The 55,009-nt window shown below is 60.5% G+C and carries 49 protein-coding genes and 1 pseudogene; 21 read left to right on the forward strand and 29 right to left on the reverse strand.

Annotated elements, in window-relative coordinates; translation table 11 throughout:
* Both ACXJKO_RS08040 and ACXJKO_RS08045 read left to right on the forward strand, forming a co-directional pair.
* Nucleotides 1-1,385: DUF6880 family protein (locus tag ACXJKO_RS08040; RefSeq protein ID WP_457090566.1), on the forward strand; the 1,385-nt coding region annotated here is incomplete at its 5' end.
* A 247-nt stretch (nt 1,386-1,632) separates the two neighbouring features.
* Nucleotides 1,633-1,983, forward strand: coding sequence for a hypothetical protein (locus tag ACXJKO_RS08045; protein ID WP_457090567.1), 351 nt, complete (start codon nt 1,633-1,635; stop codon nt 1,981-1,983).
* 292 nt (nt 1,984-2,275) lie between these two features.
* Here ACXJKO_RS08045 and ACXJKO_RS08050 read toward each other — a convergent pair whose 3' ends face one another.
* The 3 genes from ACXJKO_RS08050 to ACXJKO_RS08060 form a co-directional block, all read right to left on the reverse strand.
* Nucleotides 2,276-2,551 (reverse strand): hypothetical protein, encoded by a 276-nt coding sequence (locus ACXJKO_RS08050; RefSeq protein WP_457090568.1) that lies wholly within the window; start codon nt 2,549-2,551, stop codon nt 2,276-2,278.
* 270 nt (nt 2,552-2,821) lie between these two features.
* On the reverse strand, nt 2,822-3,058 hold the full coding sequence (locus ACXJKO_RS08055; RefSeq protein WP_457090569.1) for a hypothetical protein: 237 nt from the start codon (nt 3,056-3,058) through the stop codon (nt 2,822-2,824).
* A 489-nt stretch (nt 3,059-3,547) separates the two neighbouring features.
* Nucleotides 3,548-3,757, reverse strand: coding sequence for a cold-shock protein (locus ACXJKO_RS08060; RefSeq protein WP_457090570.1), 210 nt, complete (start codon nt 3,755-3,757; stop codon nt 3,548-3,550).
* 439 nt (nt 3,758-4,196) lie between these two features.
* Here ACXJKO_RS08060 and ACXJKO_RS08065 point away from each other — a divergent pair, with 439 nt between their 5' ends.
* From ACXJKO_RS08065 to ACXJKO_RS08095, 7 genes are all read left to right on the forward strand, one after another.
* Nucleotides 4,197-4,595 carry an MbcA/ParS/Xre antitoxin family protein gene (locus ACXJKO_RS08065; RefSeq protein WP_457090571.1) on the forward strand — a complete coding sequence of 133 codons (399 nt, stop codon included), beginning with the start codon at nt 4,197-4,199 and terminating at the stop codon, nt 4,593-4,595.
* Nucleotides 4,579-5,304: an RES family NAD+ phosphorylase gene (locus tag ACXJKO_RS08070; RefSeq protein WP_457090572.1), complete on the forward strand. Its 726-nt coding sequence runs from the start codon at nt 4,579-4,581 to the stop codon at nt 5,302-5,304. Before ACXJKO_RS08065 ends, ACXJKO_RS08070 begins: the two co-directional genes overlap by 17 nt.
* Nucleotides 5,305-5,974: 670 nt before the next feature.
* Nucleotides 5,975-6,829, forward strand: coding sequence for a hypothetical protein (locus ACXJKO_RS08075; protein WP_457090573.1), 855 nt, complete (start codon nt 5,975-5,977; stop codon nt 6,827-6,829).
* Nucleotides 6,830-6,936: 107 nt separating this feature from the next.
* A complete protein-coding gene (locus ACXJKO_RS08080; RefSeq protein ID WP_457090574.1) occupies nt 6,937-7,410 on the forward strand; it encodes a hypothetical protein in 474 nt (157 codons plus the stop codon).
* Nucleotides 7,411-7,476: 66 nt separating this feature from the next.
* A complete protein-coding gene (locus ACXJKO_RS08085; protein ID WP_457090575.1) occupies nt 7,477-8,778 on the forward strand; it encodes an Eco57I restriction-modification methylase domain-containing protein in 1,302 nt (433 codons plus the stop codon).
* A gap of 400 nt (nt 8,779-9,178) precedes the next feature.
* Nucleotides 9,179-9,454, forward strand: a complete 276-nt coding sequence (locus ACXJKO_RS08090) for a hypothetical protein (protein WP_457090576.1) — start codon at nt 9,179-9,181, stop codon at nt 9,452-9,454.
* A gap of 4 nt (nt 9,455-9,458) precedes the next feature.
* Entirely contained in the window at nt 9,459-9,983 is a 525-nt protein-coding gene (locus ACXJKO_RS08095) for a helix-turn-helix transcriptional regulator (RefSeq protein WP_457090577.1), read from the forward strand.
* A gap of 1,165 nt (nt 9,984-11,148) precedes the next feature.
* Here ACXJKO_RS08095 and ACXJKO_RS08100 read toward each other — a convergent pair.
* The 5 genes and pseudogenes from ACXJKO_RS08100 to ACXJKO_RS08120 all read right to left on the reverse strand — a co-directional run bounded on the left by ACXJKO_RS08100 (nt 11,149) and on the right by ACXJKO_RS08120 (nt 13,251).
* Nucleotides 11,149-11,403, reverse strand: coding sequence for a hypothetical protein (locus ACXJKO_RS08100; RefSeq protein WP_457090578.1), 255 nt, complete (start codon nt 11,401-11,403; stop codon nt 11,149-11,151).
* A 361-nt stretch (nt 11,404-11,764) separates the two neighbouring features.
* Entirely contained in the window at nt 11,765-11,995 is a 231-nt protein-coding gene (locus ACXJKO_RS08105) for a GSU2403 family nucleotidyltransferase fold protein (RefSeq protein WP_457090614.1), read from the reverse strand.
* A 55-nt stretch (nt 11,996-12,050) separates the two neighbouring features.
* Nucleotides 12,051-12,194 (reverse strand): annotated as a pseudogene (locus ACXJKO_RS08110) (nucleotidyltransferase family protein); the annotation flags it as partial.
* A gap of 208 nt (nt 12,195-12,402) precedes the next feature.
* Nucleotides 12,403-12,717 (reverse strand): hypothetical protein, encoded by a 315-nt coding sequence (locus ACXJKO_RS08115; RefSeq protein WP_457090579.1) that lies wholly within the window; start codon nt 12,715-12,717, stop codon nt 12,403-12,405.
* A 129-nt stretch (nt 12,718-12,846) separates the two neighbouring features.
* On the reverse strand, nt 12,847-13,251 hold the full coding sequence (locus ACXJKO_RS08120; RefSeq protein ID WP_457090580.1) for a hypothetical protein: 405 nt from the start codon (nt 13,249-13,251) through the stop codon (nt 12,847-12,849).
* A 446-nt stretch (nt 13,252-13,697) separates the two neighbouring features.
* On the opposite strand from ACXJKO_RS08120, the gene ACXJKO_RS08125 reads away from it, so the two are divergent.
* Nucleotides 13,698-14,159: a hypothetical protein gene (locus tag ACXJKO_RS08125; RefSeq protein ID WP_457090581.1), complete on the forward strand. Its 462-nt coding sequence runs from the start codon at nt 13,698-13,700 to the stop codon at nt 14,157-14,159.
* Between the two features lie 533 nt (nt 14,160-14,692).
* Here ACXJKO_RS08125 and ACXJKO_RS08130 read toward each other — a convergent pair.
* Complete coding sequence (locus tag ACXJKO_RS08130; RefSeq protein ID WP_457090582.1) at nt 14,693-15,343, reverse strand: hypothetical protein; 651 nt, start codon at nt 15,341-15,343, stop codon at nt 14,693-14,695.
* A gap of 189 nt (nt 15,344-15,532) precedes the next feature.
* On the opposite strand from ACXJKO_RS08130, the gene ACXJKO_RS08135 reads away from it, so the two are divergent.
* The gene (locus tag ACXJKO_RS08135) at nt 15,533-16,231 is read left to right on the forward strand and encodes a DUF5983 family protein (protein ID WP_457090583.1); all 699 of its coding nucleotides are present in this window, start codon (nt 15,533-15,535) and stop codon (nt 16,229-16,231) included.
* Nucleotides 16,232-16,866: 635 nt separating this feature from the next.
* On the opposite strand, the gene ACXJKO_RS08140 is transcribed toward ACXJKO_RS08135, so the two are convergent.
* From ACXJKO_RS08140 to ACXJKO_RS08165, 6 genes are all read right to left on the reverse strand, one after another.
* Nucleotides 16,867-17,667: a metallophosphoesterase gene (locus ACXJKO_RS08140; protein ID WP_457090584.1), complete on the reverse strand. Its 801-nt coding sequence runs from the start codon at nt 17,665-17,667 to the stop codon at nt 16,867-16,869.
* Nucleotides 17,668-17,669: 2 nt separating this feature from the next.
* Nucleotides 17,670-18,050, reverse strand: coding sequence for a hypothetical protein (locus ACXJKO_RS08145; RefSeq protein ID WP_457090585.1), 381 nt, complete (start codon nt 18,048-18,050; stop codon nt 17,670-17,672).
* A 14-nt stretch (nt 18,051-18,064) separates the two neighbouring features.
* Nucleotides 18,065-19,603, reverse strand: coding sequence for an AAA family ATPase (locus ACXJKO_RS08150; RefSeq protein WP_457090586.1), 1,539 nt, complete (start codon nt 19,601-19,603; stop codon nt 18,065-18,067).
* An 80-nt stretch (nt 19,604-19,683) separates the two neighbouring features.
* Nucleotides 19,684-20,046, reverse strand: a complete 363-nt coding sequence (locus ACXJKO_RS08155) for a DUF6634 family protein (RefSeq protein WP_457090587.1) — start codon at nt 20,044-20,046, stop codon at nt 19,684-19,686.
* Complete coding sequence (locus tag ACXJKO_RS08160; protein WP_457090588.1) at nt 20,043-20,366, reverse strand: hypothetical protein; 324 nt, start codon at nt 20,364-20,366, stop codon at nt 20,043-20,045. The genes ACXJKO_RS08155 and ACXJKO_RS08160 overlap by 4 nt, the downstream gene beginning before the upstream one ends.
* Nucleotides 20,367-20,532: 166 nt before the next feature.
* The gene (locus ACXJKO_RS08165; protein ID WP_457090589.1) at nt 20,533-22,143 is read right to left on the reverse strand and encodes a hypothetical protein; all 1,611 of its coding nucleotides are present in this window, start codon (nt 22,141-22,143) and stop codon (nt 20,533-20,535) included.
* A gap of 968 nt (nt 22,144-23,111) precedes the next feature.
* Here ACXJKO_RS08165 and ACXJKO_RS08170 point away from each other — a divergent pair.
* The 5 genes from ACXJKO_RS08170 (at nt 23,112) to ACXJKO_RS08190 (ending at nt 26,690) form a co-directional block, all read left to right on the forward strand.
* Nucleotides 23,112-23,495: a hypothetical protein gene (locus ACXJKO_RS08170; RefSeq protein WP_457090590.1), complete on the forward strand. Its 384-nt coding sequence runs from the start codon at nt 23,112-23,114 to the stop codon at nt 23,493-23,495.
* Nucleotides 23,496-23,614: 119 nt separating this feature from the next.
* A complete protein-coding gene (locus ACXJKO_RS08175) occupies nt 23,615-23,947 on the forward strand; it encodes a hypothetical protein (RefSeq protein WP_457090591.1) in 333 nt (110 codons plus the stop codon).
* Nucleotides 23,948-24,485: 538 nt separating this feature from the next.
* Nucleotides 24,486-24,695 (forward strand): hypothetical protein, encoded by a 210-nt coding sequence (locus ACXJKO_RS08180; protein WP_457090592.1) that lies wholly within the window; start codon nt 24,486-24,488, stop codon nt 24,693-24,695.
* A 148-nt stretch (nt 24,696-24,843) separates the two neighbouring features.
* Nucleotides 24,844-25,329 carry a DUF4262 domain-containing protein gene (locus ACXJKO_RS08185; protein ID WP_457090593.1) on the forward strand — a complete coding sequence of 162 codons (486 nt, stop codon included), beginning with the start codon at nt 24,844-24,846 and terminating at the stop codon, nt 25,327-25,329.
* A 542-nt stretch (nt 25,330-25,871) separates the two neighbouring features.
* A complete protein-coding gene (locus tag ACXJKO_RS08190; RefSeq protein WP_457090594.1) occupies nt 25,872-26,690 on the forward strand; it encodes a hypothetical protein in 819 nt (272 codons plus the stop codon).
* Nucleotides 26,691-27,513: 823 nt separating this feature from the next.
* Here ACXJKO_RS08190 and ACXJKO_RS08195 read toward each other — a convergent pair.
* Nucleotides 27,514-28,443 carry a hypothetical protein gene (locus tag ACXJKO_RS08195; protein WP_457090595.1) on the reverse strand — a complete coding sequence of 310 codons (930 nt, stop codon included), beginning with the start codon at nt 28,441-28,443 and terminating at the stop codon, nt 27,514-27,516.
* Between the two features lie 92 nt (nt 28,444-28,535).
* Complete coding sequence (locus tag ACXJKO_RS08200) at nt 28,536-29,273, reverse strand: hypothetical protein (protein WP_457090596.1); 738 nt, start codon at nt 29,271-29,273, stop codon at nt 28,536-28,538.
* 349 nt (nt 29,274-29,622) lie between these two features.
* Between ACXJKO_RS08200 and ACXJKO_RS08205 the strand changes: the two genes are divergently transcribed.
* From ACXJKO_RS08205 to ACXJKO_RS08215, 3 genes are all read left to right on the forward strand, one after another.
* Nucleotides 29,623-30,078: a hypothetical protein gene (locus tag ACXJKO_RS08205; protein WP_457090597.1), complete on the forward strand. Its 456-nt coding sequence runs from the start codon at nt 29,623-29,625 to the stop codon at nt 30,076-30,078.
* A gap of 193 nt (nt 30,079-30,271) precedes the next feature.
* Nucleotides 30,272-32,272 (forward strand): DNA cytosine methyltransferase, encoded by a 2,001-nt coding sequence (locus ACXJKO_RS08210; RefSeq protein WP_457090598.1) that lies wholly within the window; start codon nt 30,272-30,274, stop codon nt 32,270-32,272.
* Nucleotides 32,273-32,372: 100 nt separating this feature from the next.
* Nucleotides 32,373-32,981, forward strand: coding sequence for a hypothetical protein (locus ACXJKO_RS08215; protein ID WP_457090599.1), 609 nt, complete (start codon nt 32,373-32,375; stop codon nt 32,979-32,981).
* A gap of 69 nt (nt 32,982-33,050) precedes the next feature.
* Here ACXJKO_RS08215 and ACXJKO_RS08220 read toward each other — a convergent pair whose 3' ends face one another.
* Together ACXJKO_RS08220 and ACXJKO_RS08225 are read right to left on the reverse strand one after the other, a co-directional pair.
* A complete protein-coding gene (locus tag ACXJKO_RS08220) occupies nt 33,051-33,323 on the reverse strand; it encodes a hypothetical protein (RefSeq protein WP_457090600.1) in 273 nt (90 codons plus the stop codon).
* 171 nt (nt 33,324-33,494) lie between these two features.
* Nucleotides 33,495-34,613, reverse strand: coding sequence for a hypothetical protein (locus ACXJKO_RS08225; RefSeq protein ID WP_457090601.1), 1,119 nt, complete (start codon nt 34,611-34,613; stop codon nt 33,495-33,497).
* A gap of 376 nt (nt 34,614-34,989) precedes the next feature.
* Here ACXJKO_RS08225 and ACXJKO_RS08230 point away from each other — a divergent pair, with 376 nt between their 5' ends.
* Together ACXJKO_RS08230 and ACXJKO_RS08235 are read left to right on the forward strand one after the other, a co-directional pair.
* Nucleotides 34,990-35,220 (forward strand): hypothetical protein, encoded by a 231-nt coding sequence (locus ACXJKO_RS08230; protein ID WP_457090602.1) that lies wholly within the window; start codon nt 34,990-34,992, stop codon nt 35,218-35,220.
* Nucleotides 35,144-35,455: a GcrA family cell cycle regulator gene (locus tag ACXJKO_RS08235; protein WP_457090603.1), complete on the forward strand. Its 312-nt coding sequence runs from the start codon at nt 35,144-35,146 to the stop codon at nt 35,453-35,455. The genes ACXJKO_RS08230 and ACXJKO_RS08235 overlap by 77 nt, the downstream gene beginning before the upstream one ends.
* Nucleotides 35,456-35,658: 203 nt before the next feature.
* Here ACXJKO_RS08235 and ACXJKO_RS08240 read toward each other — a convergent pair whose 3' ends face one another.
* From ACXJKO_RS08240 to repC, 10 genes are all read right to left on the reverse strand, one after another.
* Nucleotides 35,659-38,115 carry a S8 family peptidase gene (locus ACXJKO_RS08240; protein ID WP_457090604.1) on the reverse strand — a complete coding sequence of 819 codons (2,457 nt, stop codon included), beginning with the start codon at nt 38,113-38,115 and terminating at the stop codon, nt 35,659-35,661.
* A 15-nt stretch (nt 38,116-38,130) separates the two neighbouring features.
* Complete coding sequence (locus ACXJKO_RS08245) at nt 38,131-39,114, reverse strand: AAA family ATPase (protein ID WP_457090605.1); 984 nt, start codon at nt 39,112-39,114, stop codon at nt 38,131-38,133.
* 445 nt (nt 39,115-39,559) lie between these two features.
* Nucleotides 39,560-43,081 carry an AAA family ATPase gene (locus ACXJKO_RS08250; RefSeq protein ID WP_457090606.1) on the reverse strand — a complete coding sequence of 1,174 codons (3,522 nt, stop codon included), beginning with the start codon at nt 43,079-43,081 and terminating at the stop codon, nt 39,560-39,562.
* Between the two features lie 3 nt (nt 43,082-43,084).
* Nucleotides 43,085-44,320, reverse strand: coding sequence for a metallophosphoesterase family protein (locus ACXJKO_RS08255; RefSeq protein ID WP_457090607.1), 1,236 nt, complete (start codon nt 44,318-44,320; stop codon nt 43,085-43,087).
* A gap of 275 nt (nt 44,321-44,595) precedes the next feature.
* The gene (locus tag ACXJKO_RS08260) at nt 44,596-50,187 is read right to left on the reverse strand and encodes a DUF3320 domain-containing protein (protein ID WP_457090608.1); all 5,592 of its coding nucleotides are present in this window, start codon (nt 50,185-50,187) and stop codon (nt 44,596-44,598) included.
* A 278-nt stretch (nt 50,188-50,465) separates the two neighbouring features.
* Nucleotides 50,466-50,756 (reverse strand): excalibur calcium-binding domain-containing protein, encoded by a 291-nt coding sequence (locus tag ACXJKO_RS08265; RefSeq protein WP_457090609.1) that lies wholly within the window; start codon nt 50,754-50,756, stop codon nt 50,466-50,468.
* 12 nt (nt 50,757-50,768) lie between these two features.
* Nucleotides 50,769-51,449: a thermonuclease family protein gene (locus ACXJKO_RS08270; protein WP_457090610.1), complete on the reverse strand. Its 681-nt coding sequence runs from the start codon at nt 51,447-51,449 to the stop codon at nt 50,769-50,771.
* 57 nt (nt 51,450-51,506) lie between these two features.
* Nucleotides 51,507-52,967 (reverse strand): trypsin-like peptidase domain-containing protein, encoded by a 1,461-nt coding sequence (locus tag ACXJKO_RS08275; RefSeq protein ID WP_457090611.1) that lies wholly within the window; start codon nt 52,965-52,967, stop codon nt 51,507-51,509.
* A 159-nt stretch (nt 52,968-53,126) separates the two neighbouring features.
* Entirely contained in the window at nt 53,127-53,396 is a 270-nt protein-coding gene (locus ACXJKO_RS08280; protein WP_457090612.1) for a WGR domain-containing protein, read from the reverse strand.
* 269 nt (nt 53,397-53,665) lie between these two features.
* Nucleotides 53,666-54,820 carry a plasmid replication protein RepC gene (gene repC / locus ACXJKO_RS08285; protein ID WP_457090613.1) on the reverse strand — a complete coding sequence of 385 codons (1,155 nt, stop codon included), beginning with the start codon at nt 54,818-54,820 and terminating at the stop codon, nt 53,666-53,668.
* Nucleotides 54,821-55,009 lie beyond the last annotated feature (189 nt).

Consider the following 55,009-nt stretch of genomic DNA (forward strand, 5'->3'; position numbering starts at 1 on the left):
CCGAGCGACTGGCTGAGCTGTTGATCGAGATCAGCCGGGGCAATGCGGCGGCCCAGCGCCGCCTGCGATTGGAACTGGCCGGAGCCGCCAGYCCTGCCGACATGGCACAGGAGATCCGCAAGCGCCTGACCGCCATTGCCCGATCTCGCTCCTTTGTCGATTGGCACCAGCGCAAAGCCCTTGTTGCGGATCTGGAGACCCAGAGACAGGCCATCAGTCAGGTCGCCAGAGTCGATGCCGCGGAAGCACTCGACCTTCTCTGGCGCTTTATGGCGCTGGCTCATCCTATCTTCAATCGCTGTGACGACAGCAGCGGAAGCGTGATCGCCGTCTTTCAGGCCGCTTGCCGTGATCTTGGTGCCATTGGCAACTCAGCGAATGTCGCTCCCACCGTGCTGGCCGAGCAGGCTTACCGTGCTTTGATCGAGAACGAGTATGGTCAGTATGACGGCCTGATCGCGGTTCTGGCCCCGGCACTCGGCGCGACAGGCCTCGACCACCTCAAGCAACTCGTCCTCAAGTTGTCACAGGAGCCGTGGCAGAAGCCTCGTGCGAAAGACCGGAAGGTCGTCGGCTGGGGGATGGGTGGCCCCTTGTACGCCGATGACTTGGCTGAACACCATCGCAGCAACGTTGTTCGCATGGCGCTGGCAGCAATTGCGGATGCGCAGGGCGATGTGGACGCCTTTATCGCCCTGCAAAGTGAGAAGGCTCGAGGCGTTCCAAGTGTTGCTGTGGAGATTGCGCAACGGCTGTTGGCTGCAGGCCGCACGGAGGACGCTTGGGCTGCCATCAACGCTGTCGATCAGGACCGCCCTGGCTGGATCACCGGCGAATGGGAGCAGACCCGAATTGAGGTTCTTGAGGCTCTTGGACGAGCCGATGAGGCGCAGACGTTTCGCTGGGCCTGCTTTAAGCGCTCGCTCAACCCGGAGCACTTGCGCTTCTATCTCAAGCGCCTGCCCGACTTTGAGGATCTTGAGGCTGAGGAGCGGGCCATCTCCCATGCGCGGAGTCATCCGAGCCTGCACCATGCCTTGGGCTTTCTGGTGACCTGGCCGGCGCTGGACCAAGCCGTGCACCTGGTCCTCACCCGTGCAGATGAACTCAATGGCGATTTCTACGAGATCTTGGCGCCGGCCGCGGCTGCGTTGGAGGCGAAACATCCCCTTGCGGCCACCGTTCTCCGTCGGGCCTTGATCGACTTCGCGTTGGAGCGGAACCGGACCAAGCGATATCAACATGCCGCTCGCCACCTCGAGGAGTGCGAAAACCTTGCTGACCGGATCGAGGACTTCGGCAGGTTTGAAGCCCATGATGCCTACGTGAGGCGCCTTAGGGCTCAACATGGCCGCAAAAGCTCGTTCTGGAGCTTGGTCCTGTGAGAACGGCACAGCTAGCTCTGCGGCGCCGCCGTACTCGGCTAAAGGCGTGCGAGAAGGATGTGAGTTCACTGCATAAGGCCGCCATATAGGGGCGATGCTTGACCCAGAAAGCTAGCTTTGCTCAGGTCTTCAACGAAGTTTGCGAGAAGAATAGCCTATGAGCCCATCGTCACAATGGACCTTCTTCATCGCCCGCCCTGGACGAGATCGGCAGCACGTCATTCGGGATCCCCAAGGGGAACCCCGGATGATCTTTGGCGAAGACGATGGCACGAGGATCAACGATCGCCTCGCCAGGTACCTTGTCGAGAGCCTGAATGCGGGTCTCGATCCAGAAGACCCGAATCCGGACGAGGGCTGGTTCCTGGACAGCGCGGGAGACGGTAACGAGCAGGATGCAGCCATTCTCATTTGCGACCCTGATTTCGAGATCCGGCTCGAGATCCTCGACACAGAAAGCCCTGAAGAGGATCAGGCGCTGGGCCGAAGGGTTGTGGCTCTGATCAATACCTACTTCATCCTGACCGAAGGTTCGCATCAAAGCGCTTCCTCCGTCGGCTCTTCACCGGAAAAACAGCAAACCGGATCCAAACGTTGAACGATGGAGCAGATGGAAGCCCCTTGGCCAAGCAATTATGCCTTGGCATGGATCGCCGACTTCTTGTCAACATAAGCCTTCAACGAAATTCGGATTCCTGGGATGAGGTGAATCCGTCCGTCCTCCCCGTCTTCTGCCAGATGGGCAGCATAAGGATCTGTGGAGTCAGCGGTGAGACGACTGGTGTAGAAGGCTGATCCTGAGCCTGATCAACCGCGTGACCGAAAGGCATTCAAGACAACACGCTGTAGGATGCCCAACAATTTCATATGCTCGCTGATCTGACTGCGACTTATGTCCCCTGGGCGTGCTGCACCTTCTTGATGAGTTCCTCGAGCGCAGGACCAGGTCCCTCATCATGTTGAGTCAGATAAACAGCCGCTTTCCCCAAGCTGGTGAAGTCGGCCTGCTGAAAATCCTCTGGCGTGTACGAGGCCAAGATCTCGAGCGCCAGATCTTCCGCCAAGGCTCGGATCAGCTCGACTTCGGGGGTCATGCTGGATCTCGCATTCTGCTGCTGCAGCTTACCAGCGCCGTTCAATTCAGACCAGTCCTTGTCAGGTGACATCGGCTGGGCACATCGCTCGACCGAATTGGGCCAGGCGTCGACCACATTGTGCGAACCGCAGGCATTCAGAAGCTCGATCCCATCACTTCCTCAGTCGGTATGCGAAAGTCGACCAGAGTGCTGGGACCAAAAGTGAGTGTCAGCGCCACGTCGGCAGCATCGCGGCCGCGGGCGTGACTTGCCCGAACTTGTACGTCATCTTGCAGCCGACGCGGATCCGCATGGTTTCTCCTCAACCACGGAGCAGGGCGAGCTTTGGGCTCCTTCCAATCATGGTTGATCCTCGCCCGAATGGTGCCGGCAGACGCCCCGGGTGTGCTTCTCGATGGCCGCCAAGGCGGCATCAAGGGATGCGAAGGGGCCCGGCGCGATACCGGCCATGGTCTCCCGCGCATGGCCATCCGGGTGGATTGTGAAGTGCTGGGCGGATGCTTCGGTGATCCGACCCATGGCGCGGCCGAGCAGGTCCGTCAGGGTCCATGCTCTGCCGCCATCTGTTGGGGTCACGGTTATATCCAAGCATGCCTCCGGCTCGCGCACGGCCCAGGAAACTGGATGAGCTGTCAGTCTCACTACTAAGGCTTGCAACCAAGGCGTGTTCCCGTGCGCTCTCAGCGTCGCTGGTCTAGCGCGGATCGGCGACGCCCCGCCGCTTTCAGCGACGGAACAGCCCTGGCTCAGCTCAGCCTTGAACAGCGTCAGGCACTGCTGCTCGTTGCGCATGATTGGCGTCAGGTCCGGGGCCCGCCTATGCCCTCCTGATGAGGACGTGCGAACATCGAGATGATTGAAGGCAGAGCAATGACATGAGGGAGCCGTCCATAGGACCGACAGCAAGGGCCAGAAGACCACGCTGACTCTGAGGCTGCTTCTGCAAAATGAGGCTGAAGCCCTAGCTCTGTCGGCACCAAATAGCGCGGCCAATCCAAACAGTAAGCCGCCCCGTCAGGAGCGGCTTGAAGGGCCAGCACCGAGCTGACGCTATGACAGGCTCAATCAAGCCTTTTGCAGGTTAATTGCAGACTCCTTGCCGGTACGGCGGTCGGCTTCGACCTCGTAGGAGATCTTCTGGCCTTCAACCAAGCCGCGCATGCCAGCCCGCTCAAGGGCTGTGGCATGAACGAAGACGTCCTTGCCGCCATTGTCGGGCTGAATGAAGCCATAGCCCTTCGTCTCGTTGTACCACTTCACAGTCCCAGTCGCCATTGCATGTTCCTTAAGTCCCGTCAGGTGCGCTTTCGCAAGATCATCCTGCCGTGTCTGGCCAAGAGGTCAAGCGTTTGGCTGACTGCTGGATCGTGACGCAAATCATGCATCATGCGCCCAGCGTCAGGCCGCCGCGGCTTCGACTGCTCTGACGCCGACCGCGGTATGAAATCCTCCTGTGCCAGGACTCCGCCGCGGCACCGGTCAAAAATGTCTCGTCAAAATGTTTGTCATGCGAAATGTTATAATGACCAGCGTTGGCTTATCCGTAAGACCTTAATAACAGCTACGAGGCAACCTACTCCCCTGTCGTTCATCAGCCGAAATTAAGACCTCGCTCGACGGAACCCCGACAACGATTTCCGCTGCGAGGCACCGGAACTTACTTGCAAATCTGCAGTTTATGTCCTAAGGTATGCAAGATTGCAGGGATAGTCGCATGAGCGGAGCTCTACATGCTGTTGCCGAGAGGATGCCCGTCGACAGACAGCGACTGGCGCTTGAGGGCTTCTTCAGCATCATGGAGCACTGGGACATCGACAATACCGTCGCCCGCAGACTTCTTGGCTCGCCAGCCGAACGAACTTTTTATGAGTGGAAGAAGGGTAAGGCGGGCCGAATCCCTGAAGATACACTTCGCCGGATCGGCTACATCGCCGGCATCTGGAAAGCCCTTCAGATCGTGTATTCGCAGCCGGATCTTGCGGATAGCTGGGTCAAGCGGCCGAATGCCTTCTTCGGAGGCCAAGCCCCGCTCGAGCGCATGGCCGCTGGTGACGTAACCGATCTTGCCGCCGTCCGCACCTACATCGATGCTGCCCGTGCCCCCTGGTCTTGAGATCGCAGAGGCCAATGTCGATTGGGCTCAGGCGTGGCGCATCATCGCCTCGCGCTTTCCACCAATCCATCTGTTCGAGCGCGTTTCGCCCAATCCCGCAGTATGGGAGGCGCTGATCGAACTTGAGGAGATCACGAACCCTCGTGTGCGGGATCAAGTTGGCCAGATCAGCCTGGTACCATCGGAGCGGCGGATCAGTGGCATCAATGCCTCATGGGTGATGGCGTCCTTCACGCATGTGAACCCAAAAGGTTCGCGCTTCTCCGATGGCACGTATGGGGCATACTACGCAGCAGACAGCCTTCAGACGGCCATCGCCGAGACAGTGCATCACTTCGCAGCGTTTGCACGCGATGCCAATGATCCGCCACGGCGCGAAGACATGAGGGTGCTGGTAGGCACCATCTCAAGCAGCTTTCATGACATTGAAACCTTACGGCCTGAAGAACACCGTGCCGCGGTGATGGATCCAAGCTCCTATCGAGCAAGCCAAGCTCTTGCCCGCTCACTGCGCGAGCAGCACAGCAATGGTCTGCTTTATCGAAGCGTGCGACATCGGCAAGGCCACTGCGTGGTGGCTTTCTGGCCCAACGTCATTGGGATCCCACGTCAGGAGCGTCACCTTCAGTACGAATGGAATGGCCAATCCGTGACGCGCTACTTCGACTACAGCCGCAGTGAGTGGCTTCCATTGCCGACAGACGCCTAAGAAGCCCCCCTGCTCCACCCTCACCTGAGTGCCGTCACTGTGTCTGCAACGCATACCTGTTCTATGTGTGCAGCGTCGTCTGGCGCTCAGCCAAAATTTACATCCAGCGGTCCATCATTGACCATGCTGGCTCGCCTTGAGGCGAGACTCAATCCACTCCTGTGCCCTGGGCATCAGTGTGTCCCGGTCCGCCGCCAGCAAAATGCCGCACGCCGATCGAGACCATTGGTGACGCCCGTCCATCCGAGCACGGTTTGCTGGGGATGGATTACGCATCCGTGGATCTCGAGCATTGGGAGCCGAAGTCTCAGGGTCTACGCGACGATGATGCTGATCCGTCGCGGCGTTTCAGCGGGAAGCGCTGACCTAAGGCTCTTGAGACATTTCCTTCGAACCCGGTCGCTGGTCGCATCAAGATGGCTATAAGCGACCCAAACTCAGCGAAAATCATCCTTAAGTATTCGCTAAGTACAAGATGGGCAAGCAATTTTTTTGGCCATTGATATAAAAGACTTTTTCGATTTTGTTTCATCAGCCGCCCCATAATCAATAGTATATATAAGATCTAATTAAAGCATTCATCAACGATAGCCTCAAAGTACACTTCTGGAATCTGCTATCATGGGTATACGCGATGCGATTTTGCTCGCGGTGATGGAGACATCTACTCATGCCTTCCTGCGCAGATCAGAAGAACAACATCGGCTTTCGGTTGGCCAAACAGGCACCCATTTCAACATCCAAGCCTGACCCAGCCCATGGTTCAGTGCCACCGCTGCCCATCAGTGTTGCTGGGCACAAGCTGCGCGATGTGAACAATGACACGCGCTCGCGCGCCTATTGCGGCCCCACGGCAGTCGCTGCCATCACAGGCGAGCCTCTCTTGCATGTTCGCGACGTGTTCCGGACAGTGCGCTATGGCAGTGACTGGCCGTCTTGGGAGCGAGCCCCTGCCGTCAAAGGCACGAGCACGCACAACGTCCAGCAGGTCCTCCGGATCTTCGGCTATGAGAGCCGCTGGCACACGATCGAGGGCAACCCGACTCTGCGCGCATGGCTCGAGCGTCGCACCGGTGTGATGCGAACTCACCCCGGCATCGTGTCGGTGACAGGCCACTGGATTGCATTCAGCGGCTGGACGGTTTGCGACACGTTCAGCAACGGCGAAGTCATCGATGCCGAGGATGCCCGCTGCCGCCGCTCCCGCGTCAAAGGCGCCCTTCTGGTCTCCGGCCGCGTTCCCCCGCGCGTTGAGGTTCTTGATCTGCAAGCGGGACGGCTCGCGCAGAAGACCAAGGTGTCCAATCATCGGGCAGCATTCGCTCGCCTCGCCAAGCGGCTGAACGCCTCGGTCTCACGTGACGACATGTATCTGTGGGTCGAGATGCCGTCGGGCATCTGCCTTGCCATGCGTCATTGGGACTGGACGGAGAGCTACTCCAATCTCTCATCCTTTGCCGAGAACCAGGATCTGAGCCGCCTCGAGCGCGCCGATGACAGTGACACCTATTGGTTCCCAAGGTGATCCCCTCTTAGCCGGCTCGATTGCGTGAGCGCCAGCCGGCTTTCTCCCAAGCGTCACAATCAAGAACTCTTCAAGTGCCCCTGCGGGCACAGCACAAGGTTAGTCTCATGCCCATCCTCGCCAACAACGTCATCGTCAACGCCGGACCCGCCCTCGACATCCCGTGCATCCACCTTCAGGGCTTCTCTGCCGGTCATCACGCAAACGATCTGGAATTTGACTTCAAACGCCTCAGGCTCAACACGGGTGAAGCCACAGTCGAGGCCGCACGCGCTGTTGCCCATGCGGCAGCCGTCGGATGGTGGGATACCCTTCTGCTGAAACATTCGTCCCCATCCGGAACGATCCGGCCGGCCGAGGCTCCGGTCGAGCACGTCATCAGCGAGGATGCTCAGGAGAGAGCCTGCGCATTCGGAGTAGAATTGGCAAAGCTGCGGCTTGACGACGCCGTTGCGCGTCTCGGGCAGCTCTATACTCGGCTGCTCCCGAAGCAGCATCGTTCGAGCAACGGGATCTTCTATAATCCTGTTCCGCTTGTGCAGCATCTGGCGGACCAGGCCTCAGCGGCCGGGATGGACTAGCTCCGCGGCAAGGTCATCTCTCCGGCCTGCGGAGGCGGCCAGTTCCTCGTCGAGGATGCCAAGCGCATGATCGCTGCCATGAAGGATACCGATCCGGCAATCGTCATCGCCTCGGTCGGAGCCCGGTTGCGCGGATGGGACAGCGATCCGTTCGCATGCTGGCTGTCGCAGCTTGCGGTCGAGGCCTGCCTTCTCCCGCAGGTCATCGCATCGGGAAAACGCCTGGCATGCATCACGGAGTGCCGCAACAGCCTTCTGGACGACTGGTCGGACCATGAGGGTAGATATGACCTGGTCAATGAGAACCCGGCCTTCGGCAAGGTCAAGGACACCCCTGAGTTCAGGCGCCTCTTCGGCCGAAGCCTCCACGGACACCCGAATGTCTACGGGATGTTCATGGATTTGGGGGCTCACCTGGCAAAGCCGAACGGCGGGATCATCGCGGTCGTGACCCCCACCTCGTTTCTGGGAGGACAGTACTTCAAAGCGCTCCGGAGAACCCTGGCAGAGACGGCGGCGCCGGTCGCCATTGATCTCGTGGAAAGCCGCCGCGAGGTCTTCCCGGATGTCCTTCAGGAGGTGGCGCTCTCCGTCTTCGTTCGCGGCTCTACCAGGAGAGCGGCGGCCTGCTCAATCGTGCACGTGATGCCCGACGGCTTGCAGATTGCGGATGCCGGCACGATGCAACTGCCCACGTGCCCGATGGACCCGTGGCTGATTGCCCGGTCGGCCGAGAATGTGCGGCTCGTGGCGTCCATGCGCTCCATGCCCACCCGGGTCGCGGACTGGGGGTACTCGGTCAGCACTGGGCCACTGGTCTGGGATCGCGCTGAGAAGGCTGGCCGGTTGCATGGCGCCGCAGGCGTCGGCCGTGTTCCCGTCGTGTGGGCGGAAGCTGTAGGCAGGAACGGGCGATTTTGTCCGGCGTACGAGCATCGGGCGGACAAGGCCTTCTACGAGCCGGAACCGGGCAAGACCGCCAGTCTCGTCAGCGATCCCTGTCTGCTGCTCAAGAGGACAACTGCAAAGGAACAGGATCGAAGGCTTGTCGGAACAGTCCTGCCTGAGAGCTTCCTCAAGGCACATGGCGCTGTGGCGGTTGAAAACCACCTCAACATGGTCAGAGCCAGGACCCAGCCACCGAAGGTGCCACTCCAGACGCTTGCGGCCTTTTTCGCCACCGACATGGCCGACCGCGTAATGCGCTGCATCAGCGGCTCCGTCGCTATCTCGGCAGCCGAGATCGAAGCAATGCCTCTTCCATCCGCCGACGCCCTTACCGCAGCCATGGCCAGCCAGAATCCCGAAGCCGCACTCCGCAATTTGTACGGCGTCGAGGATGCCGGGGCCGCCATGGCTGCCGCATGACGCGGCCGGCCTCCATTCCGAGCCGTTGCTTCCGGGCCCCGATCCCCGGAAGCACACCTTCAGGTCGCGGTTAAATTGAGTCCTTCGCTCCTGGGAAGGACTCGCCTTCGGTGCTTGGGCCCTGTTGGTGTGAGCATGTCGCGTCCTTCGTTCTGACGCCATTTCCTACGGACGGGATCGGAGAGGTTGCCCGGAGCGGAATCTTGTGACAGTGGCGGTTTTTCCCAGACCCAGGGGGGCAAGTGCCGTGAAGGCAGGCAGCGCATGCCCTTGGAACTCGACCTGACCTGATGACTCGATGAAAACCATTCGCTATGGCAGACCGGTTTGATGGAACGCCAGGCAAGGTTGTCAGTTGACAACCCGTCTCGGCACCTGCATATTTCGGGACATAGACTGGATGGCGAGGACACGTCACACGGATAAGGACGTCGAAGCAGCGCTTCGACATGCCGAGGCCAATGGCTGGCGCGTGGATGTTGGCGGAAGTCACGCTTGGGGCAAGATTTATTGTCCCTACAACGATGATGAATGCAGATGCGGAGAATTCTGCATCACGAGCGTGTGGAGCACGCCCAAGAACCCGGGGACCCATGCGAAACAGCTAAGGCGGGTCGTCGACAAGTGCACGACCCACAAGGCTGAAGTCGAGAAGAAGAACGCCGAGAAGGATTGAAGTGATGATGGAATACACCTTCACCCTCAAGTACCGTCTCCCGGAAAACGAGACGGACATGGATGCGCTCGTGGAGCGCCTCGGCGAGGCCGGATGCACTGACGCCATCATCGGCATTGGCACGCCCGGCCGCCTGGGGCTGGAGTTCAGCCGGGAGGCCGAAACCGCGCAGGAGGCCGTCCGCAGCGCCTTGGCCGACGTAAAGGCCACCGTTCCGGGCGCGATCCTCGTCGAGGCCGGGCCTGACCTAGTCGGGCTGTCGGACATCGCCGAATACATGGGCGTGACCCGTCAGAACATGCGCAAGCTCATGGTCGCCCACCGCGACTTTCCACTGCCCGTGCATGAGGGATCGGTCGCGCTTTGGCACCTTGCCGACGTCCTTGCCTGGCTCGAGGACCGGAAGGGCTATGAGCTGGATCAATCCTTGCGTGAGACGGCCGCGGCCACCTTGGAGGTGAATACGGTCAAGGAATCCAGCCGGCATTCCGTCCGGGAAGTCAGGGAGCTGGAACTCCTGATCGCGTAGTGACGGGATTGCCTACACACCTGGCACCATTGCGGCGATCAGTAGCCAGGAAGCCCAGGGGCTCGGCGGCCGGGTGCAAGATCCGCCGCCGAGCATGATGCATCCGTCGGCGTTGGCAAGGTGCCTCGAAAACGGGGTTGAGGGGCAATCAGTGGATTTTCATCTGGAGCGCGGGCTGCGGCTCCACATGGAGCCAGAGCATAAGAGCCTGCACGCCTGGGCGATCAACGGGATCGACTCGCAGGACCAGAAGGGTGGTCATGACCAGGGCCCTTGGGGCTGGACGTTGTGGTTCACCGCAACGGCGTGCGAGCCCGGCGACACATTGAAATCAAATCGGAGTTCCGGACTGGGGAGGCCACGGCGCCACCACGCGTGGTCACGTAGCGCCAGGTCATCCGGGCGCAACCGCCGCGGGGCGGCCCGTATGGCGACCATGTCTACCGCAAGACGATATTGTCGACGTTCGGCACCGGCTGGGGGATCAAAAGCTTCCAACTCGACATCCGGCCGCTCGCCGATCCCGGCGAAAAGCGGAGCTGCCAGACCTGAGGCGTGGAATCTTCCACGTCCGAAGTCGACTTCCGGACCGAGGACGCAAGAGGACGGCGTCGAATTCTACCTGTTCGTGAAGCAGGGACCCTCGCCCGCCCTGCGGCGCCGGTGGCCGATGGCTCAGCGGACGCGGTGATCCTCTCCGTCGGAGAGGTGTCCGGCTTTTCCTAAGAGTAGAGCCCCTCAATCCCAATCCACCCCGAGAAGGTCCTGACCGCGGACAGCGAACACCCGGTTGAGCTGCCGACCAGCCTGAAGGCCTAGCCGCCAGGGCTGGACCACGTTGGCGACGCCACGCTGTACATCAATAGGCGCCTCGAGTTCTGCAAGGGGACGCCGGATCCCTGCCCCGCCCAAGAACCGACCAAGGTTTCAACGACGATGCCCGCCCCGGATGCGTCGGCATCGGCGGTGGTGATCCCGTTGAGGTTGGAGATGTTGGGATCGCTGAGACGGACCATGCGGTTTACCGTGTCGGCTTCTGCTTGGTTGTTGTCTGATCCGGAATGGCCGGGCAGATGCTGCGGGCACGGGCAGCTTGTCGCTTGGCCTTGGCGTCATAGCTCTTGGCACCCACAGCGGGATGTCAGGACCAAGGTCAAGGAGTATCTCAAATCGCGCCATCGCGACGGATAGGCTTGACCTCTGGGTGGCCCAGCCACGCGCAGAGTTCCCTGAAACTCGCGAAGGTATGTTCGAACTTCGTAAACGGCACCGGCCGACACGCCGCGGGAAGTTCCTCGATCAGTTCGGCCGACCACACCACTGGTTTGCGCGATGCGCTCCGGACCACGCTCGCGACAATGGCGTCCCCAAGGAGAAGGTCATAGCTGCCGGGAGCCAGTTGGATCAGGCGGTAAGTCATCGGCTTTCTTGGCTGCCTGCGGCATGAGTCTCGATCCACTGACAAGCCTTCGTCAGCACGGTTTCGCGATCCGCGGCAAGGATGATGCTCGGCCGCTCCCGGGGAGGCGAAATCACAGCCATCCATTCGAACGCAGTCTGTTGGAGATGAACCGTGTAACCGTGGATCTCGATCACTTGCGGGATCGAGGCCTTATGGCCTGGATGATGCAGATCAGTCATTCCGCCTCGGCCGTCTCAAAAGGTGACTCATGACAAGAGCTCTTGAGCCACCTCCTGGCGTCCGGTGTCAATCCTGACCGGGACAGATGGATTAGGCAAAGCCATTCCATAAGGCCATCCCGACAAGACGAGCCGCGCTCTCACGCTTCGGCATAGGCTTCCGCCAGTTCCGCGTGTCGACGCGTCTTGATCAGGGCGTCCATCAGGATCTCGGCCTGTTTCACATCCTTATCCCGCTTCAGGATGCCGTTGGCATCCGATTGACACCGCGAGGCCACGATCAGCTTGTGAACGGCGTAGCGTTCCGGGGCCGGAACGGTGACGGCAATCCCGTTGCGGTGGAGCATCACCGAGCGGACCGGATCGATCAGGAGTTAGTCGGAAAGCGGAGCGGTTGCGCGTAGGCTTCCCCGAGCGCGAGCATGGATGCGGGTTTCTCATCATGATCGGCCGATTCCGTATTGGGGTCAGTAACTCGATCCGGTAGCGGTTCTTGTTCTCGAAGGCGAAGGACTTGCGCAAGTCTGTCTGGCCGGGGATCTCGCGGAAGGTGGGATCGACCTCCCGCATGACACCCTCCGCTACAGACAGCCAGAGTTTTGTCTATAGTCAAACTGTTATGGACATCTTGCGAGATATCTATAACGCGTTTCCCTCCGATAAGCTCGGCCGACCAAGACTACCGCAGCAACGCGAAAATGGGCCCAGTAAGTTTGTTTCCGGAGGGTAGCTCGGCCAGTTCTTCGACGCTATCTGTCGCCCAGTCGCGCATGAGCTCCTACGCCGCGCTTTGCGTGGCTCCGCGCCGGTCCGCAGCGCTCAGGATCATCACCTCACGGCAGGCAGGCTGCTGGCTGAGTCGAAGTGCTGAACCAACACTTCCCATCCACGCTTCCGCGGCGAGCACGTAGCTCTCGGCTTCCAGGAGACGCAGCTTGAGCCAGAGATCGTCGTAGATTCTATCGCGGTCGTCCGCATCGTAGTCCGGGCATGACAGCACGACGACCCCGACTGGCACGACAGCAAAGAGCCGAGGCACCCACTTCTGGTGTGGGCGAGCCGTCGCGTAGAAGGAACGAACCTCTGCGGTCATGATTCTCATGAGATCGGCCAGTGTCGGCAGGCATCAGAGATCGTATCCAACATCGCAATTCCTTTCCTACTTGGACCCACACTTTCTGGAGCCTGGACAGGTCACTCGAGATGCGACTGCCATTGACAGTCAGTTGTCGAACCAGAACACAATGCGTTCAGCCCCACATGTCTTCAGCTCCTTAAGCTCGTCGAAACAACCCTCTCCAAGCAGTTCGCGCACTGCCATGCCCTTGTCCTCTTCAGCCATGACAGCGCCTCCCCGATCCTCGTGATGATCTGCCATCACGGCACGGCGCTCTTTCCCAGTGACGATGCGATCGTAATCGTAGGCAAGAAGTTCTGATACGCTCAGCCATGAGACTGAATGTGCGTCATTACACTTCCTGAACTCCGCGACCACACCATCGCTGATGTCATCCGGCAAATCGCGTGGCTGTGCAATTGGTGGGATTCCCACATCGTTTCTAACGTCAGCCAGGAATGCGAAGATCCTGTAATCGCGATGCCGGATCGGGTACTGACCGCGCATCATTCGCCACCTGCCCCTGACTTTGCGCTCTGCGTAGCAATGAATGTCGCACCCCATGTCGGCTTCTCCACAACGTCTGCTCCTGAATGGTAGGCACCGCTTGTTTCGGATGACAATGGCATTTCGCGCTCACGCGAGAGTTCGCTTGAGCGTGCATCCGGGCACGCCGTTGGGATTGGACTGTATGATCGTCGATCCTAGGGGTTGCGTGTGAAGCACGTGTCTCTTCTATTGGCGCGACTTGAAAGGGAGGATAACTGATCCTGAGGCCGAAGCACGGGCTGCGGAAGAGGCATAGTGACGTTCGTGTCGGCCCAAGGGATTGCACCCATCGTCAACCCTCAGCATCAACCTCCGCAGACTCCGGTCGGCATAACATCAGGGCTTGCTACCACCAATTCCTTAGGCCTCTAATGGATGACATGCTTATCACCTAAAGGTTCGTCCTGATGCCAAATCTCGTTGACAACGTCATCACCATCACTGGTCCGCAACCGGATATCGCCCACTTCCTTAAGCACTGTTTTACAGTTGACGAGGAGTGTGATGATCCTGAACTCGATTTCGACTGCATCATTCCGTTGCCGAGTGAAGACGAATGCGCAGGTCCATATTGGGGAACAAGTAAAAATGCCCTGGAAACCGCCTTCATGGACAAGCGACCTGATTGCCTGCTCCTCTGGATCAGTACCGCCGGTAACCTTCCGGAGCCTGTCTACCGCAAGCTCGGCGAGCTCTATCCCGCACTCTCCTTCTTCGTGATGGCGATCGAGCCGGGTGACGGCTGGGCGGCGACAATGCACGTGAACGGTGAGCGCTCTCTTGTGGACGGAGCCGACTTTTGTACCATCTATGAGATGATCTACGGCGAACCGCCACCCGATCTCGGGACTGAAGAGAGATCAGAGTGACGACCAAAGGAGTCCGGGCCCGGCGCATCCGGCGTGCCTGAGGCTAGTGCCCGGCGCTCCCTTCCCGAATTCCTATGTCTCGATGCCCGATTACGGGTTATGAGTTCGAATTTCATGGCGCTCGTGAGCTTGCATTACAGCCCCGCCCGAACCTATAGCCCTGCAATCTGAGAGTTTCAGACCAGGGAACCGCCGTCGTCTGTCACGGTCACCGCTGCCCGCCGTCCGGGAGATGGCTGGTCAGGAAGGCTCCGCTGAGCCTTCCTGACCAGCCGCTTAAGCATCGTCGCCGAGCCACTGATCGAACTCAGCGTGATGGCATCCCGGATGTACCCACCCGAAACACCAAAACCGCTCAGGACCCTAACCCTCCGCAGAGAACGAGCCAAGCAAGTCTCTGTGAGCCAAATCGCCTTAGAAATTGCAGCCCCCAAGCGAGCACGGCCATGCTCAAAGCCTGACCGTCGCATATGCGCGAGCGGCGCGCCAAGCTGCGTCGGCCGGTCGCCAGATGTTTCCTCGCCGAGCCGGGGTCACAAGTACCGCTCGGCCTCCACCCTTGTCGACTCGCTGAGGGCACGACGTCCCCAATCCGGCAACTCATCACTCACAATGAGATCCCATGCCTCCGGGTCCGCCAGGTAGCTCTCCTGCATGTCCGCGACCTTCCACCAGTGCCTTTCCTCTCCGTCGACCCACTCGTCGTCGCAGCACGTCAGAGCCTGAACAATAATGATCTCCATCTCCTGCCAGTCCGCGATCCAGCGGACTTCATCTTCGTCGTACGGGTAAGGCAGCCCGGCGCACTTCCCCTCACAAATGACGAACCGCGGCGGCCTGCAACCGGAAGCCATCCCCACTGATGTCCCCACCAGTGGTGCGCGCTGAAATGGAACCTCCGGGTCAATCCCTGCTCCCTGAACCGCGCAGATCAGACTGATGCCTTTCCCGGCCGCCCACTCGGCCAGAGAGACAAAGGACGGCGAGAACTCCAGCTTCCTGGCAGCATTCAGCCAAGCCTCTCTAGAGTTCGCGGAGCGCAGCGCATCAACCGAGGCATAGATATGACTGCCGGATCTTTGCACATCGATGGCGCTCCACCGCTCCGATACTTGAAGGAGCTTCAGGACATCACTCCATTCCAGCTGGTCCCAGGAGATTTCAAGCACGGTGTATGTTGGCATGTGGCGCTCCTTTCATATCCGATGCTGACGGCGTTCAGTCTCGTCAGCAAGTGGGGGAACCCGGACGTCGGGAAAGTTGACCGTCCGGTGGTACATAACCGCGGCAAAGAATTTCACGTGATCATCCCTCCGGGGGTTGCAACGCTCGGAAAGTGATTACAGGCTTGATGTCAGCACATGGAGAAACTAATGGCGTTACGCACTTTCCTGGACCTTTCGACAGCGCATCTGACGTACGAGGATGTCGAACTCATCGAGGCGGAAGCCCTGCCTATGGCGTGCATGACAAACGATTACGGATGGATCGTCTCTACCGCGACCCTAATCGATGAGCAGGGACGGGAAGAGCGTGTCGCTAAGCTCCGTGAGATTGGTTTCTCGGATATCTTCATCACTCTGGCTGTTCATGCGGCAAAGATGGGAGCATGGCTCCTTCGGTTCGATTGCGACGAAGCAATCGACCCGATGCTACCTGTCGGTGGATATGGCATGATTGAGTATTATCATGAGATCGACCTCGGCCAATTTGGACATGGGGACGGTACGGATCTGGAATCTGGACGGTACCTGGTTTGTGGTGAAGTGCAGTTCCCTTTCCTCCATGACGCGCAACGCCCTCGGCATTGCGCCGAACGGATATTTGGCTGGAACGGCAGCAAGAACCATCTGGCCGACATTCGCTGGGCGCTCGACCTCGCCACCATGGAACTCGTCCTGCTCCACATTTTTGACGATCACTCCATGACCTGGAGCGACGCGACTCCAGTCCAGCACAAAATGGTATCCGATCGCCTGCAGCAGCTTCGCTCAACTTTTCCCTTAGTGAGTTTCTACAGCGAGCTCCGCCAATGCGACGCGCTCCCTGACTGGAGAGATCAGTCAACCTGACTCGAACCTCTCCTGGCCGTATCGTGTGAGGTGAAGGTGGGCCCACTTGGACCGGGACCGTTCGACCAGAACGCGACCTCAATCAGGGCTCACGTCAGCAAATCGCCCAAGGCCCTGCTCATGACGAGCCAAGCTGATTCCAAACATACCATCTCCGCCTGCGCACTGGAGTTGGCGCGCCTCTAAGCGGACTGCTTGAGCCTGAATCCCGACCGCTCAGGAGAAGTTCGTTTTGGCTTCCAGCGCATTGCACCACCACCTCTTCAATCGTGCCGGAGGCCCTTTCCTTCCCAAAATTACGTGAGGCGACGCTCTTGCTCCGATGTGCCAGCATCGTCGTGACCGAGGAATCCGTGAATCCTCGCTTCTCCAGCGGACCGCAGCAGCGCCTCGGTCTCATCGATCGCCTGCAGGTCAGTGACAATGCGCTGGCGCAGGGCGACCGGTGCCTGGGCATAGCTCGCAGAACCGCTCGGACCATGGGCCCCTCGCAGGGGCGGAGAAGGACAGCATCCGTGTTTGCCTCCCATCCAGTCTCAAGCATCGATGGCTTCCTATGATCTTGTAGTCGGAAGTGCCGTATGCCTCGCGTACGTAGCGGTCGAGGTGATACCGCTGCCAGTTACCGAGAGTCATCATTGCCTTCTGAAGATATCCAGAACGAGCGCTGGGTCGAAGTCAGGATTCTCCCCTTCGTACCCCCTCGGATTGCAGACAACCTGCGTCTTGCCGAGCACGTATTCGACTGAGTGATGCACGTGGCCGTGAATCCACAGGTCGGGCCGGTACCGCATGATCGCCGCTGACAGGTCGGATGCGAAGGCTGGGTTCAATTGGCTGCCGAGGAAGTGCGGCGAAATCGAAAGCGGAGCCGGCGCGTGATGCGTGACGACGACCGTCGGGCCGTCGTGCGGCACCTCGAGCACCGTCTCGATGTACGTGCGCGCGACCTGGTGCGCAGCGCGGGCATCGACGGGAGACCACCTGACCCACGAGTTGTCGTCCCGGGCGATCTGCTGGTGATCCTGCAAGAGTCCTTCGGCGTTCCTCATCGCCCAAGCGATGTCCGAATCCCGCGCGGCCGGCGACGTGCGACTGGCATCAAGGGCGTAGTCGGTCCAGAGCGTGCCGCCGATGAAGCGGACGCCGTCGAGAACGACGCAGTCGTTCACGAGCAGGTGCACTCGGGGATCGCGAGCGTACGCCTTCAGCCCCCGGTAGATACCGCCCGACACCGAGTCCCTGTAGAACTCATGGTTCCCCGGGACGAGGACGACGGGCATGTGCTCCGAGATCCGATCGACGGCCCACGCGAAAGCGGCTTCCAGCGGCGCCGTGATGTCGCCCGCGAGGACGGCGACGTCTGCGTCGGGAGGCGGCAGCGGGATTTCGTCCTGAAGCTCAAGATGGATATCGGAGAGAATCCAAAGACGCATGGTCAGCCCTTCCAATCCGTGTGCGCCTCGCACCTCGTCGAGAGCCATCCCTTGCCCTGGAGACGGCCACGGCCGCCGCAGACGTCGCAGGTGATTTCGGACGCCGCCTCCGCCGCAGCCACGAGGCGGTCGATGCGGTCATCACCACCATGAAAATGCACTCTTGCAGACCCGAACTTCTCCTTGATCTGTGAGATCCTGAAGCCCTCGCGCTCCTCCGGTGTCACGAGCGTCGCTTCCACGCGCTCGAAGAAATCCTTCAGGATGAATCTCCAGCCCCCCATACACTCGAAGTAGAGACCGTGCTCTCCGCCCATCCAGCCAAAGCGTTTGTTGAGTTCTTCGCGCCAAGAACTGTCGGCGATCATCTCGTTGGTAAGCACGGGTCTCTCCTTCTCTAGTTTCTCGTGGCGCCCTTCGCACGGGCATCCAGCACGCCAGTGACATACCTCTGCAAATCCCTAACACTCACCTCCTCGCCGACGGCGCCCAGGATCGCGGCGATCTCCTCCCCGTCCAGAGGCGGCTCCCATCGCTCGTCGATGCCCCGCGTCGCAAGCAGTTCGCGCAGCACCTGCGCCGCGATCTGGGGGACGTGCTCTCTCCCGGGGCGGGGCATCCGAAGGATTCGCAAGCGGTTCCGGAGCGGGCCTGGAATGCCGTCCAGCGCATTCGCGGTGAAGATCCAGCTCAGGTGTGAGACATCGACCTCGCTATCGAGGAACTGGTCGCGCCACTTCGCGGCCGTCCCCTTCTCGAGGAGCGACAGCAGCGGATCGTGGATTGAGCCGGCCGTCGAGCGTCCGGCCTTCTCGATCTCGTCGATGATAATGGCCGGGTTCGCGACGCCGTGCCGCTCGACAGTGAGAATCGGGAGCGACGGATAGCCGGACGCCCACCGCCGAGGACTGCCGATAATACCCTGGTCGGTCGTCGTCGCGGCGTCGAGCACCGACCACCCGACATGGAGCAGGTTGAGCATGCGTCTCGCCAATCGGCTCTTGCCGCCGCCGGGGTCGCCGACAATCACGCACGGTTGGAAACGGATCGGGTCGCCTGGGCGGATGTCGCCGAGCAGGGCGTCGATAGTGGCGGCGGCGTGCGGGAACTCGGCGACGAGTGCGGCCCGCGAGTCGGCGACCTTCCCGATGTCACCGCGCACGAGCGGGAGCGCTCTGCCGACGATGGACTTCACTGCGGCGTGCGCCTCCTTCCCGCCCGTCGTCGAGGCCGCGGCGACGGACCCGACGACAACGACACCGTCCTCAGAGGGAAACGGCGCCGGGCGTTCGGTCGGCTGCTCCACTGTCTCGTCGGAGGCAAGCCCGTGCTTGCCGAGGATCTCGCTCTTCCTTCCCGCGCGGACACGCATGCCCTCGAGCCTGCCGTCACGCCAGGCGGCGGCGTGCACCGTACTCCAGAGCATCGCGTCGATCTCCGCCGCGATAGCCTCCGCGTGCGCTTTCATCGAGCCCCCAGTGATGTGCTCGTGCGACGGCGCGCCCGCGAGTGCGCTCCAGCCGACCGACGCCATCGCGGCGACGCGCAGCCTCTCGTGCGCGACGTCGTCGTTGTCGTCCCCGACCGTCACCGGCTTCCACCCCTCGGTCGCGATCCAGATTTCAATTGCGAGCGCAGCCCTTGCGAAGGCGACCGCAACTTGCTCTGCGGCGCCGGGCATGCCTGCCAGCGCGCATGCGTACCAAGTATAAACCCGACCCTCGTCCGACAGCGCGGGGAGCAGAGAGTCACGCAGCCTTTTGGCGGCAGCCCAGTCCTCCTGCGTCAGCGGCACGCCAAGCCGGATGATCGAGTCGACGAGATCGGGCTCGGCGGTTTCGGTGACTGCAGCATCGAGCGCGGATCCGATATCGCGCAGGACGGATGCCCTCTCGATCGGGAATGATCCAGGAAGTGGTGCGCGTTGTGACGTCATGGTGCCTCCTCGTGTCCGGGCGTCGCCGGACGAAGGCGCCCGGCGTCAGATGTGTTGGGTGATGGGTCGTATTGAGGGCATCAGTGGGTGTTCCTGAAGATGTTCTGGTACTCGAACGTCTCGTCCCCGAGGCGATACCATCTGCTCAAAGTACGTGCGAATCCCCGCGTCCGGTCGAGCACCCAAAGTCCGCTCGTGACCGTGACCCTTCCGCGTCCACCGATTCCCGCGGGATGGCCGGACACCGTGCCGGACAGGCACAGGTCCTGGCGCAGCGCGTAGTCCCATCCGTGGATGACGGGCGCATCTGCGTGGTCGCCCATCCTCGGCGGACCATCGATGAGGAGCGCACGCAGGTCGCGGGCGAGGGATTCGAGGCGCTCGGCCTCGCGCTCAACGGCTGCGCGGTCGAAGCGGCCGTGTTCATCGATCCTGATGGTCATCGGCGGGCCTCCTTCGCGAGCGGGATGCGCGACCGGTCGCGAAGACGGACGAGACCATCCGGTGTCTGCGCCCAAGTGCGGCAGCGGCCGATGGACCAGACGTCGAGGATAAGGATGCCACCCCATTCATCCACGCCGATGAGGCGGGGCCCCGGGGCGACAGACCAGTGCGTGAGGATCGGGGCGAGCGCCATCTCGACGGGGTCCGGCTCTGCGTCGTCGAGACCCAAGAAGACGAGGTCGGCGATGAGGCTTGCTTCGTGGAGCTCTGAGAGGTCGAGAAGGCGGCGCCGATGGGGTCGAGTGTGGCCGTTGGTCAAAGCAGAAGTCCTTCCAGGCATACGGTTCCACCCGCCTTCATGGCGGGCGATCTGACATCAGGTCAGCGTATGCAGGCGGCTTTCTTCATGACGGCTCCTTCAACGACCGAAGAGATAGAGAGTCCGACGACTGGCGTCAACCGACACTCGGGGAAGATCCCACAGGTCAGAACGGGCACTCGGCTGAAACCGGGCGCTGCGCTGCGACGGCCGTGCAGATCGTCCGCGCCTTCTCCACGTCGTCGGCGAGAACGGCGCTGGCGAGGTTGTAGAGGGTACGGCGGCTGTCCTCCACGGTCATCCTCGGGATCAGCCGCAGGGCATGCCGCAGGCCATTGCCCTCGTCGGGCACCTGCTCCGACACCCAGGTCCAGATCGTGAACTCGGGCTCGCACCAGGCGTCACGCCAGTGCGGGAAGAAATCGTCGTTGAAACGCTTCTTCAGGCCCTCAAGGATCTGTGTTGCGTCCTGGTGTGCAAGCTCCCGACGGCGCTCCTCCCGGGAGACCGGAGGCTTCTGAGCAACCACCACTTCGGGTGCCAGGGATTCGATCCTGCGGAGGAACCGGCCGGTGCGGTCCGAGCGTTGCGCCCAGGCGAAGAAGGCCTCGTCTGTGCCGACGTTCTCAATGACCTGAAGCAAGGACTCGCCGTGGAGGTCGTCCTCGGTCGGCGCCCTCCCGTCATGCCGGAGCACGCCGTCGAGGGCCTCATCGAGAGCAGCCCGCCAGGCGTCGGACAGGGCCACGGCCGTGTGCCTGCGCTCGAGGAACTGGATCGTCCGGGCGACGGCCCCGGGCGACGGAATCTGGCTGGCCGAGAGGACAAGATCGTGCTCGCGGACTCTCCGCACCTCCTCGGCCGTCATCGACCCGGACACGAGCGTCGCGAGCTTGGGTGTCTCCGGCGTGATGTGGAACCGAAGGAGAGCGATCGGGCGACGGCCGCGTCCTGAGGCCTCGGCGAGGACTTCCTCCACACGGACGGAGAAGCGGCGGACATGGGCTTCCATGTCCCAACGGATCGGGTCGAGACAGAAGCGGCGGAAGTCTGCGTACCGGAACTTGCCGGACCACTTGAAGCCGAGTTCCCGGGCGAGCTGCTGCGGGGCGATCTCCCACGGCTTCAGCAGTTCCTTGTCATAGCCGGCGCGCAAGGCCAGCCGCTGGTAGAGTCGGACAGTGTACCGGCACCGGAAATGAGCGAAGGCGCGCAACTCCAGTTTGCCGTACGACCGGGACTCCAGCATGAGCCTACGGATGTGGGGGGGGATCGTATAGGAGACAGTCGCGGCGCCGTCCAGCAAGGATTCGCGCACTTCCGCGAGGACCAGCGGCACCGTCCCGCGGGAGCGGAACTCGTCGTTCCGGACGTCGTACTTCACGAGCGTTTTCGACAGGCGGTGAAGCCCGGCCACGAGGTCGTCAGTGCGGACGGTCCTCGTCTCGCCATGCTTCTTCTTCGACGGCACCTCAAGGTAGGACTTCACGATGCTGAAAGGAATCTCGTGGGACTCGAGGTTCAGGCCACAGTGCCGCGCCCAGGTCAGGAGCAGCTCGTAGATGGCGGCGTCACTGGCGGTCAGGTAGTCGTCGCCGACGATCCGCATCGTCTCGATCATCTGCCGGGGCTTTGTGACCTCGGGCTCCTGCCGGTCCATCTCGTCGTGAGACTTCAGCGCCTCGAGCAGGTCCGCCGCACGCACGCGATGCGGCGGGAGCGGGTCGCCTGCCCGCTTCGTCACTCTGATCCATGCCCCCAGCCGCTGCACCGTCATCCCGGTCCCCCGATCAAAGTGAGGTGCCGTTCCGACCTCTCACCTAATCATGGTGTGTCCGTCCGCGCGAACAGCGCAAGGGGGCTCGGACACGCAGTCAGGTTTTCTCACTTTATTTGGGAGACCAACGATTTCAGGCCCTTGCGATTTCGGTGAGAGGCTGACCGTATGCTCGCGCAATTGCAGCCCGTGGTGCCCGGGAGATGGGCCGATGAGGTTTTCTCACGTTTGAATCCAGTTACCGGCCTTCTCCGGCATGGGGACGTCAACAGATTACAGCAGGGATACTCTGTCAAAGAAGGATTCCGTCCGTGACGTCGAGGACTTGGCATCACCGTCGGGAAGACGCCCGGAATGCCGACGGGAAGGCTCCGATGAGGTTTTCTCACATTTATTTTCCGGCTAACCCGTTGGAGCGTATGGCCGTGTCAACGGAATCCTACCGGGATATACTGAGAAAGAAGCTTCCTCTCGTGCGTTTGTACGAAGGATCGGGCTGGGGCGCTCCGCGCATGGGCTCAGGTCGAGCAGGTCAGAAGGACCCGTGTCAGTCCTGCCCTTGCGGAGCAGGTACGAATAGATCCCTCCCGCGGATGTCTGGTAGTTTCCCAYGAAAAGCCAGCATCCGACAAGGGAGCGTCCCTCGGCCGTGATGAAAGGCCCAACCGCTGCCCGCCGGTCATCGGAGCGTCGCGAGATGCCCCAGTGGTGCCGAAGACCTCGTGACAGGTCCCACGCATTCAAGATCGACACGTCGATTGTGAGACATGATACAGGCCCGACCCCGGTGGACCGCACGGTTGAATCAATCGACGCGTCGATTTCGAACTGGCCCTGGCTTCCCGCCAGCGAAAAGCAAAATCGACACGTCGATTTTTCTTGTCTCAAGCTCGTCGACGGCTCACCGTTCAACCTGAACGGAGAGGCAAGCGATGGCAGACTCAAGGGAAATCGACGCTGGAGAGCTGATGCGGCTCTACAAGGACCTCAAGAACCTGGCCGCGGAAGGTAAGGACGGTAAAGCCCTCCGGCACATGACGGCCGACGAGCTGAGGGCCTACAAGACCACGTCAAAGCGCCGGAGCCGTGAGCGTCAGCGCGTGGCTGTCGCGAAGGGTTCGCCGGAGCCGTCGGCGGACAACGTGCGGCTGGCGCTGGCGGACGCTGCACTGCTGATCCTCGCCGCAAATGGGCCGGGATCCGACGCGATCATGCGCGTCCTGAGCATCGCCTTCGCCGGCCGCGCCGGGGTTCCGGGGAGGGTCCGCGCGGACGCCCAAAAGGGCAAGCTCCGGCCGAGGATGATCGTCATCGATCCTCCGGCGTCCGACGAGGATGACGAGGCATCGTAGACCGCGACCAAAGTCGGCGGAACTCGGGGCGACGTCCATGGGCGTCGGCTTCTTCATGACGGAGTTCCTTGCATCGCCGCCATCCACCATCACCGAGTGACGGATAAAAGGAGGCGGCAATGGCAGGGAGACCAGCGACTACGGGATCGGCAGCCCACCGGGCGCGGCAAGTCCGGTATCGTGAGCGACTGCGCGTGGAGCGAAACCCGGAAGCAGACGACGTCCAGCGCGAAGTCTTCCGCACCCTGCGCGCGGCCGTCGTAAACCTGCGCCGGGGACGGGGCTTCTCTGGCGCGCAGTACCGGGCACACGTTGAAACCTTCATTCAGGGACTCCTCGAGAAGTCTCTCGAAGGACTCGAGCAGAGGGGCTTCGACCGGGGGCGGGCACGACGCCGTCTGGCCGTCGCCCTGATCCCCCCCTACCCCGGCAAGCAGAGGCCTGTTGGCTAACAAGCAGCGGAGAGACGCATCTCTCCGCATTACTTCAACCTTCACCCGGCGATCGCCGAGTGCCGCCTCCAGCCATTCAGCCCCAGATCTTTCAGCCGCCGGCCTGAGCTTCGTCCATCTTGGAGATCATTGATCAGCACCGTTACGTCGTCGACACCAGACGCCAGGGATTGTGGCGGCCTAACTGCGCACGAGTTCTCCGATCATGGGAGCGCCAGTCGCGGTGCGATCTACGAGTTCACCTCTGGACCCGGAACCCTCATCGGACCGGCCGGCAAGAGGAAGCGGAGAATTGTGCCCATCCACGACCTCGGAGCGCTGACAACCCTGCTCGTCTTCGCGAGAAATCAGCCTCAGGGAGCAGGTACCGGAGCTGCGCAGGTCGCTCCGCACCCTCCAGCGCTACGCATCGACCGGGAAATACGGGCTGGAACCGCCAGATGTTGTCATCGAGCGGCTGAAAGATTTCGTCCGGTATCAGGCATGTGAGGCTCTCAAGGGCGCAGATTGTAGCGTCCGGTATTGGGACTATGATGGCATGACGGAGGTGAAGGTGGAGTTCGAGGCCTTTCGGTACGACCCCGACGATAAGATTGACATAGCATCTGTCGCGGTCGCCGCCCAGCCGCTGGCTCCCCGCCCCTCGCTTGATGGCAAGCCGGCCTATCGTCGTCCTACATTCATCCTGAGCCCTGAGGAGAAAGCTCTTCGCGAGGCCGAGAAGAGCCGCATCGGCGAGCAGGTCTGACGGTGGACTGACATCCGCCGTGCAGCCGGCCCGGAGCGTAACGGGGCCTACCGCTGCTATAGGGGGGCAAGTGTGTCTTCCTGGACTTTCGGACGGGCTCCGCGGGAAGGACTCAGATGTCATACCCCCCGGCAACCTGGGATGACGCATGGCAGGCAGAAACAGCTTCGAGGACTACATCAGACGTGCGCGCAAGATCATTCGGCAGCATGGATGGATGGTACAAGGCGTCCTTCCGGATGCGCACCAGACCTCCTACAGCTACTCGGTCGGCCTCTCAGAATCCTTTGGGCATCCCGAGATCTTCATCGTCGGACTTCACCCGGAACAAGCACGCGGCATCATCAACGCGGCCGGGACCAATGTTCGCCTTGGTCAGCGCTTCGACAGACCGTGTCTCGCTGACATGGTGATCGCCGATTACCCTGTGGCCTTCCGCCCGATCGAGCGAGCCTCTTGCGTAGAACACTCGGCAGCAGGGCGTGCTATCCTCGGCAGGGAATTCGATGGCGTGCAGCTCTTTATTCCCGATGTGAAGGGCCTCTTCCCATGGGACCCGGAATGCAATCCGAAATACGCCGCCATGCAGACGTCCCTCCTCTGCCCCGTCGGCGAGCCGCCTTCCTGTCAGTGACCGTGCAGGTCTACAGGAACCTGACTAAGAGCTGCTGGAGACTGCGCCGCGGCGGCCGGGTCATCGCTCACCTCACAGAATGACGCTCCAGGCATGCACGATGCGGGTCTGCGAAGGCAGCGCGGGCAAGATTCTGCGGGTCACCGGAACTCACCGAGTGATGTCCTGAGCATTCGGAGCCGTTTCAAGACGGCGGTCCATGTCGAGATCAGGACACGACGGAGGACCGCATCTCAGAAACCGAAAAGCTGGAGCATGCGACATGAACGGCGCTGTTTGACCTCCCAACACGTTGCGTCCGCTGTGACCTGAAGTACCGGCAACTCACCATGATGTAAAAAAAATTATGCGTGTTCGTTACGAATGCCTGAGTTGGCGTTTCGAAGCTTAAAAATTTCCGATTCAGCTCTCGGTTCGGCGTGGCGGAAATGTCACGGCAACGGGGCAGCATTGCCGCCACTGTCGAAGGCAGCTTGCAAGCCCAGACGGCTACGTGAACCCTTTCCTTTAGCCCTGAAAGCTCGAGCCATGGGAGAAGGATGATGAGGCGCAAGGGAACCATCAGCTTTGAATTTTCCGTGCACCTCGACATGGTTGGAGAGGCGGATCACATCGCCATTGCAACCGTTGTTGATGACTGGCTGGCCCTTTTCACGAGCGATGCTCCCTGGCGTCGCGAGTATGCTCAAAGAACGATCTTCGACACGCCCGACAGAGACACCTTCTCCGTTGGATTCGACACGGTGCTCAAAGACGATGCGTGGGAGCATTGGAATGCAGGCCTTGAGAAGGTCTGTCTCGAATGGCTGTCGAACCCACTGAACCAGGGCAGGCTCGAGACCAGTGTCGCCAGCGAGGTGAACCTCATCACGGCAGCCCTCCAGACCAAGGGCGCTGTCCCGGAAGGCAACTTTGTCAATGCGCTTTGGAGGGAGCTGTCTTTCTCCGCCCGACAGACCATCGGCATGACGGCATCCAAGGACAGGGTCAGATCACCGGAGCGTGCGCAGATCCGGGAGGATCTTATCCGTCTCCTCAGCGGCTTGGCCCAGGATTATCGCAAGCGCATGGACGAACATGTCAGGGCCTATGAGTGGAAACACGTCGTCCTGATCGAGCAGGGCACCGGGTTCATCTGTGCGCAGGGTGTCGACCTTTCCGAGGCCGCCGATCAGCTTCCGCTCTCCAGTGAGACGGCATACAGGCTTGAACCTGCTGCCCGCCAAACTGAAAGGGCGCCGATCTACCACGCTTTCCAGGTTCCAGAGTGCCTGCACTTTGATCGCGGGGACGCTCATCTGGTCGAGCGCTGGGGCGTGTACGAGGGCAGTTATACCGTTGTAGAGGCCAAGACCGCTTGATTCGGTCGATGCCGGCAGACCCGGATCGGAAATAAATTCCGATCCCAGCCGTCGCCCCACCGCTTGGACCGTCTGAAGCTCCTGCACTGAACTCCGGGACGCGCGTTCCGCTATCTTGTTGATCGTGCATCGGGGAGCACCACCCCCTGAATCCTTCGCGCCAACCATCAGCGGTCATGCTTTGGGGTGATCAGATCGGAACAGGGGCTCTTCACAGCAGCGATCTGTCACTGCTCAGGCCCCATCGGCTCGATTCCTGTTCATGAAATCCAGGTATTTCCGCCGGACTGACACCCGGCTGATCCAGAGTTCACGTGGCTTGCTCCGGCTCGCGGGAGATCTCCACCTTTGCGACTTCATGGTTCTGGTTGATCGATCTACCGCCTATCATAACCTCAGCATTGGCGGAGCCAAGCTGAGCATGGCACCGATAGCCTTGATTGAGCCCCCGGCATTGGGACGGAGCAGCGGCTACCGTACAAGCCCGCTTTGGCATAACAAGATGAGATCCCATTGTGCCAGTCCCTGAGCGACAGAGGCTTGAGCCCTTGCACCTCACTCTGCTAGGCTCCACGCAGGATTACGAGTCCTGTCCAGATAAGAATTATCCTGACGAAGGCAGTCAGGTTGAGTCCTCGATTACTTGGACTTGTTGATCACCAGAAACGCGGCTGGGGTGCTCGGCATCACACCTCCTGCTCCCCAACCCTATAGTCTTTGGCACACTCCGGCGAACAAGCGCTGTGCTCAAAATTCCATCAAGAGAACTCCACGTCTGCACGACGAGCCTGTCGCGGTCAATTGCCCTCGCCTCAGTTCTCTCTCATGCCCCGCAGGGTTCTCTTCGTACCACTTCCGGTCGTTCGGGAATGATGCTCACCCGTTGCGCCTTGAACAGGGAAAACTCTTTTGCGACCTGYCGGGCCTTCTTCCCGTGGCGTCTTTGATCCTCGAGACTTGCATAAGGCACAGCAGACCACGGGACTACCCCTTCTCGTTCATGGGAGCCCATATACGCGAGTGAGTGGTGCCCGAAGGCTTCGATGCTCGCAAGCACCTCTGGCAGTACAAGTCCGACGCGATCCAAAACGTCTACCAATTGAACACCGGGCTTGTTCTCCCCGGGCATGCAGAAGGCCTTCATATACGCCTTGTCTTCGTCAGTGAGGTCGGTGAAGTCGTCAGGCAAGGTCACTGCGTCACCCTCATACCACTGAATTTTCCGCCAATGTCTCTGACCCGGCAGGGTCACAATGGCTGTGTAGAGAGTCTCGTCGTCTTCAGTCAGCCCGGCCAGCATGAACAAGGCACGCAAATGAACGCCCTTTTCGATCATGAGCGCCCCTCGGGGGATGTCGAGACAGATGAAATTGCGCCGTCTTGCCTCAGTGCGGCCGCGTGCTCGGATTTCGTCCGAGATTGGCGCAGCCGCCAGACGATCGACGAGTGCGCTGTCAAGAAGCGCAACAGTCGGCTCATATCGTTCCGGCAGAATGAAGCGCGCCACAAGCACCTGCCATTTGACTTGTGATCTTAACCCGGGCGCAAAGCGTACTTGTCCAGAGAGGACATGGGTAGCAACCGTAAGATCCCACTCGGCCATGTAGCGTATTGCACCAACAGGGTCTCTCGCAGCAGCCCACAAATCCGGCATCAGACAGGGGTGAAAGTATTTAGAATACGGTAAGTTGATCAACAGGGATTGCGCCCGCAGCTGATATTGATTCACATATGCGTCAAGCCAAGTCGGCATTGCTGTGCTCCGCTTTTGAGGCTTTGCCTCTCTTCTGCATTTTCGTGGTGGCTTCCAGGGTCAGGGCGCTTCTGTCAGCCAGGGATCGCACTTCAGTCCCCGAGCCGAACGGACCAGTCCCAAGGGGTCGTCTCATCCGCGACGCGAACCGAGTACCAGCCATCGCTGTCGGCATAGATCGCATCATGCTGACCCTTGATGTGGTGGACAGCCGGATCCAGCGCGAAGAGGTGCTTGTGTCCCCGGATGAAGCTGCGTGCTCTGACGAGGTGACTGCCAGCGACCGTCGCCTCATTTCCCTCGAGCAGGTCACCCCTGGGCTTTCCGCGCTCCTTCACCAGCAGGACGTCCCCTTGGCGAATGCCTGCATCGAGCTGCTTGTCGGTGACACCCCACATCCATCGCTGCGCACCGCGAACGGCTGATTTCGCGCTGGCGCTGGCGGTTCTGACCGCTGCCCGAACACTCTGGGCCGAGACAGGGTGGCGAAAGGCAGCTCCGGTGATCTCGTTGAAGCCGACCAAGACATAATCCGTGCGGACATTCATGAATCCGTTGCGGTAGCGCCGGAAGGCATGACGGACCTGGATGACGGCAACATCCTGGACCTCATCATATCCGTACAGATCCAGATTCAGAGCGTCTCCGCGTTGCTTGGCATCAAAGGCAACGAACGTCTTGGGAAGCGCCGCCTTGTAGCGGCTGATGATTGTCTGTGGCTCAATCCTTGAGCCATCAGTGCCTTCCAAGGCCGTGATCTCGTCATAGCCTCCCCGGGTAGCAACCAACGCCCCGATCGACGTTCCGATTACGCTATTTCCAATGTGCATCTCGCAGTCTCCTTGAAGCTCTGGAATGAGCCACGATTTGTCGTCCACCCCTTGATGGTGGGCTCAAGACAAGAGTCTCTGCAAGTATTTTAGGTAGTTATTTGAGTAATTTCCTAATTTCGTGTTGCGCTCCGAAGACATATTGCAATTGCATTATTGGGAATCAGAACACAATTATCAAACTGCCTATCTTGTAAACTGATTATTCCGCAACATCGCGCCGATAAAGCTTCGACGGCCCTTTCATCTGCTTGACCACACGTACCTCGCAGCAGACGATAGTTGTGCCGCGGTCACCAGCCACAAACCGGATGGAACCGTTTCATTTCATTCTTGAGGGAACCAACACATGTCTAACCAGGCGACGTTTCAGGATCTGCGTACACGGCTCGACCTGCCCCTCCGGAAGCTGGCACCGCTCCTACGCAGACCGGTTAGCGCGCTGGGCCGGTACACCTCGACAAAGTCAGATGCTCTGGACCCGCCAGATATCGTGATCGAGCGAATGAAGGCACTGCTTCGGAGCAAGGCCTTTGATGACCTTGAAGCAGCCGGGGCCACACTCGACTACGTGGATTTCGAGCGCAGCACCTCAGTCAATGTGGAGTACATCGACTTCCGGTATGACCCCGAGAATGAGGAAGGAGGCCGTTCTGCAGCCCGGGAGAAGAACGAAGAGGCTGAGGTTAAAGAGAAGCCATGCGTACAATCGAGCCCTTCCGATGAACTCACCGTCAGGGGACGCATTCTGACGCTTCTGACTCAGCGGTACCTGCTTGAACCCCGATTGACGCTAGTTGCGTAGAGAGGCGCCCGGAAGTGATCGTGTTGGCCTTAGGGACCGGAGACCGTCCACCTCAGCCCGACCGCCGCGACAGTGGCTCGGGGAAAGCCGTCTTCGAGACGATGTTTCCTGTTCAACAGCGCAGGCCCGCGCTTGGCGGATCCGAAAAAATGGAGCATCCAGCCGATAAGACGACAAGTGGTGGACCAAGGCTTTGGATACTGAGACGACGAGCGCGGAGGATGGAGACCGGCAGGCGAAGCACCTTCGCGTGCTTCGCGACCGTATCAGACGGATCGGGAAGAAGAGCTCCTCCGACGTATTCGAGCTAGGCGCGGTTCTGGAGGAGGCCGCAGAATTGCTGCGCGGCCGCTTCGGCGTCTGGGTCGAGCACGAATGCGGGATAGAGCCGCGGACCGCCCATGGTTACCGGCGTGCGCATGCCCAGTTGGAGCAGCATAAGAACCTTCTTATCGAGAAGCGGGTTCTCCCGACCGTCATCATCAAGCTGGCCGGCGCTGAGGATGATGCGCGCACTGAGGCGATGCGCCTGATCGAATCCGGGCGGCGCCTCAAGGTGAGGGACGTTCAGTCCCTCATCAAGCACGGGACGCTGTCAGCCGGCATCTCGGCCAAGCCCTCACAGGGGAAGTCCCCGCTCAAGGGCCTGATCGGCGATGTCGCCGCCAGGGCTGAGGCGCGGTTAGCCACCCTAGTGTCCCAGCTCGATCGGCAGGATGACAAACGTGGCAAGCCAGCCAAAGCTTTGCGGCAGGAGGCAGGCACACTGGCCACAGGTCTGGCAGGTCTGCTTGATCTTATGCCTCGAAGCGAAATCGCCATAACAGACTCTTGGATACGCCTGAAGGATGCCTTAGCAGACTTCAGCAGTGTCTCTGCGGGGCGAAACGGACCATCGGCAGCCGACGCTGTGCTATCCGCATACCAAGCCCTGTATCCGAAGGATCCGGCTACGGGCCGGAGCGCTGAATCGGGGACGGCCCGTCCCCCTGCCCCAGCCACCGTCCCGGGCATATTCCGGAAACGTATCTTCGTCGATCAACCTCTGACCGCGCTCGAGGTGTGCGCGGGTGCAGGTGGTCAGGCCATCGGCATCGAGCGAGCTGGCTTCAGGCATGTCGCCCTCGTCGAGCGGGATCCGGACGCGTGCCGGACGTTGCGGGCGAACCTCCCGGGCGCGAATGTCGTCGAGCAGGATCTCCTGGCCTTCGACGCCTCCCCCTACCATGACGTCGATCTCTTCTGTGGTGGCGTCCCCTGCCAACCTTTCTCACAGGCTGGGAAGATGCGCGGCCCCGACGACGAACGCGATCTGTTCATGGAGGCGATCCGCATCATCGAGCAGACCCGGCCCCGCGCGATCCTGCTCGAGAATGTCAGAGGATTGCTCTATGAGCGGTTCGATGCCTACCGTCTCGATATTCTCGAGCAGCTCAAGCGCCTTGGCTACGATGCCCAGTGGCAGAGCCTGAATGCGTCCCACTTTGGTGTGCCTCAGGCTCGGGTACGGTCCTTCCTAGTGGGGTTCAGGGACAAAGCCATGCAGCGGTTTGTCTGGCCGATGCCCGATCCGCGCTATGTGGAAACGCCCTGGACGATTTCAGCCGCACTGTACAGCATGGTCGCGGCCCGCGACTGGAAGGGAATCGAGAAATGGGCCGAGAAGGCGCATGTCGTCGCTTCGACCATCATCGGTGGCAGCACGCGCAAGCAGGGCATGGATCTCGGTCAACGCAAATCCCAAATCGTCTGGGCGGATAAAGGCGTCAACGGCAAGACGATCGCGAACTGTGCTCCGGGACCGGACGACGATGAAGAGAACGTGACGCTCACTCTCTCCATGCTGGCCTACCTTCAAGATTTCCCAGGGGGCTGGCAGTTCCAGGGCTCTAGGCAGGCCATCTTCCGGCAGATCGCGAATGGGCTCCCGTCGACCGTTGCCCTGCACTTGGGCTGCGCCATTCGGTCAACGCTGACGGGCACCTACATTGATCCAGAGCAAGTGGTGCGGCGCTACTACAACCGCACGATCGCGGGAACTCCGATCATTCACGTCCGGCCCGTCGTAGACGCCAAGCAAGGCGCACCCGCCATCCCGCCGAAACCAGCTCGCCAGATTATGCTGCCCCCCTTGGCGGAATTGATGCGTCGTAACCCACCTCAGGAGCCGGACGGCTTTGGGTATGCCCCCTGATGAGCTGCACCTGAAGCTTTAAGGCGGCTCTCTCCCATCGGCGGTTTGAGCCATGCACCATCATCGCCGATCCTTCTGGTGTCACCAACAGGAGGAAGGAATGAGGTTTGTCACCACGATTCTCGCAATGATCAGATCAGCCGTGCAGGCGGCGCTATCCGTCACATGGCGCTGGTGTGCAAGGTCAGGCAAATGGGTCGCCAAAGCCGCTCAGGCGGCTGCATCCCTTCCGGGATCTTTGATCGGCAGCCTCTTTGGCAGCGCGCCTCTGCCCCCTGCCCCGGAACCGAGCTCGGAGGGTGTGGATGCCGTCAAGGACGCGCTCAACACTCTGGCCGATCGCCGCCGGAAGATCGATGCGCAGGATCAGATGATGCGCCGCTCAGATCCTGTTGGCGAGACCATCCATGCTTATGCGTCTGCGTCCGAGTGTGAGCGGTTGGACATGGATCTTGATGCCCTGCCAGAGCATGTGCGGGTCTGGCTTCTGACGCGCACGGAAGCCGACCTGAAACGGCTCGCCGCAGCAGGTCCGGTGAAATGCGGCCTCGTTGCCGCTGGCAAGCGGTCCGGCATTGTCGGCATCGAGCCTCCAAGCCCTGATCAGCCGATGTCACCAGAACCTGTGGTGAGAAGGCTCGATGCAGACGAGCTCTTTGCCAGGATCGCCAGAGCGAAGGGCGTCCACGGAAGAGTTCCGATGCATTAAAGCGGGATTCGTCCTCGATGCGGCAGAAGGCCCAGCGCAGTCTGGGCCTTCTGCCTTCCAGGTACTGGTTTATCGCGCGACAGCCTTCAAAGCGTCTGTCCGTTGCCTGAGGGCCCGGCGCAGACGTGCGACCTCTTCCTCAAGTTCCCCGACACGGTCGATTGCCGCCACCGCAATTTGCGACATCTGTTGAGCATCCCCGCGAGCAGAAGCCAGCGCCGTAGCCCAAGCATCCTGGATGCGCGCTTGGCGGGCTTCAGTAACTGCGCGCCCAGCACTCATGACCATGTCGGCCATCCCATAAGCCAGCAGGCCGGCAAAAGCATTTGGGTGCATCGTCATGAGGGACCTCCACAGTTGGACGGCGTTCATGAGCTCGCCTTGGGCCGGCGTCAAGGATCCCGAAGATGGCGTCCCCGGGAATTCCTTAGCGGGTTCAATGAGATCCAACGTGGCGCAGCATCATCGACCACAGCATAGCTTGGACGACTGACAACCACTCCGCTCTGCTGCCTATGCAGCCTGACCAACCGGCTCGGGCTCGTTGACAGCTCCGAACCGGAGCAAGTTCGTACTTAAGATTCCGTCGCGAGGCCCTCGAATATGGGGCGAGATCCACCTTAAGCGGCGCAAGGTCCCTCCGGGGCCATGAGGCTGTAGCCGGAAATGCCCGCGGACCTCGGTGCGCCGTCCGAGTTTTCTGCCCTGCCCTTGTGCCGTGTCAACTGGACGCTCGAAACTGCCAGAAGTAGCGCCGATCTTATAAGCCTTAAAGAAGCTGAACTTCTTGGCGACTTCTTGCGCATTCCGTCCACGACGTCTTGCGTCGTCAAGTGGCGCATAGCTTACTATAGGCCAAGGCTTTTGGTCCTTCACCTCCTCCGCCGTTCCCATATAGGTAAGAGCAAGCAGGCCAAACGACTCGATATCCTCGAGCACGTCGTTGATGACGACACCGGCTCGTACAGCTGCCTGTTCTACAGGCTCAGTAAAGTCATTCCCAGGCTCTGGCGAGCAGACGAGTGGGTAAATCAGACTACCATTCATCCTGTTATCATTGATGATGATCCTCTTATCCTCAGTCCAGCCGATACGACGCCAGTTGTTTTGCCCTGGGGGTGTAAGGATCGCTGTGAAGTTGACCTGCTCCCCATTTTGATTTCGATCCCCGCCGATGAAGAGCGCGCGCACTTGCATTCCCTCTCCGATCATCAAAGAACGGTCAGGGAGATCGAGGTAGGTAAGCTTTCGCCGCAGTGCCTCTGCCCGGCCACGCTGACGGATTTCACGGGAGATGGTGGCACCGCTGAGTGCATTGACAACGTTAGCAGACAGAACCGCAGCGGTCGGAGGCTGGCTGTCAAGTGGTAGAACAAAGCGCGCAATCGTCGTTTGCCACAAGATCTGTGACATCATCTCGTGAGTGATCCTCAGGTTCCCTGCCTTCCAGACGTCGTACATCTCGATGGTGATGGTCGAGTAGAGTTTAAGGGCACATCCGTCGTCCTTGGCCGCCCTCAGTAACATCTCACGGACGTCGCCAAGAGGGACAGACCCGGCGTTTGACGCCTTCAGAACCCTCCGTGCACGCAACCGGTAGCCCTTTGCGTATGCGTCAAGCCAAGTCTGCATCCGACATTCTCCCTGGTTCTCACTATGGAGGTACCGGATCCACGGATTGCTGTCCGGAGGGAAAATGCGCTGACTGGAAGGATTCGTTGGTTGAGCCTTCAGGATTGAGACTCATCCAGCGGTGCAGAGGAGGGTTATGGGCGTAGTTGCCGTCTCTAGGCAAAATCCAGATTTTGCTCTGGCTGGTTCGGGTACGCTCGAAATCCATCGATCGTGAAATTGCTTCATGATGTAGAGTGATCATTCACGACAGCTGACACAGATGATGAAGGATCGTGAATGGTTTTCACGACCACGCTGAAGCTGGAGCTCGGTCCAGTGATCCTCTCGTCGGGCATGATGGCGATCGCGCGGGCGCTACCAGCGCGAGGGCGGTGTGACCCATCTTATTGCCGAGCATCTCATTGACCTGTCGGACCTTCTACGCAGCGTCGGCGACAGGGACCATACCTTCAGCATGGGCACGGACGCGGTGATGAGGAAGATCGGGACACGCGACCAYGTGCGCGAGGGCCCGAAGGAGGTCATCGATGCGCTGCCCATCGGGATCCGTGAGCAGCGGGCCGAGGTGTCGGTCATCCGTGTCGCGACACGCGACTTCCGCTGATCCAACCGAACGTGCAAAGGTGTCCTTGATGCAAGAGCCAGACCCGAGACAACGGACGAAACTGCTCAAGATCGGAACGCGGCAATGCCGCTACATCGTCTCCGACGATCCCCGTTGCGCCATCTGCTGCGGAGCCCCGACGCGGGAGGGATCGAGCTGGTGCGACTGGCACCGGAGGCTCGTCTACATCCCAGCGCAACCCGTCAAAATCCGGCGTGACACCCTGGCGTCGTAAGTAGGCAGCTCGGAACGAGCCGTCCGAAACCTAGCCAGGATGCTCATACCCACGGATAGCCTTCTCATTCTGCAACAACCTTAAGGCCAGACTGACACGTCGCGCCGCATCCTGTGCCCGTCACAGGCCTAGCCCCAGGACCGCTCCGTCACGTGCCACTAGATCCCGTCTCACGATAAAGTGAACCGACTCTGCGTATGACCCTAGACCTCGATTGGAACAGGAAGTCGGTTCGCGATCGCTGTGTAAAGGTCAAGATGAGAGTTTGGCGCTCTGATCGAGACTAAGATCGCGTAACGCGCGGGTCGATCCCAACGTTGAAGACCAGGTTTTTCCTTCCACCAGCCGCTAATAGGGAATACGCCGATCGCGTCGCGTTCTGCGAGTTCCGCTGCGCTGCCCCGCCAGATGTCTGAGTGGATCGAACCTCTGTCCCGGATGTTGGAGCMAAGTACCCAGCCATCAGTACCTACGGCTGCGAACTGCCCCTCTTCCTCAGCCTCCGCTGCCCGGTTGATGCGTTGCCGGAACTGTTGAAGAGTTTCGAGAGAGCGCTTCACCGCGAACCTAAGGGAGTGTGATGAGTAGCGATGCCGCCGTGTCCAACCACGCTCGCCTGGGTTCGGCTCGACAAAATAAGACAAGGTTACCCGAAGCTCGACATCCTGATCACCAAGGGTGAGCAATTCATCACGTGGCCACGGCAGACGATGCAGGTTCATGTCACGGGTCTTGATTTGCGAGCGCTCTTTGCGAAACGGGAGCAAAGCGTCTTCGACCATCAAAGTCGCATCGTCGCTCGCGCTATAGAGAGCCCGCGCAAGATCGGGGACACCCCAACCATACCGGCGCAACATTGCCATCTTCTGACTCTGTGAGGATCCATCGATGCGCCCCCGCATAGCAGAGGACCATTCTGCCGAATGCACTACGAGCGCACGTGCAGTCTCCGGCCACAGTTGCGGCTGTTCCGCAATGATACGAGCCGCGAAGTTCGCGCCGAGTGCAGTGGCTGCACTCGTATCCCCAAATGTCTCGAAGAGGCGCATGTGCGGGCGGTAGTGGCTGGTAATGAGTTGGAGATCGTCGATTGCGGAAGCAGGATTAATCCCATCATGGGCGAAATTGCCACCCTCGAAGACAACATCCGGTCGGATTGGCCACTGCCGCTCCCAAATGCTGGAGGTGCGGCTTGCCGGCGACAAATCGCCGGCAGGTGCAACAGCCTCCCAACCCGCATAGTCTGGATGAGTGACTGTAACTCTATCTGTATACGCTCCAACTACAAGGGCATTCCAAGCCTGCGCCGGACTTTCAACCTCCTCTAGGTCATTGCGATCAGGATAGGCATGGGCCTCAATGTCTCCTCGCAGGTTCCCTGCGGCCAAAACCATCAGCCGCCTGCGATCACCTCCACCATAGCAGAGCTGATCAATTGCCGAGGACCAGGATGAGGGCCGACCCCGGCCAAGCCCAACATCGCTCGTTATGGCCATGCAGAACACCCGCCGCCGCCGCGGCGCGTGCTTCTCGGCCTTGCGAATTCCGTCGCTGGTTAATGCCCCATACAGCTCAGGATCACTCTGTCCCGCTGGTGGGAGAATCTTCACGGTTTCAAGTCGATGTCTCAACTCGACCGGAGCGCCATGACTAAGCGCAGTCTCAAGATCACCGTAGAGCGCGACGCCAGCCATCGAGGTACCGTGCCCGTTCCAATACGCACTGTCCCCGACACCCCAAGAATTATCGTACGTGTGCTGGTCGGCGGCTTCCAAAGCAGGTTCGATCAGGGGGTGAGCTCGCGTTGCGCCGCTGTCGAGGATACAAATTGCAGGCGCCAAGGCATCCGGCGGGTCGATCCGCTCGACGAGATCGCCCGCCCAGTCTGCCTGCTCGGTCGGTCGCATCTCAAGGAAAAGCGATGGGGTGTCCTTGGCGATACGAAGCTCTGCGACAGCATCGGTGTTTTCAACCAAGCGCGTCATAGTTGCCTCATTGKCAAGCGCGAGCACTACGTCACGCTCGGGAAAGCTGATCGCGTGCTCCTTCAACGCGACATTGAGGCGCTGAGCTACCCTGCTGAAGGTGTCCAGACGCCCATCTCGGATCCAGACCTCCCACCACACTTCTCGCCCGGATGCTGGGAACAATGCCATATGGTCAGTAAAGAGCGAGCGTACCACCGCAAGCCTAATATCGTCGATCCGGGCAACTAGGTTCTCATTCTTGGGCCGACCTGTCCGTGTGTCCTCGTCACGGTACTTCTCGATCTTTTTGGTGAAGAAGTCCGCTGATCGTTCGGGCACGAACACGGTTGCCGAGACGGTGTCCTCACCGCCAACTCCAGGCCGCACTGCTACCAACTCGATCGCCGCTGGCTTGTTCTCCAATCCTTCCACCGCAGCTCGTTCCGCGGTCGGTATCTCAAACTCTAGGTAAAATCCCTTCTCACCTTCAGCAATCGCCTCATCACGAGCTGCAATTTTGTCGCGAGCCACCGCAATAGCTGTACCGATAGCTACTCCAAGCTTCTCGGCATGAGCGGCTCGAACTCGTGCAGGTGGCAAACCGGTGATGACTGTCCGAGGTGAAGTATAGGCTTCTGGCTCTCCGCCACCTTCGACATGGAAGTGCGGCCGGTTGCGGGGGGGACGTGCCATTGATAATCGACTACCTCAAACTGCGGCAGCTCTACGCTCCGTCAAGGTCGAGAGCAAGGTCGATGTAGAAATATCATCCTGATCTGACAAGACGGCGATCTTCGCCGCCTCGTCGGCCGCCCGTGACAGCTCGGCTTGGCTCAAGCCTCCCGTCACCTCAAGAACGGATGCCCAATCAATGGCCTGTAGATTGAACCCACTTAGATGCGCCTCCAAAATACCTCTTGCAATCTCCATTGTCGGCAGATCGTACATGATGATGTCATCAAATCGGCGAAACAGCGCTTTATCGAGCAGTTCTGGATGGTTTGTTGCTGCTACAATTACACTTGGGCCGTCATCGTTCTCTAAGAACTGTAGGAAGGAGTTAAGGACACGCCGAATTTCGCCTACATCATTTGGACCGGAGCGTTGCGCGCCAATCGCATCGAATTCGTCGAAGAAGTATACGCCCCGTTGAACCGCAATCGCATCGAAGATCAGACGCAATCGAGTAGCAGTTTCACCCATCAGCTTGCCAATTAGGCCGTCGTATAGAACGGTAAAGAGTGGAAGCTTTAGCTCACCCGCCAGTGCAGCAGCAGTCATTGTTTTGCCTGAGCCAGGCGGCCCAACCAGAAGTAATTTACGGCGTGGTGTGAGACCGCGTGCCTTGAGCCGCTCCTGCTGGCGCTGCTCTGTCAGAACCCGTGCCAATCGATTGTGCAGATCTGGTGTTAGCACCATACTGTTGAGGCGGATGTCGGAATAACGAGCAGCAAGCATGCTGCTCAGTTCGCCCTTAGGCTGTGCTAACGGCACGGGTCCAGCGCCTCGCCGGCCTACTGATGCGCCCCTTCCCTTTGCAGTATCAATTAACTCCCGCAGTTCCTGTGCAAGCTTGCCATGCCCTTGCCGCGCTTCATGCGCGGCAAGCTGCGTCGCCACCGACAGGAATCGGTCATCATCTCCGGCAATATGACTCTGCAGCAGAGCAACTATATGACGTGATGTACTCATTGCACCGATCTGAGCTTAGGGGATCAAAGGACAACATCCTGCCGATCAGGGTAACCCACCAAATCGGATAACGATGCATTTGTCCAACCAATTTGGCGGTAGTGGTTACTGCTCACGATATCGGTTGCAATCTTTCGTACCAAACCTAGCTTCGAGTTCCGAGGATCGGAACGAGACTTGCTAATCCTAGGCTGCCTCCTAAAGGGGCCGAAGGGCATTACCCTGGGACAGCCACTCGGCTGCGGCCTGTCACGTGCCCGTTCCGAACACTGTCGCGGTGCAGCTTGCCCGCTGATCCCAGAAGTCCGAGTTCAGTCTGAGACAGATCAAACCGGCTCGAGGTGTTTCATGGCTGACCTAACCAGTAGAGGGAAGCCGCTGCTGGACCCCGCAGCACATTGGCATACCTATCATCGTGCTATTGTTCTGATCTTCTCAATGCCCTTCAAACAGCGAGGGCGACCCGTGCTGGAGCCGCTAGCTGAACCTCACTGAGGTCCACTACGTCAACCTTCGACCCAAGCCGCCTCCGTGCGATGTCCACGATGTGGGAATGGTGCGTGAACAGGATCGGCTGCACCGTGAGGCCGAAACTCGCCAAGGTCTCCAGACCATGACCGGCCCTTTCATCATCAAACGTCGCGAACAGATCATCACCGATGAAAGGAACAGCCTCGGCCCTCGACGCATAGTCCTGTAGGTAGGCAAGACGCAGTGCAAGATAGAGTTGATCGACAGTACCCTCGCTCATCTCGCCTGTGGTGAGCGTCGTCCCGGAAGCGCGCCGGGCAGTGAGGCGGGGAACGTCATCATCCCCGATTGCCTGCTCCAGGCCAGTGAATGCTCCGGCAGTTAGCGCATTGAACAGAATACCCGCTCTCGTCATCAAGGGGTTCTGGTTCGTCGCATGGTGCCGGGCAAGGGCGGCACCGATCAGGAGAGAGCCCAGCTTGTGGACCAAGTACTCCCTTGCAGTCTCCAAGATTTGAGCCTCGGCAACGTGGCGCATCTGGTGGGCCTCCTCAGCGCCGACACCGCCCTCGATTTCGGCCAAGCGTGTTTGGTGCCGATCTCTGACGGCGTAGACCTCCTTGCCTTCCTGGTCGAGTTGGGTGTTCGCTTCGGTAAGCCGAATGAGCTCAGCCTCGGCACGATCAGCATCGAAATCGGCGAGCGCTGCCCGCAACTCTGCTTCGCTATGCTGCTCCGTAGCTGCGCCTAGCTGCTGGCGAAGTCCTCGGAGCAAAGCCTCGATCTCCGAACGGGCCTTGATATCAGCAATCAGCGATCTCAGGTCCGCTTCGGCCGGCTGATCCACTGCGGACGCTGCCTCCGCCAGTGCTTTCTGCACGCGCTCGCGGACTTCACTCGTGGTGCGAACTTTGGCGCGTGCACGGGTGAGACGCATGCCTAGGTCCTCACGGAGAACTCTGACCTTCTTCGCCTCGCCGACGCGAGCCTGGAGCTCCTTCACCGCGCTGTCGAGAGGAAGCGAAGTTAGGTCCGGAGCTAGGTCGGTAACGACCGCCCGAGCCTCGCTCTCAAACGGTCCGATCGTGTCCCGCTCCATTCCGCGGACGCGCTTGCGGAGGCTGTCGAGTTCCTTCTGAAGGCCTGGCAGCCGCTGCCATGCGGCGCTGGCGGCCGCAGCTTCGGCCAGCGACGCACCCGGCTTCAGGCCGATCGCCGCTACCGCCCTATCGAAGCAAACCCGCCATTCCGCGCAAGCCTGTTCGCCCTGCTCCTGAGCCTGTTGGAGGTCCCCTATTCGTCTTCGGGTCTCTGCAAGGAGTGCTTCGTCCTCCCGGGCCTCCGCCCAGCTCCTGGCCATGGCCTCGATCGTCTCCTCCACGTACCGGGCCATGATCAGGACATCCGCTCCCTCATAGGGTGCGAGCCTGAGCTCGTTCGCGAGTCCGTTCAATGGCACCAGCAGCGCGCGGCCGTGCTCCTCAATGGAAGCCTGTTCGTCCTGTCTCCCGCGGAGGGTGTCTCGGCGCTCCAGAAGCGAGGTCRCCGCGCTGCGCCAAGACTTCATGTCCCTCGGCTCGAGCGGAACGACGCCGGTGGGAGACCAAAGCTCCTCCCACTCGGCCAACCCGGACCCACGCGCGCGCTCGATCTCTTCCAAACCGCGGGCAAGCTCGGCTTCCTTTGTGGTTTCCTGTTCCAGCCTGCGATTGAGATCCGCTATCGTAAAGACACGCTCGGCGTCGGCAGCGATGTCGTCGGCCAGTCGATCGGCGTCGGATACGAGTTGCTCAAACCGAAATACGCCTTCAGCAACTTTCTCTGGCTGAAACGCCTCCTCGCCGAACAACGCGGAGCGGATCAGGCTCCATGCCTCCCAACGCTCCGTCCTCGTGGCATCCAGTTGCTCCCGCGTGGGCACGTCCCCCTCTCGACGAAGCGTAGTGAGCTGAGCCCGGAGCTGTTCGACTCCTGCCTCGCACGACCTGACCCGATCGGTTTCCTGCGCCGAACGCGCGGTGAGCTCATCCAGGGTAGAGCGATAACGCTCGATGTCCTCGGTAGACGGTAGCGGAGCGGCGGCAAGCGCCTCCAGATTGTCAATCGAAGGCCTCAGACGAGCCGCTTCCTCGCGGAGGGTACGGATATCCCTTGCAAGCGTCTCAGCCGCTGCCCTACCGCTCTCGACCTTCTTGAGGTCGGGCTTCAGAGCGGACAGGCGACTGCGGAACGGCGCCGGGTCGACAGGCGCATCGGTTTTGGCGCGGCGTCCGGCGTGGGCCTTAAGTGTGGCCTCTTCCGCGCTCAAAGTGTCTCGGATGGCGGTCAGCCGTTCCAGCAGGGAGCGGCCTTGATCCATGTGTTCCTGGACCCGGACCAGCCCGGCATCAGTTGGACGCCTTTCAGCAAGGTCCTTCCCAGGCCCGCAGCCGAGCCTCGCGCTTAGTTCAGCGAGATCCCCTTCCAGCTTGGCCGCCTCGGCCTGAACCCTCGGGCGATCGCGCAGCGTTAGGCGATAGGCTTCGACGCGGGAATACAAACCGTCGATCCTGGCCGATTGGGCAACAAGCTCGTCATTGACGCGAATGCTGTCGTGCTCCAGCTCGATCTCTCGCTCTTCAAGGCGTGACTTCTCCAAGTCTCGGATCGCCTCGTCATGCTGGTCGAGAGCCGTCTCGAGCTCCCTCAAGTTGACATTGCTGATCTGCGGGAGCGCTCCGAAGCCCTCCAAACGCTCTATCTCGGCATCGATCTGCCGGATAAGGGGTTGTGCAGCCTTGAGCCGCTTGAGCCGAGCGAGGTCCGCGATGCCGTTGGCCTTCAGCTCACTGATCTCGTGCAGACGCGCCTCGGCACTGGCGATTTCGGAGAGGATCGCCTTGTAGTCGCTGCTGCGAAGCTCCTTGTCCTTGATCGTCTTGCGGGCAGCCTCATACTGACCCAGCGCCTGGTGCAGGCGACGATCCCTGGCGCGAGGGGCGAACAATCTGGCCGCATCTGCGTCCAATTGGGAGCGAATGTCGGAAAATCCGCGCAGGCCGGAAGCCGCCGTAAACAATGCGGTCGCGAGGTCACCATCACTGTCGCCAAGTTCCTTTGCGCTTGCGCGGAGGGACGCGGCATTCAGGCCGAAGGCGCGCAGGAAGACCTCACGGCCAATGCCGCCAAGGAATGGGACAAGCGCGTCGTCTGCGAGTTCCTTGTCGTGGGCGTCGATAAGGGTGCGCTTGTATCCTTTGCGGCGCCTGAATGTCAGCGCAGTCCCGTCCTCCCGCGCCACAGTGGCCCCGATACGAAGATCCTTGCTGTCGTGCAGGAAGTCGAAGTCGGTGCTCTTCTCGAATCCGAATAGTAGATCCGCAATTGCGGACAGGCACGTGCTCTTGCCGGCTTCATTCGGTCCGTAGACTACATGCAGCAGTGCGTCCGTCCTGAAAGTCAGGCGCTTGTTGGTGAAGGAGCCGTAGCGTTCGAGATCAAGACTGCGCAGTCGCATCGATCAAGCTGCCTTTCCAGTCATGGCCCGTGCTACGACGAGGCTTTGCGCCTCAGCCATCAGCATGTCCAGGTCGTTCAGTTCTGGAGTCCCCGCGAACGACTGCGGAAGCTTTTCCAGCAATGCGCCCACGATCTCGTGAGCTGACTGGCGCAGTTCCGCGTCATCGGAGAGGCCTGCGAGCATCGCGATCGGGTCCAGACCACCCAACTGGTTCTCCTTCGGCACCACCAGAGCCGAGGTCCGGATCTCCAGCTTCTCAAGCCATATATCCTCGTGGATGTGATGAAGGACCGCCTGCAACTCGTCACGCAACGTACCGCCCGCAGCCCTCAGATGGTCATGCAAGGGGGTTTCACCCGTGAGTGTGATGCGCAAGGCGAGAAGGCGCTCACCGAGGTCAGCGGTAGCGCTCTCGGTTTCCCTGCGGATGGCAGCCGCAATTTCGGCATCGGTTGCAAGGCTCGAAACATCGACAGCGATCGCTGCCCACCGGGCGCTGTCCACAATGACCCTTTCGACCGTGCGGACCTCCCCATCCCTGACTTCCACGATCACCGCGCCCTTCGCCCCACGTTCACGGACACTCCTGCCTTGCAGATTCCCCGGGTAGACGATCCAAGGGTTCTGGCTGAGCACTCTGTGCTCATGGATGTGACCGAGCGCCCAGTACTGGTATTCATGTGCCGCCAGTTCTTGGACTGAGCACGGAGCGTAGGTGGCGTGCGCCGACTTGCCCTCGCATGAGGAGTGCAGGACGCCGATGTTGAACCAGCCCGGCACCGCGGCCGGGTACCTGAGGCTGAAGTCGGCCGCAGTCGCGCGGTCCTCATAGCTCCAGCCATGAACTGCGACCTTCAGGTGCTCGATGTGGTGGGTCTCCGCCTTCCTGGTGCCGAAGACGGTCACCCCCTCGGGTTTCGGCATCGTCTTGGTGACGACACTTTCCGCATCGTGGTTGCCTTTGACGACGTAGACCGGAATGCCCTCGCGGGTCAGCCGGGAGATCTCCCGGTTAAAAAACAGCCCGACGGTATTGTCCTTCCACTCGCCATCGTAGATGTCCCCCGCAATGACGGCGAAAGCAACCTTCGCGCTGATTGCTTGGTCAATCAGGGCATGGAACGCCTCCCGGCTGGCAGAGGCGAAGCGCCGTGCAATCTCGGGATCCTTGGCCGAAAGACCAAGCAGAGGGCTTCCGAGATGAAGGTCGGCGGCATGCAGAAAGGAGAAATTCACGCTGGGCTCGTGTTGCTCCGGATGGGAGCCAACCTTGGCCGTTCAGCATTCCGACGAGCAAGCCTGGTGCATAGTTTTCCCCGGTTTTCACACCCCCGGCCTTCGTCGGGTATATACCCGCCTCGGTCATGCCGACGTTCAAACCGGATTATCTGCTTACGGACTCAGGATTGAATGTTCTCGGATCAGGTCAGCCAGACATACTGGCGCCGTCATCGGGATAAGCGACAAACGGTGCCAGTGCTCTGAATCCCCCTTGACGTTTCACCCGGCAATTACCAGCCTACAAGTTGTTCGGCTGCTCGCGGGGCTCCCACTTCTATTGCGGATGACGCCAGAGTCAGCATAACTCCGTCTCGAACCAGCTTCCCCTCAACAAGAAGTCCATCAACCACTTGGCTGATGACACCTCTGAGCTGCGCGCTGGTCGCTTTGAAGCCGAGAAGACGCGAGATGCTCAGGGCAATCTCTTCATCGGTCGCTCCGAGGTTCGTCGTCACAACCTGAATGACACCGACAGCAATCTCACTTGGTGCGATCATCTCCGGCTTGCGCAACCCAGGTGACATCACGTTCCGTCGGTCGCGAAGTTTCGTCTCCGCTTCCGGGAGGAACAGGAATGATCCCGTTCGCTCGATACGTCCCCGTGAAACGGCCAGTTTCACACCCTCTTCGACAGCAGCCTGGATCCTTGCTCCAGCCCGTTGCAGGCTCCAAGTGCCTCTCAGTCGCGCGACCACCTCATCGATGTGGACAGGGGTCTCCACCTTGACCACCTGCTCGACCAGGTCAGCCATGATCCCGACAGGCGTCTCGTGCAGTTCGTATGTCCCGGGTCGGGAAGGCGTCGCCTCGACATAGAGCCGCTCGGAGAGCCCGTCCTCTACAACATCGGCCAGACCGATTTCGGTCACGTCCGCCCGCTCGACTGTCACGACCTCCACGGGTACCGCCCGATGGCGCTGGGCACCGAGTTCAATACGTTCGTCGAGTTCGACTTTGGCCGCTTCGATTGCCGCGATGGTGCGCTCCAACTGCTCCTGTGGCCGCTGGAACCAGTCGGTGCTCCAGATCCGGTGAATGATCCATCCGTGATCCTCAAGGACGGCTTGTCGCAACCTGTCGCGGTCCCGGGCCGACCTCGAGCTGTGGTAGGCCGCACCATCACATTCGATGCCAATGAGGTATCTGCCGGGCCGCTCCGGGTCCGCGATCGCGAGGTCGATGAAGAAGCCCGCAATGCCAACCTGCGGGTGGACCTGGTAGCCTCGTGCCTGAAGCGCGTTCGCCACCTGCTCCTCGAAGACGCTGTCCGCCTCGCGCCCGCTCGTCTGCGCCACTGACAGACGGCCAGTACGGGCGTAATGCAGGAAGAGCTTGAACGCGAAGACACCCTTGCCCTTCGCTCTCTCAAGATCGATGTCCTCGTCCGTAATGGACGAGAAAACCTCGCAGCGCCGCTTCGCACGGCTGATCAGGACGTTAAGCCGGCGCTCGCCTCCGTCGGCACCCAACGGACCGAAGCGCATAGCCATGTAGCCTTGGGGATTCCTGGCGTAACCCACCGAGATCATGATCACATCGCGCTCATCACCCTGCACGTTTTCGAGATTCTTCACGAAGAACGGCTCGCTCGGATGGGCGTGGAAGAAGTCCTCGGTGTCGGGATTGAGCCGCCTGAGGACCTCGAGTTCATCCTGAATGGCTCGGCGCTGAGACACCGAGAAGGTCGCCACGCCGAGGGAAAGGCCGGGATGAGTCTTGGCATGTCGGATAATCGCCTCGGCTACGGTCCGCGCCTCGATCGCGTTCGTCCCGGTCCCTCCAGAGTCAAAAATGCCGTTGGGAACGTGGTGGAACCGCAATCCCATCCCGGCTTCCTGAGTGTAGGGGCTGGGCACGATGAAGAGCTTGTTCTCGTAGAACTGGCTGTTCGAGACCGCGATGAGCGACTGATGCCGGCTGCGGTAGTGCCAGCGCAGCATGCGCTGGGGAAGACCTCTTGCCGAGAATAGTCCAAGGATGCTCTCGATGTCCGCGACCTGAGCGCCCTCACCGTCATCATCCTCAGCCTGCCCCCCGGTCATCTTCGCGAAGAACTTCGTCGGTGGGAGCTGCCGCTCGTCCCCGACGACAACGACTTGCCGGCACCGCGCGATCGCACCGAGTGCGTCGACGGGCTGAATCTGACTGGCCTCGTCCATGACGAGGAGGTCGAAAGTCATGCGTCCGGGTGTCAGGAATTGCGCAACGGACAACGGGCTCATCATCAGGACGGGCTTCAAAGCCTGGACAGCGGGACCGGCCCTCTGCATGAGCTGGCGGATCGGCATATGGCCGCGCCGGCGGGCCATCTCCGCCCGAATGACCCCAACGGGACCTACACCACCGTCACGTGAAGGGATGCGACGGTGGTGGGCGCACACGACCTCGAGGCTTGCTGCCTTAATGCGCTCCCGATCAAGGTTCGCAAACTCGCGGGCGAGCCGGCCGTGGAGGTTACCGTCGAACCGCCCAAGGTCCGGCTCCTTCGCCACGAACTCAGCCAGCATGGCCTCATAGTACGCCATCTCGAAGGTCGCGTGTGCGGCAGCAGTCTCAAGCCTGCCATCGGAGAGATGGTCGATGATGGTGCCGAGACCCAACGCGTGGCCGCGGTCCGCGCGCTCGCGATACGATACCCACTTGGAAAGCTGCTCGGTATTGGCAAGCCAGAGTCCGAGCCGGTCCGATAAGCCCGACAGAGGCATGGCGCCGTCGGAAGCCACTCCAAACAGCAGGGTCGGTCCGCTCTTCAACGAAGAGAAGAGTTCGCGAAGGTCCGACGAGATACTGCTTGCATCCTTCTCGGCGCGCTGGCTCCGATCAGCGACCTCCTGTCGTTCGGGGAGCCGTGCCGCGAGGAAGCGCAGCGATCCGTGCCGCGTGATCCAGTCCACGGCAGCTGATAAGCGCTCCCAATCTGAGGAGATCCCGTTCCATGCCTCTCCGAACGCGGACCGTCCCAGATCCTCACGCGCGGCGAGCGCGCGAGCCACCTGCTGCCAGGCAAACAGCGAGCGGATCAACTCGAGACGTTCCGGCAACCGCTCGGGCATGGTGCGCAGAACCTGTCGGCTCAGGTCATCGGCCGCCACGAGCGCCCGCACGCGACCATCGACGAGCCCGAGGTTTGCGTGCTCGATCGATGCCGCGCCATCGAAGGCAGCCGGCGCAACGGACCCGAGATCGGACCAGAGCGACTTCAGCAGGGGCGAGATCTCATCGAGTACCCGCTGTAGCTGGGCCGAGCGCTCCCGCACCTCGGATCGCTCCGCGAGTCGGCCTGCGATCAGACGCGGTTCGGCGCCAAGACCACGTAGTGTCCTCATCCATGCCACGAGGGCTCCCAAGGGTGCCGACGCCGAACGCTCCCCACGCCAGTCGGCGCCGAAGGCCGACCGGCCGAATGCATCCCCGTCCCTGATGGCTTTCGCTGCGGCTTGGCCCTTCATGAGCTGGTCGAGCAGTTCGATCAGTTCCGGCGCTGGCATGTCCGGGGTCCGGACGATCGTCCGGACCAGCGCCCTGGCCTTGCGCCAATCACCGCTGAAGTACCGGAACAGCCCGGTGTTCATCGCGAGCGCCTGCCGCGCGGCAGCGACGTCGGTGTTCCAGGCCACGTCGAGGAGACGGTCTCCGACTTGGGCACGAACGGTCTCGAGAACCGCGACAGCGTCAGTAAGATCGCCAGCCTGCTCGACACCCTGATCCCAGATGGCCGCCGCGAAAGCCTCGGGACTGGCGTCCGGCGCGGCGGCAACCCGCTCGCCCATCGACACGAGACGCGAGACTGCGGCGAAGGTGTCGACCTCGCCCGTCGCCCCCAATTCCCGCTTCAGCCGTTCCGCATCAGTCCACAGGCGCAGCAACAGGTCCGCCAGTCTGCGCATCCGATCAAAGGCGCTGGCCGGAAAATCCTGGGGCAACCACGCGAGCTGCGCCTCCAAGCCGTCGACTGAGGTTTGGAGAGCTTCTGTAGAAACCGACGGTGCAAGCTCTCGTGCCCTCCGCTCGAAATCGAAGCCCAAGGCGACGAGCCCTCGAATTCCATCCGCATGTTCGTCCCAGACCGAAGCCGCGAGGGCATCGGCGGACAGGGTTGGTGCGGCCGCCAGTACATCCGCCAGCTCGCGAAGTGGCACGACGTCGTCGAACGTGCCGGGATCCGGGTGCTCGAGTGTGCGGGCAAGCTCGCCGACTTCGACCCGCAAAGCGTCTATACGTGCCTTCAGGCCCTCGATCCGGGGAACCAGCCGCTCGAGTGTGGTCGGGAGGATCATATCGAGGCCGACCCCGTTCCAGGGATGACGCGCCGGTAACCCGATGTCCTCGACCCGCTGAACCAGCTCGTGAAGGATGCGGCGACGCTCGCTGAGATCGTCCGGCGACCACGTTGTTGGTCCATCCAGTGTCAGGTCGACGGGACGCTGGCCTGCTTGTCTCAAGCGGACGAGATGCCCAAGAACCTGATAGGGGCTGAGCTCCGAGGGAGCATGGCGACGGTGCAGTCGCGTGGCGTGTCCGTTCAGCACATCCCGGGCCTCGACCAACCTGCCCGTCAACGATCCGGGGAACTCTCCCCGTGGCGAGCCGAGATCCCATGTCCGGCGCAGTTCCTCGAGGAGGATTCGTTTGTTCGCTTTGTTGCTATGGAGTTCAAGGCACGCGTCGCCGACGCCCGCTTGGTCGAGGCGTCGTTTCACGACTTCCAAGGCAGCCATCTTCTCCGCGACGAAGAGGACGGTCTTTCCATCCGCCACGGCGGACGCGATCACGTTCGCGATCGTCTGTGACTTGCCCGTTCCGGGCGGTCCTTGGATGACGAGGTTGCGGCCCTTGCGCACATCGTGGACGGCCAATGTCTGCGACCCATCGCTGTCGACAATGTGCAGCATCTCCGATGGTGAGATGTGAGCATCGATATTCACATCCTCGGAGAGGAGCTCATCGCGCGCGGAGAACCCGTCCGCAAGCAGTCCGCGGATGAGCGGCTGCTCCGTCAGCTTGCTGTCCGCCGGCCAGCTTTCAGGATCGAGATCCCGGTACATCAGGAACTTGGCGAAGGAGAAGAAGCCGAGGACGACATCATCAGGGTTTACTGACCATTCCCGCTTCGTCGAGACCGCATCGGCGACCTCGGCCATGTACGCTGCCGGGTCGAAGTCATCTCCTGGCTCGAACTCCGGGAGCTTCAGGGCGTGTACGCGGTCGAGGTAGGCCTCTAGGGAGAGGTTTGAGGCTGGATCCTCCTGCCGCCAGCGCAGGCGAAATTTCTCGCCCGCCGTGCCGCGATCAAGGCTGACGGGAAGGAGGATCAGCGGGGCGTATCGGATGTTGTCCTTGTTGTTGGGATCGATCCACTTCAGCGTTCCCAGCGCAAGGAAGAGGATGTTGACGCCCTGCTCCTCCTCGAGCGTGCGCGCATCGTAGTAGAGATCGAGCAGGCGCTTCTGAAGCCCCTTCGGGGTCATCCGCGTCTGGAGTTTCGTGTCGGCATGGCGCCGTGATACCCCTCGCACGTCGATTTCGTCAGCCTCCTCCGGCTGCGTCAGCTCGACTGAGGATGGATCCTCCTCCTCTGCCCCGTCGCGATCCTCGCGCCCAGGGACAAAAGTGAAGGCCTTTCCGTCCCGCACCAGCAGCCGGAAAATCTCAGAGGTCTTCTCGTCGACGATCTCGATCGTCTTTGCACTCTTGGAAAATCGCGGGATGTTCAGGAGGCGGTTCCGGGCCGAGAGGTCCAGCAGCTCCATCCTCGCCCGATCAAGCTTCGTCTCAAGTGGCAGATTGCTCTGAAAGACGGAAGCATCTTCTACAAGTGACATTGGAAACCATAATCAGGAGAGAAATCTCCTGAACTAAATCTCAACTCAAGACACGCATCAACTGGAGGCTGCCCTCATAGTGGCAGGAATTCGCTTAGCGTAGATTGCAGGCAACACAAAACGCTTTGCCATTAAGACTGGCTACTTGCCATTGGCCCGATATTCTCGAGCCAAGCACTGAGCAGGCTACCGCTTCGCAGCTCGGCGTCACATCCATGGCGGTCGTCTCGCCCTCGGTTGGCTTCTACGAACGCACTAATCCGAACTGGGACAGGGCTTTAACAGTCGATCTCGCCTTTGATCTTCTCGACTTCCGAGCGCGAGCTACAGACATTCTCGCAAGGGATCCCGTCACTGTCGGCATCGGCCCGACGGTAGCCGCCGCACCACATCTGAACAGCTTCCCGGCATGTGCTGGCTGCCTTGCAGGATCTGGCTTGGGCAACTTGGAAGGGCCGCAGGTTCTCCAGCCTGTCGAGAAGAGGCGACGAGCCAGGTTGATCGAAGGCAAGCGCGGATCCAAGCTGGCTTCCTGCCACGACCAGCCCAAAGACAAGTGATTTCAGCATTGCGTTTTCCCCCTACCCTCTTGGCGCACGCCAGCCGGCGGCTTTGGCTTCATCCTCTGAACAAAACCAGCGCTCGCCCTTGGCTTCATCGATGGTCGTGCGAGCGTAGTTACGGCTGCCCGGCAGATGGTAGATCCGCTCCGAGCTTGAGATGTTGCCCTTGATGGCACACTGGTGGTCCGATCCTGTCGAGGCCTCGTTGGGCAGCCGTTCACCACGGCGCCACCCCCACGGCTTGACGAAGGTGCCCGCCCACAGACCGCGCTTCGCCCGTCGGGCTTCGTCCTCCTCGCCAGAATAGCGGCCATCGGAGTATTGAGTGTATTCGACCGCCCAGCCCTGTCGGATGAGTTGGCCACCGATGTCCCGGCCATTGGCCTCGCAGGTGGCGACGATGCGACCGTAACGATCCCGGTCCTGTTCGTTGCAGGTTACCCGACCGTTGCGGCCGATGATTGACGCGAGCGCATCGGCTGCCTTTGAGCCACAAAGATACCGAGCTCCGGATGCGTCATTGCAGATCTGCTGGCTTTCCGGGCCGTCAACGCCATACAGGCGGATGCGGGCTTTCTCGCCTCGGATGGCAATGGTGTCTACGTCGATAACATCGGCCTGACCTGAGAGGGATTGAGCTGTCACAGGTGATGTCAACGCGATGAAGGCAAAAGCGACTAGAGCGGAACGCAAACTCATTTTTCAGATCGAATCTTTGAATGGTCAGGAATGGATTGGCTGGTCTTCAATTTCTGATTATTCGCATCGTATCAGCACACTGATCTGCTTGGCCTGATCGGCGAGGTCGGCTGGGGCCACGACCTGGCTCGCTGTGCCCTGCTCGACAGATACCTGACTGCTCTCCAGGAAGCTGGCCGCCAGCGATCCCTTGATGGCGAAGTTGACGTTCTGAGGAATGTCGCCATTCGTTGCGACCATCACATTGAGAGCATTGAGTTTGGCCGATACGACACCTACGACATTGCCGTTCTGGTCAAAGAGCGGACCACCCGAGTTTCCGGGCTGCACCGGGGCCGACACCTGAAGGTACCTGCTGTCATCCTTGAGCCCGGAGAGGGCCGTGACATTGCCAAGGGTGAAGTTGCCCGAACTGGACAGAAGCGTGGTCAGCGGGAAGCCAAATGCAGCAACTCCCTCGCCGAGCCGGATACCCAGTCGCATACCTGCTACCTTGCTGGGCCTTAAAGGCGTTCTGAGGAGAGCAAGGTCATTGGTGCTGTCTTTGGCCAGAACTCTACCGGAGACAACATCACCGTTGTCGGCCTTCACATCGATGGATGAGCAGCGATCCACGACATGAGCATTCGTCAGCACATGCCCCTCGCGGGACACGAAGAACCCGGTACCCGAAGACGAACTTTTTCCGTCAGCTTCCACCTTCGGCGTTGGTGCAGGAGCTTTAGGTTCTGAGGGGCGAGCGACCGCGACCGTTTCCTGAGGCGGCGTCATCGTCGGAGCCTCGGTGAAGGGAGCCCCCGTCATGGTTGCCCAGAGGGAACCAGAAATGAGGGTTGCCACCCGCTCCATGTGAAGGTGGGTTTCGCTGCCCTGCCAGAACAGAAAGAAGCCCAGCACGCCACGCCCATCCTCATGGAACCGGATATAGGCATCGAGACCATTGGCTGTGGACATCGATACGACGAAGAAGTCCGGCTTCAGGATCTTGTAGTGGACCCTGCCGCCCTCGGACAGAACCTTCTCGAGGAGACTCTGGTAGTTCGCGACGAGAGTCGTGCCGCCGAAATACGAATAGGCCAGGGATGCCCGACCCTGGGGATCTGACCAGGAGATGCCGTTCTCGTCTCTCTTCGCAACCAGTCCAAGGCCGAGCGGCACCCAAATCGGATGGCCACGGCTGGGATGGGGGATGGGACGGATATTCCATGTCTGCAAAAGAGGCATCGCGCTATTGAGCACCTGCCCGAACAGGTCTGCATCAACGGACCCATTCGTGATCCGCCCGTAGTCCCGCTGGTAATTCGAGATGGCCTCGAAGAGCCGGTTGCTGAAGTTCACGTTCGGAACGGCAGGCCAGTATCCGTTGGCGGTCAGCAGGACCTGAAGCTTGATCCGCTCATCGATTGTCAGCTGGGAGAAACTTTGCTCGGCTTGCTGATAGCCAGCGGGTCGACGTTGAGCAACCGCCGGTTCCGCCATGGCGAACAAGGCGATCAGTAGCAAAACCCAACGCATCATCAAACTTCCCTACACGGCGATACTTGCCACGAGAATGCCACATTTCAGCTTTGGAGCGCTATAGCTTTGGTGACGCGCCCGTTGTTTTAGCTAGCAATCATTCACTCCGGGTTAGGTCTACGGGTAACTCAGGCGTCGCAGAAGTTGAAATTGTACTGGCTAGGGATACGGCCCCACCTGCCCGCCTCTGAGCAGATAGCCGCGTCGCCGCTTTCGCCGGAGCCAGGTCTCGAGGGCTTCCATTGCACATGACTGGTTTTCGTAGAGCTCGACCCTCCGCTGGCCTGGTCGACCAATGCGGCCCCACTCACGGATCAGGGTAGCATCACCAAACAGGCTGCGCTCGATCGACAGGACATAGTAGCGAGCCATGTTGCAGCTTGGATCACACCTGTGAAGGATCAGATATTGGATCGTGTCTTGAGCCATGCGCCAGTGTCGCGCGGGCACATGGACGAGGTCCAATCAAAGTCCTGAATCCTTTGAGCTCTAACGATTCACATCAGTGATGAAGTCTGTTGGCCGCCCTTTCCGATCAAAGCCTCCTGTGTGACCAACCTCGCTGACGGCTGTGCCCTCATCACGGGTGGAGCTGTGCTTGTCCGACCGATCTGCAACTGAGACCGAGGACCGCTTCGCTAACAGGTGTCCGGTGCACACACGACGGTCATGGTGTCTTGAGGATAAGACCAGCTCTCTTACGACATTCTTCGCCTCCTCATGGCCAAGAGTTCGACGGCGAGGTCAATTTTCCCGGATTTCACCATACGGGTTAGCGCGCGGAAGTAGCCGCCCGGGTTCTTGATCCGGCTTTCCCCGCCGTTCTTGGCGACGTCGTCCTCGTAGAGCTGCAGGACGTAGATCACGGCTATGGCCGCCCTGACAGTGCCAATGTCTTCCACCGCCTCGGCCCAGGCACTCTCGTGCGCTCCGAGGGAGGCCCGCAGGTAGCGCCCGGCGGCCACGATATCGCTCAGGTCCTGCACCGGTTGGCCGTAGTCGCCCAGGGTGGGGCAAGCCTCAAGGATCAATTCTGGTGATAGGTGCTCCGCGGTTTGTTCGTTTGGAAGAACCGCCTCAGCTTTCTTCGGAAAGCCGTTGTTACAAGACTCACTAGGAGATCCGTTGTTGTTATTATTGTGCCGGAATCTGGTTCCTCCATTGCCCGTATCTAAAAAGGCCTGTTCGGCGCGACTTCTCAACAGAGACCAATCGTCAAGGATACTTGCGGGAAGAGAAGCTTTCGAGCGGGCTGGGGTTCTGGCTTTAAGAGCTTTCAGATCCTCTTCCAGAGCGGTCCGATCGAACTCCGGATAATGCTCGGCAAGGGCGCTGATTGCCTCTTCGGTCGCTCGCCGGCAAATGGTAACCTCATCGAAGGCTTGCTTTTGGGTCTGCCGCAACTGCTTCTGCTCAATCAACAGCTTGGTCCACTCGCCCCGTCGGGCATAGACCGGCGTCAGATCGAAGCCGAAGGCATCGATAATCTCACCTGCTAAATCTTTGATGGCATAGCGCTTCCCGTTTGGGGAATCTTTGGGAATGATCAGCCCGAGATCAGTTAGCCTACGGATGGACTTCCTGATGGCGCGATCCGTCAGCCCCGTCCGGCCGACGAGATAGTCGTTGGATGGCCAGACTAGGAGGCGCTCCCAGTCCTGCTCGCCCCAGCAGGCCACGAGTTCCGACAGGACCACCCGGGGAGTGGTCGGTAGTTCCAAAGCTTTTACGGAATCCCTGGCCGCCGCGGACAGTTCTTTACGCGTTACTGTGCGCCCTGCTTCGAGCGCAAGTTCTCTCGTGGCCAGAGCAGCATGTCTCAGCCGCCGGCCTCCTGACGATGCGAGTTGCATCGTACCCTCCATGTTGAGGGCAAAGCGGGAGCGCTCACCGAAACCGATGCTCTTGACACTCAGCTTGTCGGGATGGCATAAGGATGCTGCAACACATTCGCTTACGCCCACCCCTCGGTGGGTCTCCAAAGGCCCTCGAAGTTTCCAGCTTCGTGGGCCTTTTGCTTTGCCTGGTTTACGTCACGACAT

It is taken from the genome of Microvirga sp. P5_D2 (assembly GCF_054049475.1).

Coding starts and splice junctions, on each gene's coding strand:
- ACXJKO_RS08060 (WP_457090570.1), bottom strand. CDS start 3,757: ATGGCGACTGGGACTGTGAAGTGGTACAACGAGACGAAGGGCTATGGC.
- ACXJKO_RS08135 (WP_457090583.1), top strand. CDS start 15,533: ATGGCGTTACGCACTTTCCTGGACCTTTCGACAGCGCATCTGACGTAC.
- ACXJKO_RS08165 (WP_457090589.1), bottom strand. CDS start 22,143: ATGACGGTGCAGCGGCTGGGGGCATGGATCAGAGTGACGAAGCGGGCA.
- ACXJKO_RS08200 (WP_457090596.1), bottom strand. CDS start 29,273: ATGCACATTGGAAATAGCGTAATCGGAACGTCGATCGGGGCGTTGGTT.
- ACXJKO_RS08190 (WP_457090594.1), top strand. CDS start 25,872: ATGAGGCGCAAGGGAACCATCAGCTTTGAATTTTCCGTGCACCTCGAC.
- ACXJKO_RS08050 (WP_457090568.1), bottom strand. CDS start 2,551: ATGTCACCTGACAAGGACTGGTCTGAATTGAACGGCGCTGGTAAGCTG.
- ACXJKO_RS08125 (WP_457090581.1), top strand. CDS start 13,698: ATGCCAAATCTCGTTGACAACGTCATCACCATCACTGGTCCGCAACCG.
- ACXJKO_RS08270 (WP_457090610.1), bottom strand. CDS start 51,449: ATGAGTTTGCGTTCCGCTCTAGTCGCTTTTGCCTTCATCGCGTTGACA.
- ACXJKO_RS08045 (WP_457090567.1), top strand. CDS start 1,633: ATGATCTTTGGCGAAGACGATGGCACGAGGATCAACGATCGCCTCGCC.
- ACXJKO_RS08130 (WP_457090582.1), bottom strand. CDS start 15,343: ATGCCAACATACACCGTGCTTGAAATCTCCTGGGACCAGCTGGAATGG.
- repC (WP_457090613.1), bottom strand. CDS start 54,820: ATGCAACTCGCATCGTCAGGAGGCCGGCGGCTGAGACATGCTGCTCTG.
- ACXJKO_RS08235 (WP_457090603.1), top strand. CDS start 35,144: ATGCGCTGCCCATCGGGATCCGTGAGCAGCGGGCCGAGGTGTCGGTCA.
- ACXJKO_RS08095 (WP_457090577.1), top strand. CDS start 9,459: ATGATGGAATACACCTTCACCCTCAAGTACCGTCTCCCGGAAAACGAG.
- ACXJKO_RS08140 (WP_457090584.1), bottom strand. CDS start 17,667: ATGCGTCTTTGGATTCTCTCCGATATCCATCTTGAGCTTCAGGACGAA.
- ACXJKO_RS08205 (WP_457090597.1), top strand. CDS start 29,623: ATGTCTAACCAGGCGACGTTTCAGGATCTGCGTACACGGCTCGACCTG.
- ACXJKO_RS08155 (WP_457090587.1), bottom strand. CDS start 20,046: ATGACCATCAGGATCGATGAACACGGCCGCTTCGACCGCGCAGCCGTT.
- ACXJKO_RS08090 (WP_457090576.1), top strand. CDS start 9,179: ATGGCGAGGACACGTCACACGGATAAGGACGTCGAAGCAGCGCTTCGA.
- ACXJKO_RS08260 (WP_457090608.1), bottom strand. CDS start 50,187: ATGTCACTTGTAGAAGATGCTTCCGTCTTTCAGAGCAATCTGCCACTT.
- ACXJKO_RS08065 (WP_457090571.1), top strand. CDS start 4,197: ATGAGCGGAGCTCTACATGCTGTTGCCGAGAGGATGCCCGTCGACAGA.
- ACXJKO_RS08080 (WP_457090574.1), top strand. CDS start 6,937: ATGCCCATCCTCGCCAACAACGTCATCGTCAACGCCGGACCCGCCCTC.
- ACXJKO_RS08075 (WP_457090573.1), top strand. CDS start 5,975: ATGCCTTCCTGCGCAGATCAGAAGAACAACATCGGCTTTCGGTTGGCC.
- ACXJKO_RS08265 (WP_457090609.1), bottom strand. CDS start 50,756: ATGCTGAAATCACTTGTCTTTGGGCTGGTCGTGGCAGGAAGCCAGCTT.
- ACXJKO_RS08170 (WP_457090590.1), top strand. CDS start 23,112: ATGCGGCTCTACAAGGACCTCAAGAACCTGGCCGCGGAAGGTAAGGAC.
- ACXJKO_RS08220 (WP_457090600.1), bottom strand. CDS start 33,323: ATGACGATGCACCCAAATGCTTTTGCCGGCCTGCTGGCTTATGGGATG.
- ACXJKO_RS08225 (WP_457090601.1), bottom strand. CDS start 34,613: ATGCAGACTTGGCTTGACGCATACGCAAAGGGCTACCGGTTGCGTGCA.
- ACXJKO_RS08185 (WP_457090593.1), top strand. CDS start 24,844: ATGGCAGGCAGAAACAGCTTCGAGGACTACATCAGACGTGCGCGCAAG.
- ACXJKO_RS08100 (WP_457090578.1), bottom strand. CDS start 11,403: ATGACTTACCGCCTGATCCAACTGGCTCCCGGCAGCTATGACCTTCTC.
- ACXJKO_RS08275 (WP_457090611.1), bottom strand. CDS start 52,967: ATGATGCGTTGGGTTTTGCTACTGATCGCCTTGTTCGCCATGGCGGAA.
- ACXJKO_RS08175 (WP_457090591.1), top strand. CDS start 23,615: ATGGCAGGGAGACCAGCGACTACGGGATCGGCAGCCCACCGGGCGCGG.
- ACXJKO_RS08115 (WP_457090579.1), bottom strand. CDS start 12,717: ATGACCGCAGAGGTTCGTTCCTTCTACGCGACGGCTCGCCCACACCAG.
- ACXJKO_RS08180 (WP_457090592.1), top strand. CDS start 24,486: ATGACGGAGGTGAAGGTGGAGTTCGAGGCCTTTCGGTACGACCCCGAC.
- ACXJKO_RS08215 (WP_457090599.1), top strand. CDS start 32,373: ATGAGGTTTGTCACCACGATTCTCGCAATGATCAGATCAGCCGTGCAG.
- ACXJKO_RS08085 (WP_457090575.1), top strand. CDS start 7,477: ATGATCGCTGCCATGAAGGATACCGATCCGGCAATCGTCATCGCCTCG.
- ACXJKO_RS08150 (WP_457090586.1), bottom strand. CDS start 19,603: ATGACGTCACAACGCGCACCACTTCCTGGATCATTCCCGATCGAGAGG.
- ACXJKO_RS08245 (WP_457090605.1), bottom strand. CDS start 39,114: ATGAGTACATCACGTCATATAGTTGCTCTGCTGCAGAGTCATATTGCC.
- ACXJKO_RS08280 (WP_457090612.1), bottom strand. CDS start 53,396: ATGGCTCAAGACACGATCCAATATCTGATCCTTCACAGGTGTGATCCA.
- ACXJKO_RS08120 (WP_457090580.1), bottom strand. CDS start 13,251: ATGATGCGCGGTCAGTACCCGATCCGGCATCGCGATTACAGGATCTTC.